Genomic DNA, 57671 nt, shown 5'->3' with positions numbered 1-57671 from the left:
AGAAGCAGGCGTCGATCGCGCTCTGACGTTGTTGACAGAAGAGTTCGAGCGCACGTTGACGCTCGCCGGCGTGAACGATGCAGAAGCCCTGTCACGTGGCCATGTTCGGACTCGGGAAAACCGGCGTGATGTGGCGTAGCTCTCGACTTGATTGAGATCGCCATGTTCGCTTGCGCTACTGGGCAGGCTCAACGATGCGTGTGTATCCGACGCCTGCCGCCTTGGCCGGATCTGATCTGTTTCTGCATAACTATACTCAAGAGACCAGCCCTACGCCTTGATTTAACCAACCAAAGTTGGGGCTCTTGCCCCAGTTTTCTTCCAAATCAGATTCGCCCCCAAGACCGGCCGTTCCGACGGCTTTCAGCGTCTCGCAACTCCGGACGCTCGTTCATATCCGTCACACGACTACGCGATAATCTCGGCTTTAGGTCTTTGCCGCCGTTCCTCCTCGGCTGGCGGGAGGATTGACAAGGTGAATGTCGATCGATCCTAGGTGCCGATAGACGATCCGGGGGACCATCCATGAAGACGATTTTTGCGACCTGCACCGCCACGCTGGCGTTGCTCGCCGGCCCCGCGATTGCACAGACCAAGGCGCCAGCGGCGACCCGGTACGAGATCGCTTTCCCCAACGCGGTCCATCATGAGGCACAGGTGACCGTCACCTGGCGCGACCTCGGACCGGCCCCCTTGCGCGTCCAGATGTCGCGCTCCTCGCCCGGCCGCTACGCGATCCACGAATTCGCCAAGAACGTCTATTCGCTCGCCGCCAAGGATGGCCGCGGTCGCGCGCTCGCGATGACGCGGACCGACCCCTATGGCTGGACGATTTCCGGGCACGACGGGACGGTAAGCGTCACCTACACGCTGTTCGGCGATCACGGAGACGGCACATATGCGCAGATCGACGCAACCCACGCGCATCTCAATATGCCCGCGACCTTTTTGTGGGCGGTCGGGCAGGCTGCGCGCCCGATCAGCGTCCGGTTCGTGCCCTTCGACGCCAAGTGGAAGGTCGCGACCCAGCTCCAGCCGACCGGCGACCCCTACACCTTCGCCGCGCCCAACTTCCAATATTTCATGGACAGCCCCACCGAGCTGTCCAATTTCGATCTGCGCGAATGGCAGGTCGAAGAGGGACCGACGCGCGCCACTATCCGGCTCGCGGTCCATCACGACGGCTCGCCCGCCGACCTCGATCGCTTCGCTGCCAGCGCCAAAAAGGTCGTCGCGCAGCACATAGCGATGTGGGGCGAACACCCCGCCTACGACTTCGGCACCTACACCTTCATCGCCGACTATGTGCCGCAGATCAGCGGCGACGGCATGGAGCATCGCAACTCGACGATCATATCGCAGCCGCGTTCGTTCACCGCGGCGAATTTTGCGCAGATCGACACACTCAGCCATGAATTCTTCCACAGCTGGAACGTCGAGCGCATCCGCCCTGCCGAGCTCGAACCGTTCGACTTCACCCGCGCCAACCCGACCCCGTCGCTCTGGCTTGCGGAAGGGTTCACCCAATATTACGGGCCGCTGATGATCCGCCGAGCGGGGGAATCCGCGACCGACGCGTATCTGCGCGGGGTCGGCTCTACCGTCAACGCGCTAACCACTGGCACCGCACGCCGTTACGGCGGTCCGCAGGGAATGAGCCTGCGGGCGCCGTTCGTCGATGCGGCAAAGTCGATCGACGCGACGAACCCCAACATGTTCGTGTCCTACTACACCTATGGCGCCGGCCTCGCGCTCGCCCTCGACCTGACATTGCGCCAGCGTTACCCGGGCATCACGCTCGACACGTTTATGCGCCACCTATGGCAGACCTTCGGCAAGCCCGAGCGCCCCTATACCCGCGCCGACCTGTCCCGCGCGCTGGGCGAGGTGACGAAGGATCCCGCCTTCGCGGACGCCTTCTTCAGGACCTCGGTCGATGCCGAGGCGCTCCCCGACTATGCTCCCCTGCTCGACCAGGCGGGTCTGAAGCTCCGTCCCGCCAACCCGACCGCCGCGTGGCTCGGCAACGTCCGCCTCAAGACTACCGGCACCGACGTCCGCATCGACGGCGCGCCCGCCCCCGATACTCCGCTCTACCGCGCCGGCCTCGACAACGGCGACCAGATCGTCAGCCTAGGCGGGACGGTGATCACCAGCGATGCTGACGCGGCTGCGGCGCTTGGCCGTTACAAACCCGGCCAGACCGCCGACATCACCTACCGCCAACGCGGCCTCGACCGCCGCGCCACGCTGACCTTCCTCGCCGACCCCACTGTCGAGGTGGTCCGCTACGAAACCGCAGGGGTTAAACCAACCGCCCAACAACTCGCGTTTCGCGCCGCGTGGCTCGGGCCGGATGCAGTGGCCAACTAGGCAGGGTCGACACTCAGGGTTTCAAATACGCTTAAGGCTGGCCCATGGATGTCCATGGGGATCGGCAGCGCATGACGACGGAGGAGAAAACTGTTGGGCTACTTAGAGACCGCGAAGACCCAGTTGCGGACGTTCGCGGGCTCGTTTCGGCTTCTCAACTTCGGCCGCTCGTTCATGTCGCAAAAGCGCCGATCCGAGCGGTTTGGTTTGGGACATTCCCGCCGATTGCAGTGATAACCCGAACGACAGCTCTATGCAGAAGCCGACGTTCAGGCTCAGTCTTCCTTGGAAACGATGCCGCTGATCAAATCATCAAGGCGGTTCAGCCGCTCGTTCCATTCCTGACGGTGATAGTCGATCCAATCCTGCAACGGCGCGAGCCCGGCAGGATCGAATTGACAGGTGCGCACCCGTCCAAGCTTGGTCGAGCTGGCGAGCTTGGCTTCCTCAAGCACGGCAAGGTGCTGGCCTATCGCTGTCTTGCTGATCGCCAGTACCGCAGCAAGTTCCGAAACGCTCGCGGGCTGCTCCGCAAGATGACTCACCATGCGACGGCGATTGGCGTCACCGAGCGCATGAAACAGAAGGTCGACCCTCGACGAGCGGACAGACTCTACGGCAGGCTGCATCATGCGGGCTGCAGTTCCGAAGCCATCGTGTCGAGCAGGAAGTCCCACCCCATCCGGCGCATTGCCGGGCCGTCGGCGCCTTCGAAATAGACCGCCTGGTGCGTCAGCAAGACCTCGCTCTTGTCGTCGAGCGGCGCAATTTCCACGGTGACCACGGCAGCAGATACGCGGGCCTGATCGACGTCGAGCGTTTGGAAGAACACGATCCGAGCGTTATCGACGATCTCAGCATAGGTTGAGGTCCAGCACAGCTCCCTTCCCGCGATAGGAGTGCCTGGCAGCATCCTGGCGGTGAGCTTCTCCTCACCGCCCGGACGAAAGTCGAAGCTGTAGGACAGTGGCTCGTGTCCGGGACTGGCGGCGTACCACCTGCTCTTGCGGTCCTGAAAAGCGAAAGCGCCAAAAATCGCGGGCGGAGCGGCATCGCAGGTTTTGCGGATTTCGAAGGTATCGTGTGTGATGGTCATCGACTCGCCCCCCAGTGAAGCTTTGACTTCACTAACTTTCAGGAGCCTTTTGGTCAAGTCTGCACTTCACTATTGCGCTCGCGTTTGTTGGATCGGCGATGGCCACGGGAGTACCGAGGCGTCACCGGCACTTATTGATCGCGTTTTTGCCGACAACGCGAACGCCGTTCGTTGAAAATGGCAGATGGTGCCAAATGGCGCGCACTTAGGGCGCCTTGCTGTCAGACGGATACCCGCCGACCCATTTGCAGATTCCGGCAGAAGCTGCCGTCGAACGCCCGACTTGCTAACGGTGCATTTTCGTCGAGCGCTGCCTTGCCTATCCCCCCTTCCCGCAAGACCTATAAGTCGCCATTCGCCCCACCCTTCCCGCTCCCCGACTTCGGACGCTCGTTCATCGTCGCGAATGATCAACTTCCCACCCCATACATCCTCGGACGAACGTCGCGACCTGGTCGAAAGCGGACGTTAGGAAGGCTGTTCTAAGCGTTTTTGAACAATGCCGCGAAGAAGGCTGCACATAAAGTCAGAGCCGCAAAGGAAAGAAATTCTACCAACCCGCTTTTTGTGCTCCGTGATCGGTGATGAAGAAGGGCTACTGGAAACCAAGCCAGAGAAATAATAACCGCAACAATGAACCATCCAGATCTGAAATTATTAGTGGCTATACCGGCCGTATGCGGCAGAAGTAAAAGCATATATAGAAAAGATACTGCGACAACGCTTAAGCGCGAGAGCCAGCCGAGTCTTTGTATCAGCACACGCCCCTCCTCTAGAAGCGCACTTTAGCGAAACGAGCGACGTCCGCAAATGGGCGTTCCGGACTGCCAGCCCTCCGCACGTCGGGGTGTCTACAAGCGGGAGTAAGTCCCGCGCCCCGACAGCCAAGGTATCACCTATGCGCTACCCCGGATCGTCGCTACCCCCGTACGCACGAGCAGCGAAATTCGAGGAGCGTGTGATGCGTCATCATACTTTATCGACGGTGATCGCAGTTGCCATGTTAAGTTCTACCTCAGGCTCCGCGAGCCCGGTGCAGGGTGTTGTTTCAGGCATCTATGAACTGGACACTGCGCGGAGTGACAATGCTTTCAAAGTAATCGACAGCGGCACCGCCACCATTTCCGACGACAAGCGCCCTCGCATTCGGATGAGGCTCCGCAAGTCCATCGCGGTAAATAGGATTAGAATTTCTACCGCAGGAGGTCGGGTCGGGCTCGCCTATGATGCCAAAACACCCATCGTAGTTTGGATAGGCGGAGATCCGGTCACCTGGAAACTCGTCCCAGAGCTTGTTTTCGATGTATCGGTAGAAGCTGACGGTGGAACCGTCGCTCTGAAATTTCGCGGCGACGACAGCGAGCGAACCTCAAAATATCATAGTGTCGGCCAGGATTTGGTAGAGAATACAACGATCACCAGTCCACTGCTTTCTACACCAATCGTCTATAAACAGGTCTTTAGGAATATCAGATGACAAGTTCCAAAACTAAACCTTCAGGTGATAAGCCGTTGAGCAGGCTTCATCCCGTAGATGCGGATGCCGTTCGAGATGGTCTGACTAACCTCTAATTTTCAGCGCGCTACGACTATGAACGGACGGCAGCAAATGGGTGGAACTGCCCGGCAGCGCGGGGCTGATAGGACCCACAAGCGGTCGTCCAAAGCGTTCGTTCCACCTCCCGACTCCCGACATTCGTTCATCTCGATCCGACGTGATCGGATCGCTCAATCGTCGAACCAGCCCGTATCGCCCCCGATCGGCATGCCCGGCGGGATCGTCGGCACCGCGCGACGCTTGTCCAGTTCGCGCGTCAGCCGGTCCTCGTCGGTCAGGAGCAGCGCGACGTGGCGGCTCCAGGCGCCATCCTCGTCGCTGCCGGCCTTGGCCAGTCGCGTCGCGATCCCACGCAGCCGATCGCCGAGCAGCGCCGCGACGTCGGGCGACGTCGCATCGTCGCGCGCCGTGGCGGCCAGCGTCATGATCGTCCGATAGGCCACCCGGCGACCAACCGCGTCACGCCGTGCCGCGACGGTGGCGGCGATCAGCCTGTCGAGCAGCGTGTCGACGCCGGGCATTCCCGGGTCGCGGCGATGCTGTTCGTACACCCGCGCAAGCCGCGCCGGCGCCAGCAGCGAATCCAGAGTCACCTGCGCGGCGACATCGGCCGCGACCAGCGGGTCGAACGCGGCGGCCCCCGCATTGCGGAACACCTCCTGATCGAACTGCACGTCGCTGCGTCCGTTCATCGGCGACGACAGGGGCATCACCAGCGTCGCGGGCACGGTCAGCGCATCCGTCGAAAGCGTCGCCAGCAAGGCGGCGATCGCCGCGTCCTGCGTGGCGGCGGCAACCGGCGCGGCGGCCGGATGATTGTCGCCTGCGACCGCATAGGCATAATCGATGCCGCCGACCAGCTTGCCCACCGCGTCGATATCATAGCGATGCAGCAGCCATACCGGCACGAACTTGCGCCGCAGATCGGACAGCGCCTCGCCACTGCGCAACACGCCGGGCCCGAACTGCGCGATCGCGATGCGGCGGACCGCCATCATGTGGTTGAGCGAGGCGACCGGATCGGGGCCGTCATCCCACATGCTGCCCCAGGGGCTCGGCGTATCCGACGCGCGGCCGTCGATGTCGGTGATGAAGCGGACGCCCTTCGCCTGGATCGCGAGCGCCTTGGCCCGCGCGGCCACGTCCGGATTGGTACCGGGTGCGGCATCGGCATAGAGCCAGTCGACGGTGAAGTCGTCCCACACCCCCCCGCCCTTCGCATAGGCGTCCGACAGGTCGATCCGGCCATCGGTCAGCTTGATGCGCGGTCCGGGATAATCCATCACCGTCGTCCGGTCCTGCGTGCTGCCCGCGAAATTGTGCATGAAGCCGATCGCATGTCCGACCTCATGCGCGCCGAGCTGGCGGATCCTGTCGAGCGACGCCCTCACCGGATCGTTGCCGCTGCCGCTGTTGGTCTGCGCGGCGCCGACCAGCCCCTCGAAAATCGCCATGTCCTGCCGCACGCGCAGCGCGCCGATCACGACATTGCCCTTGATGATCTCGCCGGTCCGCGGATCGACGATGCCGCCGCCATAGGACCAGCCCCGCGTCAGCCGGTTCGACCAGTTGACCATGCTGTACCGCACGTCGAGTGGATCGGCGCCGGCGGGCAGGATCTCCGCCCGGAACCCGTCGATCAGCCCGGCCTTGTCGAACGCCGTCGCCCAGTAGTTGACGCCTTCCAGCAACGCGGTGCGGATCGGTTCGGGCGCGGCGCGGTCGATATAGAAGATGATCGGCTTCTTGACGCGGGAGCGGGCGGCGGCCGGATCGACCTTTTCCAGCCGGAACCGGTTGGCGAACTGCTGGACGACATCCTCGCCCAGCGGCGTCCCATAGTCGTAATATTGATTGCCCCCCGCCGCCGACCGGATGTCGAACTTCCGCGAGACGAAGCCGGGCGCAGGCAGCCGGACGAAGCTGTGGTGGACGGTGAAACCGATCTGCCGCGGCTCGGCGGCGATCCGCTCGACCTCGCGGCCTGGCGTGTCGGTCTGATAGGTCTGCAGCGCGTCGATCTCGATATTGTCGGGGAATACCTTCACCGAGCCGGCATCCGCGACGCTGAGCGCATCGACCAGGCGGAACCCCTTGCCCGCCGCCGATCCGCCACCCGCGCCGGCCATCGCCCAGCTCGCGTTCAGCGACTCAGTGATGCCCAGCGTGTCGCGCGTCAGGAACGGGGCGATGTCGACCGTCACGCCGCCATCGGCTTCGGTCGCGACGATGTCGAGCATCGCCATGATGCTCGTCGGAAAGCTGGTGCGCCCGCCCGCCGCGACGCCGGTATCACCGGTTGCGCGGAACTGATGGTTTTCGAACGTCACCGCGACCTTCTTGCCGATCCGCCGGAACGCGAGGATATGTTCGGGCCCCAGCATCCCGCGGTCGAGCCGCAGATTGGCCGAGCCGATACCCGTCCGGAGCGAGGTCGCGTAAAGGAACCGTCCCGACGCTCCGTCCGCATCGGCGGCGGGCAGCGTGACGAGGATACGCCCCTCGGCCGGCAACGCCCTGACCGGCAGCAGCGCCGCCTGCGTCGCCGCCCGCGCGACCTGCTGCGCCGCGACGGGTCCACCCCCGCTCGCTGCGGCCACCAGCCCGACCGTTGTACCCCAGATGATCCCGCGCATCGCCTCGTCCCCCAATTGCTGCCGTGCAGCAAACTAGCATGATCCAGGTTGCGGTATCCGGCGATATTGCGCAGTTTCGAAGCCTGGGTGACGAAATTCGGCAATAATCGGGGTGAATGATGCACGAAACCGAAAACAATCTTGTCGATCCTACCGATTACCGGCTTCTGCGCGAATTGATCCGCGACGGCCGCGCATCCGACGTCATGCTCGGCGAGCGCATCCATCTCTCGAGCACCGCGACCGCGCGGCGTCGCAAGATCCTGGAGGAAAACGGCGTCGTCGCGGGCTACACCGCCAAGCTCGACATGGCGAAGCTGGGGTTCAGCATTACCGCGATGGTCTCGATCGAGCTCAGTTCGCAGGCCGAACATGTGCTGAACGAATTCGAATCCGCGGTGATCCTCTGTCCGTCCATGTCGTTCTGCAGCTTCGTGTCGGGCGAAGTCGACTTCATCATGATCGTCCATGTCCGGTCGTTCGAGGACTACGACCGTGTCTATCGCCGCGAACTGTCGATGCTGCCGCATGTCGCCCGGATCCGCAGCAGCTTCCTGATGCGCGAGGTCGCGCAGCGCTCGGTCGCGCCGGCGGCGGTCAACGATCAAAGGTGACGTTCAGCGCGCCGATATCACAACTTAATAATATCCAGCACGCCGCAAAACATCAATGATTACTCAGAACGTCGCCGATTCCGCAAAGGTAACATAGATTTCATCTCCAGATTGCGAGGAAGCGGCAGGCGGCATCTGATAGTCTCCGGGTCGGAACAGGACCGGAATACCCGGCCATCGAGTCCAACAGGCAGGAACCAGCGAAAACAATAAACGAGGGGATATCTGGACGGCACCCGATCACCTGAAGGGGGCTCTCCATGACTGTTCTGTATGGCGCCGACGTTGGCGCCTTCTCGATGCGCGCCCGGCCAACTGCCCGCTTGAAATCCGCCAGCCTCGTCAGCGTGGGCGTGCTGGCGCTGTGCCTCGCCACGCAGACGGCTTCAGCCCGGACGGTCGCGGGCCCGCCCGATACGACGCTCCAGACCGAACGTGGCCCGGCCAAATCCGCCCCGACGGATCAGGAGACGACGAACGTCCCGGGCGGCAAGCCCGAACTCGCGACCGATCCCGTCACCGGCGACGTCGTACCCGGGGACGACACGATCGTCGTCACGGGATCGCGGATCGAACGCGACGGCTACAGCGCCCCCACCCCCGTCAGCGTCATCACGGCCAAGGAACTCAAGGCGGAAGCGCCCGCCAATATCTCCGATTTCGTCAACACGCTGCCCGCGGTGCGCGGCAGCGGCACCTCGGCGAGCAGCAACGGCGCTCTCAGCAACGGTGCCGCCGGCATCAACTCGGTCAATCTGCGCAACCTCGGCGCGAATCGCACGCTGGTGCTCTTCGACGGCCAGCGGTCGGTCGCCTCGACCACCACCGGTCAGGTCGACGTCAACACCTTCCCCCAGGCGCTGATCGAGCGGGTCGAGGTCGTGACCGGCGGCGCCTCGTCCGCCTATGGCTCGGACGCGGTGTCGGGTGTCATCAACTTCATCCTCGACCGCGACTATACCGGTTTCAAGATGGAGTATGAGCACGGCGTCACCACCTATGGCGACGCGCCGAACCACAAGGTGACGGCGACCGGCGGCAAGGCGTTCGCGGACGGGCGCGGCCATCTGATCGTGTCGGGCGAGCATTTCTCGCAAAAGGGCATCCAGACGATCGACCGCGACTGGAACGACAGCGGCTATTTCCTTGCCAACAACCCTGCCTATTCCGCGGCACGGTGCACCGATGCCGCATCGCTGAACACGCCCTGCGTCAATGAATTCCTGATCGCATCGGGGATCGGCACGGGCCAGTTCACGCCGGGCGGGCTCGTCAGCACCGGCCCGTTGCGCGGCACCTATTTCGGCTCGGTCGATCCCGCGACCGGCAAGGCGAGCGTCAATCAGCTGAACTTCGGCGCCACCAGCGGCCAGTGGATGGTCGGCGGCGACACCGACATCACCACCGCCGGGCATCGCAGCAGCGCGACGTTGCAGCCCGAGGAAAAGCGCAACAGCGTGTTCGGCCGGCTGAGCTACGAGGTCTCGCCGCTGGTCGAACTCTACGGCCAGTTCTCGTACAGCAACTATCGCGGCCAGAGCTATTATCAGCAGACGCCGACCACCGGCGTGACGATCCAGCGCGACAACGCCTATCTGCCCGATGCGACGCGCGCGGCGATGGCCGCGAACAACCTCAGCTCGATCCAGATCGGCACCAGCAACATCTTCCTTCCGCCGCAGGGCAGCGACAATGAGCGGCAGGTGTTCCGCTACGTCGCCGGCGCCGACGGGGCCTTCTCGACCGGCACGATCGACTGGAAATGGGGCGGCTATTACCAGCTGGGCAAGACGAAGACGAACGAACGGCTGACCAACGCCTGGAACGTCTCGCGGATGGCGGCGGCGACCGACGCGGTCGTCGCGGTAGCGGGCAACAGCGGCGGCTACGCTCCCGGCACAATCGTGTGCCGGATCAATGTCGATGCGAATGCGGGCAACAACGACCCGTCCTGCGCGCCGCTCAACCGGCTCGGCACCAACGGCGCCTCGCCCGAGGCGATCGCCTATGTCCTCTACAATGGCCGCCAGCCGCTGCGCAAACAGACGCTGAAGCAGGAAGTCGCAGCGATCAACTTTTCGACCAACAGCCTGGTCGATCTGTGGGCAGGCCCAATCTCGGTGGCGTTCGGCGCGGAGTCCCGCAAGGAATCGGTCACCGGATCGGTCGACCAACTCTATCAGCCGATCGTCGCCAACGGCGTCACCACCGGCACCTGGATCTACGGCAACTACCTGCCGACCAAGGGCCGGTACACCGTCAAGGAAGCCTATCTCGAATCGGTCGTCCCGATCTTCAAGGGCATGGATTTCAACGGCGCGTTCCGCTTCACCGATTATTCGACCTCGGGCACCGTCGAGACGTGGAAAACCGGCCTGACCTGGCAGGTCATCCCGGACATCAAGCTGCGCGGCACGATCTCGCGCGATATCCGTGCGCCCAATCTCAGCGAACTGTTCGCGCCCGGCACGGGTCGCACCAACACCGTCAACGTGCCGCAGGTCAGCGGCAGCATCGCGGCCAACCAGTTCAACGAATCCACCGTCGGCAATCCGGACCTGCGCCCCGAAATCGCCAAGACCTATGGCGCAGGCGTGGTGCTGACGCCGACCTTCCTGCCGGGCTTTGCCGCCTCGGTGGATTATTACGACATCAAGCTCGACGGGGCGATCGACTCGCTGCTGGCGCAGACGATCGTCGATCAATGCTATCAGCAGGCGATTGCCGATGCGTGTTCGTTCATCTCGACCACCGGCGGCCGCGGCGTCACGACCTTGGGCCTGCCGGTGACCAGCATCGAGGTGAAACCGACCAACTTCGTCAGCGTGAAGACGCGCGGCATCGATATCGAATCCAGCTATCGTCGGCAGGTCGGGCCCGGCACGATGACGCTGCGCGCACTGGCCAGCTATGCGTTCGAACTGACCAGCAACAACGGCGTCACCGCGACCACCGATCTGGCCGGCCAGAATACCGGTGGCCTGCCCGACTGGACCTATCGCTTCACCGCCGGCTACGATCTCGATTCCGGGTTCAGCGTCCAGGGCATCGCCCGCGGCGTCAGCGGCGGGGTCTACAACAACAACTACGTCGTCTGCTCCACCGACTGCCCGCTCTCGACCGCCGATTACCGCACGGTCAACATGAACCGGATCGACGGGCAGTTCTTCTACGACGTCAACGCGAGCTACGCGTTCGAGACCGGCGGCGCGAAGGCACAGGTCTTCCTGTCGATCCGCAACATTTTGAACAGCGATCCGGTGCTCGTCGCCAACGGGCCGACCGGCAACAACACCCCCGCTTATCCGCAGACCAACCGCGCGCTCTACGACGTGCTCGGCCGCGTGTTCCGGATGGGCGTGCGGATCGGCCTCTGAGGGCACGTGCCCTCTCCCACCCCTACGACATCACCGTTCAGGAGATAAAGACATGGCCGATACCCGCCCGATGATTACCGCGCTGATCGCCGCCGCCCTGTGCAGCACCGCCGCTGCCGCCGAACCCGCCCCGATCCAGGCCTCCACCGCCGCCGCAGGCATCGATCGCGACGCCTTGAAGAAACAGGCGGTCACCGATGTCGCGGCGCACGCCAAGCTGATCCAGCAGATGGTCGATTCCCTCTTCAGTTTCGCCGAACCGGGCTTTCAGGAATTCCAGACGATGGACTATCTGACCGGCATCCTGAAGAAGGAGGGCTTCACCATCACCCGCGGCGTCGCCGGCATCCCCACCGCCTGGACCGCGACCTGGGGCACCGGCGGACCGCTGGTCGCGCTCGGCAGCGACGTCGACGGATTGCTCGGCCTGTCGCAATATCCCGGCTCGCCGACGCTCAAGCCGATGATCGCGGGCGCACCGGGCCATGGCGAAGGGCATAATTCGGGCATGCCGATGATGATCGCCGCCGCGATCGCGGCAAAGGACGTGATGGTGAAGAACAGGATTCCCGGCCGGCTGATGCTGTGGCCCGGGGTCGCCGAGGAACTGCTCGCGACCAAGGCCTGGTATGTCCGCGAAGGCCTGTTCAAGGGCGTGGACATGTCGATCTTCGCGCATGTCAGCAGCGATTTCAGCACCGGCTGGGGCAATAGCGGTAACAACGCGCTGGTGTCCGCCGAATACACCTTCCACGGCAAGACCGCGCACGCGGCGGGGATGCCGTGGGAGGGGCGCAGCGCGCTCGACGGGGTCGAGGTGATGGACGTCGCCTGGAACATGCGACGCGAGCATTTGCCCGTCACGCAGCGTTCGCATTACGTCATCACCAATGGCGGCGGGCAGCCCAACATCGTCCCCGACCTCGCCAGCGTCTGGTATTATTTCCGCGACCTGGATTTCGGCAGCGTCCGCGATCTCTACACGACCGGCAACGAGATCGCCGATGCGGCCGCCAAGGCGACCGGCACCACCGTCGAACACAAGCTGCTCGGCTATGCCGCGCCCAATTACGGCAACAAGCCGCTGGCGGAGGCCGCCTATGCCAATATCAGCGCGGTCGGCATGCCGAGCTGGAGCGCCGACGACCAGGCCTTCGCCAGGACGGTGCAGCAGACCAACAAGCGAACCGTCAAGCCGCTGCCCACCACGGTGGCCGAACTGTCGACGCCGGCCAACCGCGAACGCTCGCTCGGCGGCGGATCGGACGATATCGGCGACATCATGTGGACCGTGCCGACGATCACGGTGCGCTATCCCTCCAACATCCCCAGCATGATCGGCCACAACGTGCTTTCGGCGATCGCGATGGCCACGCCGATCGCGCACAAGGGCGCGGTGGCGGGCGCGAAGGCGGTGTCGATGACCGTGCTCGACATCATGACGACGCCGCAGCTCGTGACCGACGCCAAGGCGTTCCAGCAGACCGTGCAGTTCAAGGACCAGAAATACGACCCCGTCGTCACCGCCAACGACCCGCCTGCCATCCACCTGAACACGGAGATCATGGAGCGGATGCGGCCGGCGATGAAGAAGTTCTACTACGACCCGGCCAAATACCCGACCTATCTCGATCAGCTCGGCATCAAGTATCCGGCGCTCGCGGCTCCGGTGCCGACGTCCGACTGACGACCGTCACCAGGCTCGGGGCGATGGTGACGGCGCAAGCTGCTCTGTCACCATCGTCTTTCCAATGAGCAGACACTGCCGGGCGATGTTGGCCGCCGCGTATTCTACCAGATCCTCGCCGCGACAAATGCATGCCTTGCCACGTCGATCGCACGCGTGGCCAAGTTGCCGACTACACAGCCCGAAAGGACCGAGAGCTGTCGACGGGAATCCTGCCGGACGCACGGGTCCAGACGCCCGCCAAGGGGAGATTTCGTCGTCTTACCTAGGGGGCCGTTCTCGGCGGCGGGCACCTTCTCGGGAGATCTTCCAGATGACCCATAACCGGTCATTCAAAACGCCCTTCCCGATTCCCAATTTTGGCCATTCGTTCATCGCCGCGCCAGAGCTCTGCGCCCCTATTTCATCGTGGCCGCGCCGTCGTCAAGGCGGGTTGACGAACCGCCAGCCGAGCGTCGTGTCCTTCAAATTTCAACTGTCAGAATCGAGCTCGGCAATGATCTTGCCCGCTTCGGCGAAGGCGGTATTTGCCGCGGGCACGCCCGCATAGATGGCCGATTGCATCAGCACTTCCTTGAGTTCCTCACGGGTGAAGCCGTCACGCATCAATCCGGTGCGAACGTGAAGCGCGAACTCCTCCCAACGACCGAGTGCTATGGTGATCGCGAGCACGATGAACCTACGGCTGCGGTCATCGAGACCCGGTCGGCCCCAAATTTCATTCCAGGCGATCCGGGTGATCATCGCCTGGAAATCGGCGGTGAAGTCAGTCCGCCCGGCCAGCGACGCGTCGACCCACGCATCGCCGAGTACCCGGCGCCGGTTGAGCAGCCCCGCCTCGAACAATGTGTTTGCGGCATCGTGGGTATCGGCCGATTTCAGGAAATCGCGAAGCGTTACTGCAAGCACCGCGGGTGTCTCAATTGGTGCGAGATGTGCGGCATCGAGATGCACCACCCGTGCGCCGGGAACCGCTGCCACGATGCGTTCGCCATGCCCCGCAAACGGCGTCGAGATATCGCGATCGCCCGCGACGACGAGCGTCGGCATATCGATCGCCGGCAACCGCTCGATCAGCGCCATATCACGGATCGCTGCACCGCAACCCGCATAGCCGGCATCGGCCATCGCGATCAGCCCCTGCCGCACGCTTTCGGCCGCGCCACCGTGCGTCGCCACGAAGCGCGGCGACAGGAACCGGCCCATGGCCATATCGGCGATAGCTGCCGTACCCTCTGCGCGTACGAGCTCGATCCGGTCACGCCATGCGCCAGCGTCCATCGTCGCCGACGTGCAGACGAGCGCGAGCGCGGTAATTCGCGTCGGGTACGCCAGTGCCAGTTCCATTGCGATCATTCCGCCGAGCGACACGCCGGCAACGGCTGCGGTCTGTACCCCCGCAGCGTCCATCACTGCGACGACATCGTCGGCCAGCATCGCGAGGCTATAGTCACCATCAGGTGCGTCTGATGCGCCGTGCCCGCGCGTGTCGATCCGCAGGAGCCGGAAGGCGGGCAGCAGATGCGGGACGCTGGTCTCCCACAACGCCATGTCCGTGCCGATCGAATTAAGCAGGACGAGCACGGGCAGGTCGGAGGCTCCGTCGAGCTTCCAGTAAAGGCGCACGTCGTCACGGATTGCGAATGGCATGAAGTTATCCTTCGTCTCTGGCGACAAGCGCGCGGACAATGGCCCCGCTTTCTCCGATATCGGTACCGATATCGGCATCACACAGGTTGCGCGCGATCGCGTCTTCGTCGATCTCCAAACCTTCGGCGACGCTAGCCATTGCATCGGCCGCGCCGGCCGCGAGCAGGAACAGGTCCGCGAGTACCGGTCCCTCCGCCTGCCAGCCGCCAAGCCCGCGCTCTTCCTCCTGCGGCAGTCCGACAAGCAGGGTCGCGGCCAAACCCGGCACACGGAGCGCTGCCGACAGCGCGATCTGGCAACCGGTCGGGTTGCGCTTGTGCGCCATGGCCGATGATCCACCGCGACCTGCAACGGCCGGTTCACGCGCCTCCCCAACAGTGTTTTGCGACAAGAGCGCTATGTCGCGCGCCATCTTGCCAATTGCGCCAGTCGCTATGGCCAGGCTCGTGCCGATGGCGGCAATGCCGATGCGGCGCGCATGCCATGGTTCGCTGACAGCCAGGCCGAGATCACCTGCCATGATCGATGCAATGGCCAGACCCGCGCCATCGAGCCCCGCCCGCGCACCCGCGGCGCCTCCAAGCTGAATTCGCGCATGGTCCTCGACGTCGCGCCGCAGCCGCTGAGCAGCATCGGCGACGCTGGCCGCCCAGTGCGCGATCCGCAGACCGAACGCGACGGGTAACGCATCCTGCAACAACGTGCGGCCGACTGCGGGTGTCTCAGCGTGACGCAGGGCCAAACGACCAAGCGCATCGACGATGCGGTCGAGGTCCAGGAGTACCAGGTCGGTCGCTCTCCGCGTCTGCATCATCAATACGGTATCGGCGACATCCTGGCTGGTCGCACCCTTATGGACCGCTTTCCTGGCATCACCATCCAATGCGGCACGTAAGCGCGTGACGAGGGGTATCGCCAACGTGCCAGCCAGCGCCGCTTCCTCGGCCAATTTCGCAGAATTGATCGGCACCGTCATGCAGGCGTCGACAATTGCCACCGCCAGCTCGTCCGAGATCACTCCTTCCGCCGCCTGCGCTTTCGCCAAAGCGCCTTCGAATGCGAGTGCGTGAGCGATGGTGGCGTCGTCGTCGAAGACGGCCAGCATCGCAGGGGTCGTTGCAGGCCGCATGCGGAGGCGATCAGTCATCCGCCATCATACCGCAAAGAAGACCGTTTCGGCATCGCCTTGCAACCGAATGTCGAACCACCAACGCCCGCCGTCTCGCCGGTTAGCCACCAGCGTATTGCGACGGTCTGCCGGAACCGCGGTGAGCACTGGATCCTTTTCATTGCCTTCGCCATCAGCGAAATACAGCCGCGTCGCGAGCCGTTTGATGATACCCCGCCCGAAGACAGACACAGCGAGATGGGGCGCCTGCAGCGTGTTGCCGGGTCCCGGCACGCGCCCCGGTCGAATGGTGCGAAACCGGTAGACCCCGTCCTGATCAACAGACGCGCGGCCGAAGCCAATGAAGTGGGGGTCGATCGGAACCGTCTCTCGACGATCATCGATGCTCATATAACGCCCCGCGGCATTGGCTTGCCAAATCTCGATCATCGCATCGAGGATCGGCACGCCCTTCGCGTCGAACACCTGCCCCGCGATCTCGATCACCTCCCCCTCGGGCGTGCCGGTCGGTGACGACAGGTTGAGCAAATAGTGCTCTTCGCCGAACAGGTCCGTACGGGCGCCCATGTCCGATTTGCCGACGAGATCGGCGCCGCCTTTCCATGGCAGGCCGTAATGGAAGAAGGGCCCGACGGTCTGCCACGGGGTCTGCCCGAAAATCGCCGGATCCTGGTTATCCATGCGCGGTGTGGCCTCTCGGTCCTCGATGGCGATCTCCAAGGCGATCCCCGGGGAGATCTCAATGGTCATGGTCGTCATCCTCGAACGGCGTCTCGTCACGCCCCTTCAGCACGATGTCGAACAGATAGCCAAGCGCCCAGGCGGGCTTCGTGCTCTTGATATCGAAGCGGCCAACCATCCGCTGCCGGGCGGGCATCGGTATGGCGTTGGCGATCGGATCGATCTCGACCAGCGGATCGTCCGGGAAATACATCTGCGTCACCAGCCGCGTCGCAAACGCAGGGCCCAGCAGCGACAGGTGAATGTGCGCCGGCCGCCACGCATTCTTGTGATTGCCCCAAGGATAGGCACCGGGCCGTATCGTGACATAGCTGTATCGCCCGTCGGCATCGGTGACGACCCGCCCGGCCCCGGTGAAGTTCGGGTCGAGCGATGCGTCCCAAGTGTCTGCGGAATGAATATAGCGGCCCGCCGCATTGGCCTGCCAGATCTCGATGACGGTGTTGGCAACCGGGCGTGCGCGATCGTCGAGCACGCGCCCGGAGACGATGATCCGCTGACCTTGCGGTACGCCCGGATGTTGCGCTGTAAGATCGATTCCCGAGGGCCCTACCATCAGGCGGTCCCACGCGCTGGGACCGGTCGTCTCTGTCAGCGTCGGTGGGATCGCGATCAGAGGCTGGCGCGGGCTGCGATCGACGCTCGAGCGATAGTCGGGATGCAGCGAGGGCGACAGCCCCGCCTCATCCGGCGAATAGGCGATCACGCCGCGCTCTCCTGCGCGAAGGCGGGCGCGTCGAATGCCGTACCCGTCTTCGTCCGCACCTCCTCCAGCGTCACGCCCGGCGCCAGTTCCACCAGCGTCAGGCCGCCCGCCTGCTTGTCGCAGGCGAGCACGCACAGGTCGGTAATGATCAGGTCGACCACCCCCTTGCCGGTGAGCGGCAGCGTACACGCCTCCAGGATCTTGGGTTCGCCCGCCTTGTTGGCGTGATCCATCACCACCACGACCTTACGGACACCGGCGACCAGGTCCATCGCGCCCCCCATCCCCTTCACCATCTTCCCGGGGATCGTCCAGTTTGCGATGTCGCCGTTGGCGGCGACCTCCATCGCACCAAGCACCGCCATGTCGATATGACCGCCGCGGATCATCGCAAAGCTGTCCGCGCTGGAGAAGAAGCTCGACGTCGGCAGCGCGGTGATCGTTTGCTTGCCCGCGTTGATCAGGTCGGGATCGGCCTCACCCTCGAAGGGGAATGGTCCCATGCCCAGCATGCCGTTTTCCGACTGCAGCGTGACGTTCACGCCGTCCGGAATATAGTTCGCGACCAGCGTCGGAATGCCGATGCCAAGATTGACGTAGAAGCCGTCCTGCAATTCCTGCGCCGCGCGCGCGGCCATCTGCTCCCTGGTCCAGCCTTTGGTTTGGTCGGCCATCATGTCGTCTCCCGGTGGCGCTCGGTAAGCTTCTCGATGCGCTTCTCGTTGATCGTGGACAGCACGATGCGGTCGACATAGATGCCGGGAACGTGGATGCAGTCGGGATCGAACGCGCCTGGCTCGACGATCTCCTCGACCTCTACCACCGTCACCTTGCCCGCGGTCGCCATGTTCGGGTTGAAGTTGCGCGCGGTCTTGCGGAACATCAGATTGCCGGCCGGGTCGGCACGCCACGCCTTGATGATCGACAGGTCTGCCTTTAGCCACGTCTCCCGCACATAGTCCTCGCCGTCGAAGGTCTCGACCGGCTTACCTTTCGCGACGACCGTGCCGACACCGGTCTTGGTGTAGAACGCCGGAATGCCCGCACCGCCCGCGCGGATACGCTCGGCAAGCGTCCCCTGCGGCGTCAGTTCGAGTTCCAGCTCACCGCTGAGATATTGCTGCTCGAACAGCTTGTTCTCACCGACATAGGACGAGATCATCTTTGCAATCTGGCGACTTTCCAGCAGCATCCACAGGCCGAACCCGTCCGCCCCCGCATTGTTGGAAATGACGGTCAGTCCCGTAACGCCTGCTGCGCGAATTTCGGGGATCAGGCTTTCGGGGTTGCCAGACAGCCCGAAGCCGCCCGACATGACGGTCATGCCGTCGAACAGCACGCCTTCGAGCGCGATCGCAGGGCTGTCGTAGATCTTGCTCTTCATGCTGCCCCCAGGGGAAGTCCGACATAATTCTCCGCGAGCGACCGCTGCGCCGCCTCGGAGCCGCGAATGTAATCGAGTTCGGCGATCTGGATCCGGCGATCGAATCCGTCCATCGCCGGAAACCGGTGCGTGACGGACGTAAACCACCACGAGAACCGCTCGGCCTTCCAGACCCGGGCTAGCGCGCGCGCCGAGTAGCCGTCGATGCCGGCGTCCGATCGATCCATGTATTTCTCGACCAGTGCCTCGGCGAGCATCGTCACGTCCGATACCGCCAGGTTCATGCCCTTCGCCCCGGTTGGCGGGACGATATGCGCTGCATCGCCTGCAAGGAACAATTTCCCCCACCGCATCGGCTCGCTGACGAACGATCGCAGAGGCGCGATAGCCTTCTCGAACGACGGCCCCCGCGTCACCTTCGCACCGACTTCAGGGCCGAGGCGCAAGCATAGTTCATCCCAGAACCGGTCGTCAGACCAGTTGGCGATGTCATCGTTGAGCGCGCACTGCACATAATAGCGGCTGCGCGTGGTCGAACGCATCGATGCGAGTGCGAAACCGCGTTCATGGTTCGCATAGATAAGTTCGTGATCGACCGGCGGCACGTCGGCGAGAATGCCAAGCCATCCAAAGGGATAGGCCCGCTCGAACGTCTTGATCACGTCCACCGGGATCGCGCCGCGACTTACGCCATGATAGCCGTCGCAGCCGACGATGTAATCGCAGTCGAGCCTCTGCTCTCGGCCATGCAGCGACCAGGTTACCGCGGGACGCGCGCCCTCCAGATCATGCAGTGCGACATCGCTCGCGTTCCAGACGATCGACAGGCCGCGTGATTCCGCCGCGTCAAACAGGTCGCGCATCACCTCTTGCTGGCCATAGACGGTGACTGTCGAACCACCGGTCAGCGCTGCCATGTCGATATGGAACATCCGGCCATCAAGCGACAAATTCGTGCCACCGTGAACGAGGCCTTCCCGGCCCAGCCTGTCGGCCAGTCCGAGCTGACGCATCAGATCCGTCGTGACCTGTTCGAGCACGCCTGCGCGGACACGCCCTTCGACATACGCGCGGTCCCGCCGTTCGACGACGACGGCGTCGATGCCATGCAAGCGGAGAAGATGCGCGAGAAACATGCCGGCGGGGCCGGCGCCGATGATGGCAATCTGGGTACGCATGCCTGTCGATCCTGTCGTCGGGCCCCGTCAGGCGGCCAGCGAGATGGTCTTCACGCACCGCGTCGTCGGTACGAACGGCAGGTACGAGATCCGCATCCGTTCCGCGAGTTCCAGCCGATGCTCGCCTGCCGACAGTCCACCGTCCTTCAGCACTGTCACCGTGGCGACCTCGCCGAAATTCCAGCGGTCGCCATGCTCGTTCTCCATCTCGTCGAGCGTCCAGGTGCGGCCGCGGAGCGTCAACCGCACCGCTTCCCGCGGTATCGCTTCGCCGTCCAGCGTCACTGCGACGTCTTCGACCATCGAGAGGCCCAGGCCCCGGTAATAGGGCAGTCTTGCGCCGAACGAGAAGCCGATAGCCGCGCCGTTTTCCGCGACGTTTGCGACGGTGTCTTCGCAGATCATGTGTTGATCGAACATCGTATCTACCTTCAGGCTGCGCGTGCGGAGGAATTGGTCGTGGCGACGGGCTCGTCGATCAACCGGGCAAGCATCGCCTGCTGGCGGCGGACCTGCTCGACGGACTCGACCGGATGAGCGTCTTCGATCCAGCGATTGCCTTCGTATTCGGAGCAGATGTAGCCGGAGTATCCGCCTTGCTTGAGAACCTGGACGATCTCGTCATAGGGGATCGACGGTTCCACAAGGTCCTCGGTCATCTCGTAGAACTTGCCGTGGACGTTGTGGATGCGTCCCATGAAATCGAGCATGCGCTTGGGTTCGTAGGCTGCATTGTGACGCAGCGTCTCGGCCATCGCCATCGCGGCCCCCTCGCCACCCATCTCGCGCACGTTCATCACGATGTATTCGCTGAGCGTACGGTCCTCATATGCCTTCTCGATGTAATCGGCGATGTGACGCGGCGCGCCGTTACGGATGAAGCGCTCCTTCCAGACGGGCGGGAAGCGATGCAGGAACATGCCCATGTCGGGCAGGAAACCCAGCGCGCTGCTGCCCGATTTCTCGTACGCCTCGGCATGCCGGACGATCCAGGGATGATCGAAGTGCAGAGGCGCGTGCACCTCGAGGAGGATCTTGATGCCCTTCTCCTCGGCATGAGGCGCACTGGCAACAAGCACCTCAGGCGACACCGAGACCAGCGACCTGACGAAGCGCATACCGAGCGCCGCGGCGAAATCGATATCACGCTTCATGCTGGCGACCTGCTCGTCAAGCGCCATGACGCGGCCCTTGTAGCGCTTGTAGTCGAGCATCGCATCATGCGCGACGGGCACTGTCCCGTACTTCGTCATCAGGGCATGCCAGTCGGTGATCTTGTTCTCCGGAACGGGCTGTTCGGGCCACCCCCAGAATGTCTGTTCGCCGATGACCTCGATTCCGGTCGCGCCCATTTCCGCGCAGGTCCGGATACAGTCCTCTAAGGTCATCTTGCCGAGGAACGTCTCGTTCTGGAAGCTGTAGAGGCTGACGCCTCGCTTTATAGTTCCGGTCATGCTGGATCTCGTTTCAGTCTAAAGGGTCAGGCCGTGGCGGCGGTAAGGGCTGATGGCGTGCGACGGCTGGCGACGAAGGCGATCAGCGCAACGACGATGCCGAGAACCCCCATCGCGAGGAAAGCCGATTGCATCGTGCCGAAGGCGTCGTTGAGCTTGTGAACGAACCAGGGACTGGAGAACTGGCCGAAGAAGAAGCAGGCGGTCCAGATACCCATCCCGCGGCCGCGATGTTCGAAGGTGAGCTTCGAGCTGGCCCAGGCGATCAGAACCGGGACCGCCATGCCGACGCCGGTCTGCTGGATCACCAACCCGGCAATCATCCAGCGATAGTCGACCGCCAAGCCGATACCCGCCAGTCCTACGCCGACCAGCAGGAACAGCGTACCGATCTGCACCGCATTGGAGCGGCCGCTCATCAGTCTGAAGATGACCGAGCCGAGCACGACGAAGAGGCTGGGGATCGCGGTCAACTGACCAAGCCGGGCGCCGTCCTGTACACCCACTTCGCGGAATGCGAGGCCGCCGTTGATGATGAAGACGTAGTAGAGTGCCGAGGCCAGCAGGGTCACGCCGCCGATCAGTGCAATCACAGCCCACGGGAACGGCGTAGAGATATCGGGCGCAGCGACGATCTCCTTGACGGTCGCGCCATCCTTCTTTGGCTCGAACAGAAAGGCGAGCATCGCGAGGAAAATCGGAAAGGCGACCAGGTAGACGAGGAAGATCCCGTTCCACCGCACGCCGCTGGCTGCACCCGACAACAGGATGACGCCCGATGCCATCAGCGGCCCGGCGAGGCCTTGCAGGAACAGCCAGTCGCGGCGCCCGCGGTCATCCCAGTAATCGCCGAGCAGCGTGTTGACGATCGTCAGAATCGCCGCCTCCGCAACCCCGAGCAGCAGTCGCGAAGCGAACACGGCGTTCAGGCTGTCGAGAAAGAAAGGCGCGGTGCCGAAGATGCCGTAGAAGAACGTCGCCCAGATCAGCAGAGGCCGCCGCCCGAACTTGTCGATGAAGAAGCCTGCAAACGGCGCGATCAATGCGATGGTCAGGCCAGGCGCCGACACCATCAGCGGCACCTTCCACCGTGCGTCGGGGTCGGCCGAGAAATGGTCGATGATCGACGGAACCGCCGGAAACATCGATACGATGGCGAAGATCGGCAGGAAAGCCGCCGTGACGATGGTGATGCCCTGAGGCACCATCGTTAACCGTCGTATCGAATCCAGTATCGAACGCATTCCGCCTCTCCCGCCATGTTTCGCCACGGCTTTAATAGAACTAGCATTCTAGTTATTGATCGGGCTGTCAAGCCTGTACGACCCGCTGGTCGATCGCACCGAACAGCGGCGTTCCGTCTCTGGCGCGTGCCTCCATGCGGACCCGGTCACCGAACGTCATGAAGCCGGTGGTCGCGGTGCCGGTATCGACGATCTCGATACCGCGTCGCTCCGCGATGCAGGACGAACCGACGTCCCGGAAATTCGCGTTGGAGACGGTGCCCGATCCTATGATTGTCCCCGCCGGCAACCGTCGGGTAGCAGCGGCATGTGCAATCAGCTGAGCGAAACTCCACGCCATCGCCCCGCCTTGCGCGCGTCCGAACGAGCGGCCGTTCCAATCGACTTCGAGTGTCAGATCCACGCCGCCTTCGGCCCATGCCGTTCCGAGCACGTCGGGCGTCAGCGCGACCGGCGCCATGCTGCACGCCGGCTTGGCTTGTATCCAGCCGAACCCGGTCTTCATTTCGGGGCCTGCCAGCGCGCGCAACGACCAGTCGTTGATCTGGACGACGAGCCGGATCGCTCTTGCACACTCCTCGACCGGTGTACCGACCGCGACATTGCCGAGAACGACCCCGAACTCGCCCTCGAAATCGATGCCGTGCGAAAGGTCGGGAAATGCGACATCCTCGTGACCAGACAGGAAATGGTCGGACAGTCCCTGATACATCAGAGGCCGCCCGGTCTGCTCCGGAACGATACCTAGGACCTGATCCATCAGTTCGCCGTGCGACGGGAAGGCGGACCCGTCCAGCCATTGCCAGGCGCGTGGCAGTGGTGCCATCGCGGCAGACGGATCGAAAGCTTCCCCCTGCCCTGCTTCCACTCGCTGCTGAGCCGCACGGCACACGGGGATTAGATGATCCCAATCGTCGAGCAGCACCTGAAGCGTAGCGACACCTTCCACTAGCAGCGCTCTGGCGTGGTCGATCGAGACGACGGCCAGCCTGCCGTCGCGGCTGCCGTCATTCAGAGTCGCAAACCGCATCTTGATCCTCTCAATCGGTGTCGAATAGGCGCTGGGGAAACCGTCGGCTGAGCACGGCGACGCAGAACAGCAGCAGACATATGCTGATCGCTGCTGGGATGAGCGCGGCACGTGTCTCGGGCGCGGACGTCGCCCCACCGGCAATGACGAGGAACAGCGTTCCGACCGTTGCGGCACCGCCGGCGTTACCCAGTTGCTGGACCGTCTTCAGCGCACCGCCTGCAGCGCCGGCATGACGCGTGTCCACCCGCGCGAGCGCGATCGGCGACAGCGGCCCCGCACAGGTTCCCATGCCGAGACCGGCGATCAGGAGTGCAACACCGATCAGCGGCACGCTCGCGCTGGTTGCCACGGTCACCGTCACCCCGGCCACCCCCAGCGCCATTGCCCCGGAACCGACCGCCAGCACCGAACGGCCCAGACGTGGCAGGATACGGCGACCAAGCAGGCTGATCCCCAGCCCTACGCCGACCGCGAATGGAATGTGCAGCAATCCGGCCGACAGCGGGTCAAGGCCGAGCCCGACCTGCAGTACCAGCGTCAACACCAGCAGGAATCCTCCCCCCGCCACAGCGAAGACGAGCGAAGTCAGCAGGCCGTTGGAGAAGCTGCGATCCTGGAACATCGCTGGATCCAACAACGCCGAGCCAGTGCGCACAGTCTGCCGGCGCAGATGCCACCACAGCACCATCCCGAGCGGCACGGTCGTCGCGAACAGTCCGAAGCACCACCATGGCCAGTCGAGCGCGCGCGCCTCGATAAGTGGAAAGACGAGCGCAAACAGCAGGGCGACCACGAGCCCGTTCCCCGCCCAGTCGATCCGCAGAGCGTCGGGCGAGCGTCCGCCGGGCAGGAGATACCAAGCCGCGACAATGCCGCCCGCACCGATCGGAAGGTTGATCAGGAAGATCGCCCGCCAACCGAGGCCCGCGATGTTTGCCTCGATCAATGCGCCGCCGATCACCGGTCCCAATACCGCGGTCAACCCGCCAAGTACGCCGAAGAACGACAGCGCCGCAACTCGCTCATGCGGAGGATAGAGGAGCTGGACCAAAGCAAGAACTTGCGGCCCCATGCACGCCGCGGTCGCCCCCTGTACCAGACGCGCCACGATCAGCGCGGTCGGCGTGGGCGCAACGCCGCACAGCAAGGATGACAGCGTAAAGCCCAGCATGCCGCCGATGAACATCCGGCGATACCCAAAGACATCTCCCATGCGGCCACCGCTGATGAGCAGCATTGCGAAGGCCATCGAATATCCGGCCACCATCCATTGCACCGCAATCGGCCCGGCGCCGAGGTCGGCACGGATCGCGGGAATCGCGATATTGACGATCGTGCTGTCGAGCACGTCCATCACGAATGCCACCGTCAGCGTCGCGAAGGCCAGCGTGCGGGCGCGCGGCGCGAGCGATGACGCCTGATCGCGTGCGCTCGCCACGGTCGTCATGGCTAGATCGTGCCTTCTCGAAGCATCGATACCGCGTTGGCACAGGCGCGCGCCGTCAAGGCCATGTAGGTCAACGACGGGTTCTGGCAGGCGGACGAGCTCATTGCTGCGCCGTCCGTCACGAACAGGTTCGGTACGTCATGCGCACGGTTCCACTTGTCGAGGACGGACCGGGCCGGGTCGTTCCCCATCCGCGCTCCACCCATCTCGTGGATCGCCGACCCGCCCGCGCCTGGCTGATCGAAGCCGAGGAAGACATGACCGCCTGCAGCCTCGAGCATGACCTTGGCCTGGCCCTTGGCATCGGCGAGCGCGGCATGTTCGTTCGCGCCGTGTTCGAACGCGATGTTCAACACCGGGGCACCGTGCGGATCGGTCTTCACGCGGTCGAGGGTGAGGCGGTTGCTGGCGCGTGGCAGGCTTTCGGCGAAGGTGACGAAGATCATCCGCCAGGGTCCCGGATGCCGCAACGACTCCTTGTAGTCCACGCCGAGCCCCGCCGCCCGTTTCCCGGCCGTCCACGTGCTTTGCAGCGCGCCGCCCTGGAAGCTGTAGCCCCGCGTGAAGCCGGCACCGTCCTGTTGGTCCAGATTGCGGAACCGGGGCACCACGATCCCGGTCGGGCGGTTGCCGTAGCTGGTATGCGTTTCGAAACCCGGCATGGCCGCGATGCCCGACAGCGTGGTCGCGTGATCCATGATGTGCGTGCCGAGCACGCCCGAGCTGTTGGCGAGCCCATTGGGGAAGCGTTCCGAGGTCGACCGCAGCAGGATATGGTTGGAATTGAACGCGCCGGCATTGAGGAACACGAGGCGGGCCGTTGCCGTACCGCGTTTGCCGGTCTTGACGTCAAGATACCGCACGCCCGTCGCGCGTCCCGTTACCGGGTCGTGATCGACGCCCTCGACGACACTGTCGGTGATGACCGTCAGATTGCCGGTGGCCTTGGCGGCTGGCAACGTCGAACTCTGCGTGGAGAAATAGGCGCCGTAGGAACAGCCACGCGCGCAGATCGAGCGATACTGGCACTTCGACCGCCCTTCCTTCGCTTCGGTCAGATTGGCGGTTCGGCCGACTGTCAGCCGACGATCGGGATACGTGTTCATGAACACGTCGCGGCAATGCTGCTCGACCGCGTTGAGCGCCATCGGCGGCTGGAAACGTCCGTCCGGCAGAACCGCCAGCCCTTCGGCCGCACCGGATACGCCGATGAAGTCCTCGACCCGGTCGTACCAGGGCGCGAGATCGGCATAGCGGATCGGCCAGTCGAGGCCGTGCCCGTCGGCCTTGTTCGCGCCAAAATCATAGTCCGACCAGCGATAGCATTGTCGGCCCCACGTCAGCGACCGTCCGCCCATCTGGTACGACCGCCACCAGTTGAAGTCCTTGCCGGCGGGAACGGCGTAGGGATTCTCGCGGTCGTTGACGAAATGATGTTCGGTGAACTCGGTGAAATGCCGGTTCATCGACTGAACCGGATACTCCGCCCAATAGCGTTCGGCATCGCCCATCCCGCGGAACGGGAGTTCCCAGGGTGCCAGTGTCTCGGTCTTGTACCCGGTGCCGTGCTCGATATCGCGGCCACGCTCAATCATCAGGACCTTCAGCCCCGCCTGCGTCAGTTCCTTGGCCGACCAGCCACCGGTTATTCCCGACCCGACCACGATGGCGTCGAATTCCTGCATCATCCGAACTCCACCGCTGTCCAGTCGCTTGAAAAGGCCCGATCCGACGGCTTCAACGGCACGTCGGGATCCCAGCGTCCGGGAACCAGTTCATACTGGAGCTCCTTCGAACCGCCCGCTTCCGACGTGTAGTATCCCGTCAAGATCAGGTCCTTGATCTTGTGCCAGGGATCCTTGTCGTTGCCCGGCGCGAACGCGCGCGTGTCTATCGCCGTCAGCGCAGCGCGTTGGGCAGCGGGTGTCGCCTGGTTGAAATCGCCCCCCGCCTTGATCCGCAGCATGATCGCGAGATCGTCGAGCAGATATAATCCGCCCCGTGGCGTGGGTGCGGGACCACCACCCTGGATCGCGGCACCGGATGCGGGTTCGCGCGTCCCGTCGAGCCCGTGATTAAGCGCCAAAACGACGAAGTCCCCAACGCCGACGTCGGACGCACCCGGCGTGTCCGTGCGCGGAATGACAAGATCGGAGACTGTGTCGATCATTCGGCGCTGGTCCTCGGTCGCCTCCCCTTTCTCGCCCTGACGGGCTTTGCCCCAGATCCACAGTGGTGTCCCGACGAGGGCGGCGAGCACGAGCCCGCCGCCGATCGCGGACCGCCTGTCGAATTCACCGAGCCCGTTGTCCGCCACGTAGCCGTTTCCTAGAACTTGATGGTCGCCTGCGCACCGTAGGTCCGCGGGGCGCCGAAGCTGAAGTTGTAGACGTTGATGCCGCCCCCGGTGAAGAAACCATAGCCAAGCGGCCGTTCGTTCTCGAGGTTGCGTACAAAGCCCTGGATCGAGAAGCGATCGCCGGGTGCCGAATATTCGAGGCTCAGATCGGTCTGCGTGTAAGCCTGCTGGCGTTCGGCTTCCCAGTTGAACGGCGTCAGGAAATACTGCGACTTGAACCGCGAGAAGCCGCTTGCGACCAGCTTGCCGTCGCCGATCGGGAAGGTGTGATCATAGCCGACGGCGATCGTGACCTTGGGTGCCTGGGGTGGCGTGTTGCCGGTCAGATCGATCGGGAAAGTGCCGTTCAGACCGGATACCGCACCCGGGAAGTCGGTGAACTTCGCATCGAGGTAATTGAACGTCAGATGCGCGCGATCGCGATCGGACAGGACGAACGTGCTGTCGGTTTCGATACCCCAGATCCGCGACTTGCCCGCGTTCAGCGTCCGGGCGCCCACAGACGTGTCGAGCAGCACCTGAACCTGCTGGTTGGTGTACTTGTAATAGAAGGCCGAGACATTGAACTCGACCGTCCGGTCCGCAAACCGGTTCTTCGACCCGATCTCATACGCCGTCAGCGTCTCTGGCGCATAGTCTCCGACATTGTCGAAGCCGCCACCCTTGTAGCCGGTCGAGACCTTTGCGTAGAGAAGGTTGTCACGCGCGGCCTTGAAGTCGACACCCGCGTTCCACGTGACTTTGCTCGAGTCCTGCCGCGGGAAGGTGGTGACGGCACCGGTCGATCCGTCAGCGGGCGGCGTCGGCCCGGAATTGAACTGGAAGCCGTAATTGTCATAGCGGGCCCGCTTCTGGTCGTCGGTGTAGCGAATGCCACCCGTCAGACTGAGCGTGTCGGGCAGCACCCAATACGTAGCCTGGCCGAATGCGGCTTTCGACGTCGAGTCGACATAGGGTCTATAGAAAAAGTTCAGGAAACTACCGTTTGGTCCCGCTTGCGGCAGGAAGAGGCCCCGGGCGATATCCTGCGACTCCTTGTAGTAGAAGCCGCCGGCCTGCCAGATGAATGCGCCTTCCTTGCCGCCCGCGAGACGGATTTCATGGCTTTGCGTGTCGGAGTCTATCCGGTTGTTGTAATAGGTGAAGACGGCCGGCACGTACCCGTTCAGGGGCTGGCGCGAGCTGACGTTCACGTCGCGGTAGCCGCCGATATAGCTGAGCGTCGCAAAATCCAGATCCAGGTCCGCGCGACCACGGACCGCATATTGTTTGGTCCGAAAGAAACCGACATCGGCCAGGGGATAGCTGTCGCGGTCGAACGTCGGCTTGAACTGCGACGGCACGATCGCACCGGACGGCAGCGTGACCAGGCCGGGCGAGGTCGCCGAGACCTGAACGCCAAATTGCGACGGCGCGCTCTGGTTCACGTCGACATATTCGCCGGCGAGGTAGAGTTTAAGGCGGTCGAACGGCTCGGCATAGATCGAGGCTCGAAGTGCGTCGGAGTTGCCCGTATCGCCCTTTCCGCCGGGGGCGTTGTTCGTATAGCCGTCATGATCGGAATGGAGGCCCGCGATGCGGACGGCCACCTTGTCACCAAGTGGCAGATTGACGGCAGCTTGCGCCGTCTTTGAATCATAGTTGCCGTAGCCGACCGTCGCGAAGCCGGAAACGTCACCCAGCAACGGCTTGGCGGCGATCACGTTCAGAGCGCCCGCCGTCGAGTTGCGACCGTACAGTGTTCCTTGCGGGCCACGCAGGATTTCGACCCGCTCGAGATCGAACAAGGCGGCATTCAAGGCGACCGGGCGGTTGATGTACTCGCCGTCGATATTGATCGTCAGTGCACCGTCTGCGGTTTCCGAGACATCCTGGCTTCCGACACCGCGGATGCTAATACGCGTGAACAGGGTTTCGGTCGTCAGGTTGAGGTCGGGTGCGAGGCGCGTAAGTCCGTTCAAATCGCCGACGCCGCTCTTGATGAGCTGATCCCCGTCGAACGCACGCATCGCGATCGGCGTATCCTGGATTCCAGTAGCGCGCTTCTGCGCAGTCACGATGATATCGCCTAACTGACCCGCATCGTCCTGCGCTGTGCCTGCCGTTGTCGCTGCGCCGTCCGTCGGTGTCGCTTCGATGGGAGCCGGGGGAGCTTCGGATGGTGGCGTTTGCTGAGCCTGCGCGGTCGCGGTCATCGCCAGCGTTGCGGCTCCGGCCAAAAGAACACGGATTACGGGTGCATTGCGCATTATGATCCTCTCCCTTCTCGATCGGCGGGTTTTTCCCCGCGCTGGTACGAATAAGAACTATGGTTCTAATAGATGCTTTGTTAGGGCTGTCAAGCAGCAGCATCAGGGCCGCAAGAGCCGGCGACATCAGATATTTACGTGGTCGACCAGCGCCATACCCGTAGTCGTGACGGCGAACTGGTTTTGGACGATGCCCGTCGTACGAATGACACGTTTTTGCACGAGCGCCGGCAGCATCGGCGAACTGCTGCGCGCCTTGGGGTCGCCATTGTGGTCCAGGCAGTCGCGCCGGCGCTCCGGCGCGATTCTTAGCGTTCCCTGCGATCAGTCGGCTGAACGAAGATACGCAGACGCCATATGGCCGAGATCCTCTTTCAGGACCTTCCATTCCCCTTCCACCCCATTTCCAGGGGTAGCGCCGAAACCAAGCGCACGTGCAATCGCAGAATAGGCGATGCGATAAGCAGACGCGACGGCGCGTTCGGGATCGGGCCGCTTAATCTCGTCACGATGCGCCAGAAGCGCCGTGCAGACCAGGTTCTCCACCTCCATGTAGCTGCGTTTGCCGGCAGCCAGCACGATGGGATCCGATCCGGCACGCAGCATCATCGGGCGCATCAGATCGGCATGTTCGTGAAGACATTCGGCGATCCCATCGATGATCAAGGGAACGAGTGTCCTGAGATCATCGGCTTGCGACTCGGCACGGTCGACGACTTCGCGTTGCGCCTTGTCGACGGCGAGGAGCACACGGCCCTGCACCGCTCGGATCAGATCGTCCTTGCTGTCGAACCGGTTGTAGATCGAACCGATCGAAACTTTGCCAGCCTTGCTGACCTCGAGAAGCGTGAAATCATCGCTGCCGCGTTCGCGCAGCAGGTCTTCAGCCGCAGCGATCATCCGGTCGTACGACGCTCGGCTACGCCCTTGCTGCGGGACGCGCGAGGGCGTGGCGGCAAGCTCCATTTCTATCGTCATCGCTTTTGCAGGCATCGCGAACGTCCCCGTTGACACGCGGCGCAACAGGCCGCTATCACTCAATTCAGAATGACGGTTCTAGTTCTGAACCGCTACCAGTCAGTTACACTTTGTGACGGACGAAAGGCAAATCGGCAGGGGACAAACCCGCCACTTCGGGAGAGATTTGATGCGATTTTCGGTTTTCTTGAATGCCCGCACCACGGCTGCGGACCAGGACCGTCAATTGATCCTCGATCTCGTCGATCACGCGAAGAAAGCCGAGGACCTTGGCTTCGACGCGGTCTTTCTTCCCGACCATCACTTCACCGGCTACATGCCCGTCGCGAGCGACCCGATGATGTTCGCCGCTTATCTGGCCGGCCAGCTGAAGAAAGTGCATTTCGGCTTCTCAGTCACCTCGGTTCCGCTTCACAGTCCAGTCCGCTTTGCCGAACGCGTCAACATCCTGGATCAGTTGACGGAGGGCAGGCTTCTGGTCGGCGTAGGGTCTGGTACCACGCCGGAGGAGATGATCGGCTTCGGCGTGAACTACAAGGAAGCCTCGGCGATTGCGGAGGCCAACCTTGCCATCGCCGAGAAGCTCTGGGCCAAGCAGATTGACGACGCGCCGATCGAATTCGAGAACGGACCCTATAAGGGCAAGGTGCTGCAGCGCATCGCGCCTGCGATGTACGGCAAACGTCACGCGCGGCTGATGCCCGTTGCCATGAAGGAGGCCAGCGCACGCCGTGCCGCGGAGCATGGCTGGCCGGCGTTCATTCCCGCGTTCACGCCGCCGAACATCGGCGGTACCGAGCCGCTCAAGCACGTCACCAAATACTTCACCGCTTATCGCGCCATGCTCGAGGCGGCCGGTCATGACGAGGCGATCGTCGCGGATGCCCTGTCCTGGACAACCCACACCTATCAATGCGTCCACATCGCCGAAAGCGACGACCAGGCACGCGAGGAACTGGAGATCATCCTGCGCGCCTACCAGGCTGCGGTCGATCGCGAGAAATATTATAACGACGCAGCCGAGCGCGATGCCGCGAACCAGAAGACCGACGACACGCCAATGGCGCTTACCGAGGACTGGATCGCGACCTGGTGCCTGCACGGCAGTCCGAAGACGGTCGCCGACCATCTCGCCCCTTATGCAGAACTCGGCATCGGCAACGTGCTATGCGGCACGACGACCGGGCCGCTCGATCCGCAGCGGCTCGAATGGGCGAACCGCACGCTCGACCTGCTGGCACGCGACGTCATGCCACAGTTCAAGTCCGCGCAATGATCGCGCCGTACATCGTTGGCATCGGGGGGACCACGCGGCCAGGATCATCCGGCGAACGGATGGTCAGAGCGGTTCTTGCCGCGACTGAGCAGAACGGGGCGACGACGCGCATGTTCGGTGGTGCAGAACTGTCCGCGCTCCCCCATTTCGCCCCTGAAAACGCCGAGCGCAGCGATGCCCAGCGCGAATTCGTCGAAGCCGTTCGTGCAGCCGATGGCATCGTGATCGGCTCGCCGGGCTATCATGGCGGCGTGTCGGGCCTGGTGAAGAACGCCATAGATCTCCTCGAGGATCTGCGGGACGACCGCCGGGTCTATTTCGATGGCCGTGCCGTTGGGCTGGTCGTCACCGCAGCAGGCTGGCAAGCCTGCGGTGTCACGCTTCAGGCATTGCGCGGGATCGTGCATGCAATGCGCGGCTGGCCGACCCCGATCGGCATTGCGGTGAATACCGTCGAGCAGCAACCGTTCGCGCAGGACGGATCGCTCGCCGACGACGGCCTGCGACGTCAGGTCGCGATGCAGGCCGACCAGATCCTGTTGCTTGCCGGAGCTACGCGATGATCAACGACACGCTGCTATCGTTCACGGCGGGCCGCGACATGTGGTCGACCGTTGCCGCGAACGACGTCCCATCCGCCAAGATGGCCGACGGTCCGATGGGCATCGCGAGCGGCCGGGTCGACGAGCGCGACGTATCGATCCTGACTCCGAGCGGCATCGCACTGGCGGCGAGCTGGGACCGGGCACTCGCCGGCGTCGTCGGCGCGCTGGTCGGCGGCGAAGCGAAGCGCAAGGGCGTTGACATGGTGCTGGCGCCCAATCTCAATCTCGCTCGCTCGCCGAACGCCGGCCGGGTGTTCGAGATGTTCGGCGAAGATCCCCTGCTTGCCGGAACGCTCGGCGTCGCGTGGAGCAGGGGTTTGCAGAGCCGCCGTGTCGGCAGCATCGCCAAGCATCTGGTCTGCAACGACTCCGAAACGCAGCGCGATCGGTACGACGCGATCGTCGACGAGACGACGTTGCGCGAAATTTATCTGCTTCCGTTTGAAATGGTGGCCCGGGCTGGCTGTGCCGGCATCCTGACGGCCTATAACCGCGTCAACGGCGACTATTGCGCGCAGAACGCGCCCGTCCTGACCGACATCCTGCGCCACGAATGGCGCTACGGTGGTTTCACGGTAAGCGACTGGTTCGGTACGCATGCCGGCGCGGAGTCCCTGAACGCGGGGCTTGATCTCGAAATGCCTGGCCCCGCCCGGTTCATGGGCACGAAACTGCGCGACGCAGCGGCTGATGGGACAGTTGGTGTCAACCGGGTCGAGGAAGCGGTCGACAGAATCCAGATCGCTGCCCGAACCTGGGCCGGCGGCGATGCAGGCGATGAGCCAGGGGATCGAGATACCATCCTGGCCCAGGCAGCCGCCGCTGGTTTCACGCTGCTGCGCAATGATGGCGACCTGTTGCCGGTCGCGCCGGGCAGCGTTCGCCAGTTGGCGGTCATCGGACCAAATGCGCTTGCCCCCTGCTTTCAGGGTGGCACGTTCGCCAAGATCGCGCTCCGCCCCGATGCGATCCTGCCGGTCGAGGCGCTGCGCGCGCGGTTCGGCGTGGAGACGATCGTCTTCGCTCCCGGCTGCCCCCCCTCGCCGCGGCTGCCGGCAATGCCTGCACTCCCCGCGCGCGATCTCGGCGATGGCTGCGACGTCGGCATGACCGTCGATTACTTCGGTGGCCATGATTTCTCTGCAAGCCTGCTCGGCAGTGAGACGCGGAACACCAATTCGCTGACGTGGTTTCACGGTATGCATGACCTCGGCGCGTTCGACCGCAACGGCGGTATCCGGGCCAGTGGGCGGATAATGCCGACGGTCACGGGCATGCACCGCCTGCACATCGGTGGCACCGGATCGGTACGACTGGTCGTTGATGGCCGGCAGGTGTTCGCTGCGGACCGCGAGATCCCGGCAAGCGACGTCATGGGCGCGCTGAAAAGCGGCGACAGCGACCATGTCGAAGTCCTGCTCGAAGCGGGGATACCTGTACTTATCGAAGCAGAGCTTCGGTACACGCCCGCACGTGCCCATGGGTTATGGTTCGGGCTTGGGGTACCGAACGACGCGGCAACCTTGCTGGCCGAGGCGGAGGCAATCGCTCGGGGCGCCGACGCGGTGCTGCTGCTCGTCGGCGAGACCGCGGACGCCGGCGTTGAAAGCAAGGATCGCAATACCACCGCGATCCCCCTCGACCAGCAGAAACTCGCCGCGCGCGTAATCGCCGCCAACCCGCGAACGATCGTAGCGGTCAATGTCGGGCACGCCTTCGATACAAGGTTCGCCACCGACGCCGCGGCGTTGCTGGCGGTCTGGTATCCAGGCGAGGCGTTTGGGCCCGCGCTCGCCGCGGTCGTCGCAGGCGATCTCGAACCATCGGGGCGCCTGCCCGTCGCACTGGCGGCATCGGAGGACCAGTATCCCGCGTTACATGCGACCCCCGACGCCGACGGCCGGCTGCCTTATGCCGAGGGCATCGGCATTGGCTACCGCGGGATGATCACCGCGGGCATCCGTCCAGCGTTCGCGTTTGGCGAAGGGCTTGGCTACGGCCGCTTCACCTACGTCGCCGCAACCGCGACCACCCGGTCCGATCACGGCGTCGATTTGGTCGTGACCGTGCGCAACGACGGTTCGCGCGACAGCGCCGCCGTCGTCCAGGCATATCGTACCGACGGTCCTCTGGCCGGTTTCGCCAAACAGGTCGTCGCTGCGGGCAGCACGGTGGACATTCATCTCGTCGTCAATCCGGTAGCGCTGCGGCGATGGAGCGGCAATCGATGGGTGTTCGCATCGGGTCCGACCACGCTGCGCATTGGCGGATCGTCGCTGGACCTTCCGCTGTCGGCAACCGTCGCGTTCGACTGACGATGAATTTACAATGCCGGCGCTGATCGGCAGGCAAGGAGAGTGGAAATGGCACGCGTTTCAGAAGTCCGTTACGTCGGCTATGCAGTTCCAGACCTGGAAGCCGAACGGCGGTTCTACGCCGACGTTTGGGGGCTGACGGAGGTCGAAGCCGATGACGGCATGGTGTATTTCGCCGCCGCAGGTACGCCCGAGAAATATGTCGTACGTCTCCGTCAGGACGCCGTACAACGGATCGACGTGATGGCATGGGCAGCCGAGACGCGCGCCGACGTCGATGCCCTTTTCGCGCAGGTCAAAGATGCGGGGGGCAAGATCATCACCGAGCCTCACGAGCAGACGACCCTGGGTGGCGGCTACGGCTTCCGCTTCTTCGATCCTGATGGCCACACCCTGGAGGTCTCGGCGGAGGTCGAGCGCGGGGAGTCACGCGATCTGAAGCGCGGCGAGGCGATCCCGGTCAAGATCAGTCACATCGTCATGCATTCGCCCGACCACCGGGCGACCGTGGCGTGGTACGAGAAGGCACTCGGTTTCCGTGTCTCAGACTGGCTCGGCGACTTTATGTGCTTCATGCGCTGCAATGCGTGGCATCACCGTCTCGCCTTCCTACCAGGACCGCCGTGCCTCAACCACGTCGCCTATGACGTGCTGACGATCGACGACATGATGAAGGGCATCGCCCGCCTCAAAAAGAACGACGTCGACATCAAATGGGGACCGGGCCGCCATACCGCGGGCAACAACACGTTCAGCTATTTCACGACGCCGGCGATGAACGTCGTCGAATACACGTCGGAGCTGGAAGAGGTCGACGACGATCATCACCAGCATACGGTTCATGTCCCCTCGCCGGACACGATGGACCAATGGGGTACGGGCGTTGGCGGTCCACAGACCATGCCTATGCCCGCACCCGATGCAGGTCTATGGACACCAGCCGCGGCATGATCCGGGCCGGTATAGCCATGGCCGGCATCGCCCTGATGGCGATGCCGGTCGCGGCCCGTCGAGCCGACGAGACCGAACGAAATCGCGCGATCATGACGCGGTTCGCCGATATCCTGTACCGCGCGAAAGACGTGCGGCGAGCGTTCGACGACTTCGTGGTTCCGGACTACGTCCAGCACAATCCCGGCATCGCCGACGGTCGCGCATCGGCCATAACGTCGCTGGAGCCGTTGTTTTCGACGCCTGGCGCGACATTCGTCGTGAAACGGATCGTCGTTGATGGCGATCTGGCGATCATCCATTTGTTCGGTCGCGGCGATCCGAAGACGGCTGGCGGCGCCGTAGCGGATATCTATCGCCTCAAGGACGGTAAGATCGTCGAGCATTGGGATGTCATCCAGCCAATGCCGCAATCGTCCAAAAACCCCCACCCCATGTTCTGAGTATCTGCACCATGGCCATGTTCCAATATTTCCCCAATAATTACGTCTGGAACCTCTCGGTCGACATCGCGATCGAAAGCGGTGCGCGGATCGGCGAGATCGAGGAGATGTGCCGCCCTCTGCTGGAAGCAGCACAGTCGGGCGAGGACGCGGGTACCCCGCAGTTCATGCGCGAGTGGGTCAAGATGGCCGACAAGCTGGTCGTTCTTGCCGCCGAGGACGAGGCATTGGGGCGGCACTTATCCGCCGGCACCAAACTCCAGCGCGCAAGCCTGTACTACATCACCGCCGAACGGATGCAGGGACAAGGCACGCCGGAGCGCAACGCCACGTTCGCAAAAGGCCAGGATAGCTTCCGACGCGCCATGGCGCTGGGCCAGGAAAACGCAGAGCGCGTGGAGATTGCAATTCCGGGAGGCATGGTGCCGGGTGTCTTCACACAGGCGCCGGGCAAGGCGCCCGTCGTCGTGTTCGTCAACGGGCTCGATAGCTGCAAGGAGCTTCTCTACTGGACCGGCCTACCTCAGGCCCTGCTGCGCCGTGGAATATCCACCTTGTGCATCGATCAGCCAGGGTCGGGTGAGGCGCTGCGCTCAGGCGGGCTGCACGCCACCCACGAAAGCGAGCGCTGGGCGACCCCTGTCGTCGACTGGCTGGAAAAGCTAGCCGGCGTCGATGCTACGCGGATCGGGCTCTCGGGCATCTCGCTCGGCGGGTATTTCGTACCAAGGGCGGTCGCCTTCGAACCACGGGTCGCTGCAGCGGCGGTTTGGGGCGCCAACCACGACTGGGCGGAAGTGCAGCAGAAGCGCCTGCGCCGCGAGGGCGAGAATCCCGTGCCGCACTACTGGAATCACGTCATGTGGGTATTCGGTGCCAAGGACATGGACGAGTTCCTCGACAAGGCTGCCGGCATGACGCTCGAGGGCATACTGGACCGGATCACGGTGCCGTTCCTGGTGACGCACGGCGACAATGACAGACAAATCGGCCGCGACTATGCGCACCGGACCTACGACCAGCTCGTCAACAGCCCCAAACGCGAACTCAAGTTCTTCACCGAACGCGAAGGCGGTGTCGAGCATGTCGGCGTCGATAATATGAGCTTCGGCCGCGACTTCATCGCCGACTGGCTCGCAGAAGCATTGGGAGGACATGTCGCATGAAGCGGACGTTCATCGACCTGTCGATCACGCTCGATCCCGACGTGATAACGGATCCACCGTTCATGCGACCCTCGATCGCATATCAGACGCACGACCAAACCGTCGCTGAGCTTCAAACCTTCTTCCCAGGTGTCACTGCCGAACAAGTTCCCGGCGGGCTAGGGTTCGCTGCATCGGAGACGTTGACGCTGTCGACGCATAACGGAACGCATCTCGATGCACCGTGGCACTACCATCCGACGATGAACGGCGGCGAACGTGCGATCACGATTGATGAAGTGCCTCTGGAGTGGTGCTTCCAGCCGGGGGTCAAGCTCGACATGCGGCACTTCCCTGACGGTCACGTCGTGACGGCGGACGAGATGGCGGCAGCGCTCGACGCGGCCGGTCACACGCTTCGGCCATTGGATATCGTGCTGATCAATACGGCCGCTGGCGCGGCGCTCGGCCAAGCCGACTTTCTCGCGAAAGGATGTGGCATCGGCTACGAAGCTACGCTGTACCTGACCTCGCGCGGCGTTCGCGTGACGGGTACCGACGCATGGTCTTGGGACGCGCCGTTCGGCCACACCGCCAAGCGGGTTGAGGAGACGGGCGACACCTCGCTGATCTGGGAGGGGCATAAGGCAGGCCGAGACATCGGCTATTGCCACATGGAAAAGCTCACTAACCTTGATCGCTTACCCTGCAACGGCTTCATGGTTTCCTGTTTTCCAGCAAAGATAAAGAATGGCTCCGCTGGCTGGACACGAGCGGTCGCTATCCTAAACGATTGAGATAGCCGCTTCAGGATTTTGACGCGCAATTCCAGCCAAACGTTTAGGTCCCACTCAAAAATTGAGGCGATGTGCCGCAATTATGACCTAAGATATGGCCAATTAATCTAGATTTATAGCTAGCCCAGGAATGACCCATAGGTCGCCGTTCGGGTTCCCTTCCCCGCCTCCCAACTTCCGCCCTTGTTTCATGGAGTTCCACGGCAACGCTTGCCATCCGTTTAAGCGGTCGGTCGAAATGACTGCCTGGAAATCGATGGCTTCCAAAAGTCATCCCGAACGATGCAAGATTAGCCGCCTTGCCTGGTCGCGCTGCTGAGTGCGGGCGTCGCTCAGTACTGAACAGCTTTGATAGGCGGCCGAACAGTGCGCCTTAATAATGCCGACCGTCATAAAAGGTCATCATAACTGACGCGATTATGTCGCGTTGATATCATAGGCGAGGCGCTCGAGACCGCAGATTGGTCTTACATTGGGTGGGCCAGCCGTTCCGTTCTGGGGAAGCCTCTTTGCCCGCCCCTTTCGGAGATGCTGGCTCAATGCTGTTCCTTTCGCCCGCCAGACGCGTCCGGTTGGCCGCGTCCGCGGCCTGTGCGCTTCCGCTGTTGTTCGTAGCTAGCGCCGCAAACGCCGAAGACCCGACCGCTGATCCCGAGCAGACCAAGTCCGACATCATCGTCATGGGCGATCGCGCGATCCGCTCAGACAAGGAGCAATCGACGTCGGTACGTGACTCAATCGTGTTCGACGATCTCGAAACGCTGTCAGCCGACGGCAGCGTCGCAGGCCAGTTGATCCTGCTGCCCGGTATCAGCGCGATCGAGGATGGCGATGCGCCGCGCTTCGTCAGCATCCGGGGCATCTCGCCAGATCTAAACCAGACCACGATCGACGGGATCACGCTCGCGACGATCGGCAATGACGGCGAAGGATCGCGCAAGGTCAACCTCCAGCAGATCCCGTCGGAACTCGCCTTTCACAACGACGTCTACAAGACCTTTACCGCCGAACAGGATGGTGCGGCGATCGGGGGGATCGTCGACATCGTCACGCGCAGCGCGTTTGCCCTCAAGCGCCGCTATGTCATGGTCGACGGCTACGGTATCTATTCGTCGTTCAAGGGCGATGGCGGCAGCAACGCCGGCAACGGCAGCACGCCGCATTTCGGTGCCGGTGGCAAGATGGTGTTCGCGGACAAGTTCGGCGCGGGCGATCAGTTCGGCGTGGTGCTGTCGGCGCGCTACGAGAACCGCATCCGCAACTCGCGCAAATGGTGGCAGGACACCAAATATTACTTTAGCGACGCCGGCAAGAAGCTGGCCGGCCCCGACGATCCAGCGTGGAACGGCATCGCCGTGCCGTACAACCACAGCTACGGCAGCTACACCAACCGCCTCCAGACCGCGGGCAGTTCGGCGAAGTTCGAATGGCGTCCGCTCGGCACCGACATCTATGCGTCGCTGCTCGGGTTCAATTATCGTCAGTGGGAATCCTCGACGATGAACAAGAATGATTACTACACCAAAAACAGTGTCAGCGACCTGACCGCGGAGGGTGGCGGATCGGACATCAACAGCCTCTATTCACGCTATCGCTACGATACCTGGAACAAGGCGACGGTCGGCGCGATCGGCAATGTCGAATGGCACGACGACCGCTCGTCGTTGCGCGTTCGCGGCGGTTACACCCGCGCCCGGTACGACAATACGCAGCCCTATATCGGTGTCCGCGCCTATCCGACTGGGCTTTCGCTTGATTGGGCGGCGGGCAATGACGGCACCGGCGGGCTGCCTTACGTCACCGGGATCAACAAGCCGGGCCTCGTGCTCGGATCGCCGTACAAGCTCAGCACAGCGCAGACGACATACCGCATGGCCAACGAGGGGCTGGCGAATGCGCGCGTCGATTATGGCTGGAACGCCGAGCCCGAAGATCGTGGCTTCGGGTTCGTCACAGGGATCGAATTCCGCAACCTGGAACTGTCGCGCAACGTCGATATGACCGAATACAAGCTTGGCCAGGCGATGAACGCCTATCTCTACGATCCAGGCTATGTGCCCGTGGGCGCACCGCAATCGTTCCCGTGGGTCGACTGGGCGCGCGTGAAGAAGGAGTTGTGGCCCAAGTTCGTCAAGGACGTACCCAACTCGACCTACGACAGCATCACCGGGGATTATCGATACACCGAGCGGCTGGTAACGCCGTTTTTGTCGCTCCATTACGCCACCGACGATACCACGCTGGTCGCGGGCGTCCGCTACGACCATACACGCTTTTCCGCGTTCCAGCCGACGATCACCGGCGGCACAGCGTCGGCGGTGATGACGCGGAACAAAGGCGGGTACCAATACCTCTTGCCGTCGTTCACCGGCATCCAGGACTTCGCCGGCGGCAAGAAGCTGCGCTTTTCGTACAGCCGCACGCTCGGCCGTCCTACACCAGGCAATATCGCGCAACCGGAATCGCTCAATTGTGGCGACGAGGACAGCGGCGGGGCGGATTGCTCGATCAGCCGCGGCAACCCCGATCTGCGCCCACGTCGGTCGGACAATCTCGATGTCCAGTTCGAGCAGTATTTCCACAAGGACGGCATCATCTCGCTCGGCGCGTTCGCCAAGTGGATCAAGGACGACATCTTCACGCTGACCACGACGCAGCTGATCGACGACGTCAACTACCGGGTCCGCCAGCCGCTCAACGCCGACAATTCGCGGCTGTACGGCGTCGAGTTCCAGGCCGCCGATCACGACGTCAACCTGTTCGGCCAGCGGATCGATCCGTTTTTCAACGCAACCTGGCTGAAGGGACGGATGTCGATCACCAGTGATGCGGGGACGCGGACCCTGGACCGGCTGATCTACCAGCCAAAATGGATCATCAACGGCGGCGCGACGCTTCGCCTGCCCGCGATCGACGGCGCGTTCCGCACGACCGTCACGCACCGCGGCAGCTACATGGAGGGCATCGGCGAGACCGCGCAGGACGACAACGGCCGCGCGGAGCTGACCACCGTCAACCTCGGCCTGTGGCACCGCGTGACGAAACACGTGACGTTCAAATACGAGATCACCAACCTGCTCAATGACCAGCCGAAATTCCTGGTCGGCAACGGCCTTCGCTACGTCAGCGAAGTCGACGACTATGGCCAGGGTGCCTTTTTCCACATCATGCTGCGCTGATAAGCCGAACAGAGGTACGACCATGTACGAAGTCGATCGCCGCTATCTTCTGTCCGCCCTGGGAAGCCTGACCGCCGCTGGTGTCCTGCCTTGGCGGGCCTCCGCCGCCGAGGTGCGGCCCCGCAACCTGATCGAGGCCCCGCGCTTCCCCACCCCGCCGTTCACGTTGGGCGTCGCGGCCGGCGATCCCGATGCCACGGGCTTCGTCATCTGGACGCGGCTCGCGCCCCTACCGCTCCAGCCCGATGGCGGCATGATGATGGCCCCTGTGCTCGTTGCCTGGGAGGTCGCCGCCGATCCCGACTTCCGTCAGGTGCTTCAGCGCGGCGAGGCGATCGCACACCCTGAGCTGGCGCATTCGGTCCATGTCGAGGTCGCCGGACTCGCTCCCGCACGCCCCTATTGGTACCGCTTCACCTGCGGCGGCGAGCGTAGCGGCACCGGGCGCGGGGCGACCCTGCCCCCGCCAGGCGCACCGCTCGACCGCGTGCGCTTCGCCGTCGCCGGCTGCCAGCATTACGAGGAGGGCTATTACACCGCATGGCGTCACATCGCCGCCGAACCGATCGACTTCGTGTTCCATTACGGCGACTATATCTACGAGGGGCCGGACCGCGGCGAAGAGGCGCGCGGCGCGAAGAAGCCGCTGGTGCGTCGCCACCTCGGCCACGAAATCTATTCGATCGGCGATTACCGCCAACGCTACGCCCAGTACAAGAGCGATCCCGATCTCCAGGCCGCGCACGCCGCCGCGCCCTGGTTCGTCAGCTTCGACGATCACGAAATCGACAATAATTGGGCCGGCGACATCGATCAGGACAACACCACGCCGGAGGTGTTCCGCACGCGGCGTGCGATGGCGATGCAGGCCTATTACGAGCATATGCCGCTACGCCGCTCATCGATGCCCGACGGATCGCACATGCAAATGTACCGCGGCGCACGCTTCGGCGATCTGATGGACGCGTTCTTCCTCGATACACGGCAATATCGTTCCGATCAGGTCTATGGCGATCGCGATGCGCCGCAAGGACCGGACGCCTTCGCGGCCGACCGGTCGATCACGGGCGCACCGCAGGAAGCATGGCTGTTCAAAGGCCTCGATCGCTCGAAGGCACGCTGGAACCTGATCGCGCAGCAGGTGTGCCTGATGAACCTCGGCTACCACAAGGCAGGGCAGCCCGAGCAGCTTGTCTCGATGGACCAATGGTCAGGGTACATGAACAGCCGCCGCCGCCTGCTCGCACATATCGACGCGCGGTGCCCCGGTAACGTCATGACCGTCAGCGGCGACGCGCACCGCCATTACGCCGGCGACCTGATCCAGGATCACGGCAACGGCAAGATCATCAGCAGCGAATATCTCGCTACCTCGATCAGCTCGGGGGCGGACGGCGTCGGCGAGGACGACGACTATACCCGCTCATCCCGGACGGAAAATCCGCATCTCAAGGCGCTCACCGACAGGCGTGGCTATGTCTTGTGCGACGTCGACCGCGATCTGTGGCGCGGTGACCTGAAAGTTCTGGACACGATCGCGACGCGGAACGGCACGCTCTCGACGCACACCACCTTCGTTACCGAGCGTGGCAAGCCGGGGTTGCAAAGAGCCTAACCCGTGCTCAGAAGTGAGAAGCGTAGTCCACTCGTATGCCGCGAGACGACCCATAATTGGCCATTCGAGTGCCCTTCCCGGCTACCAACTTCCGCCATTCGTTCAGCTTGAGACGGTGATGGTTTAAGCTCCCAACCGGTCTACTTCCGGCGATTAAAATGCCTCGTCTTAGAGCGCGAAATGCGGAGGTCGACCTTCAGTAGCCCCGGGTCCGGGTAACCTCGCGCCAACTAGCAAAGACAAGTTGCCGCTCAACGCTAAGTAACGAGAAACGGTAATGCTCGACATATCGACGGCGCCGTGGTTTCGGCCGCTCATGTTAAGCACTACCCAGTATCGTCGACAGTGATCCTAGAAGTCGACCTTCTGCTCCGTGGCGGCGCAATCGGCTTGCTGATGCTGGCGGCGGTGGTGTTCGCGCGGTCGCCGGCGTCCTTGCCGAGCCGGTTCGGATTGGCGCTGACGCTGTGTACGGTGGTGGGTACACTGGCGGGGTTGCCGCATGCGCCGACCGCATTCGATCCGCTGCTCGATCTGAGCTCGAGCGCCGCGATTCCCCTGTTCTGGCTGTTCGCGCGCGCCTGGTTCGACGATGCGTTCAGACCCAAGCCGATCGATGTGGCGCTGGCCGCGGCGTTCCTGGGCTGCACGCTGTACGTCAGCCTGCAGGGGCGCGGACTGGCCGCGCCGATCCGTGGGCTCGATATCGCGGTCTATCTAGGGGGAATGGCGTTTGCGATCCATGCGCAGTGGCTGGCATGGCGCAATCGGCAAAGCGATTTGGTCGAGGCGCGGCGGCAGGCGCGGACGATCTTCGTGGTCTCGATCGGGCTCATGATCCTGTGGCTGCTTGGCAGCGAGATCGTCGGCCGTGCAACCGGCGAACTGGCCGTATCCGAGATGACCGCCGCCGCCGGGCTGTTCATGGGCACGTTCGTGATCACCGCGCTGCTGTTTGGATTGCATCACCCCGAGGTTTTCCTGAGCACGGACGCCGCCCCAGTGGTCGGCGAAGTTCAAGCGGCTGCAGCGCCAGAACCGCTCGACGTTGGTCTCGGCGAGAGCCTGGCGGCAATAATGACGCGGGACCGCGCCTACCGCGATCCCGACCTGACGATCGGAATGATCGCCGCGCGGGTCGAGATGCCCGAATATCGCGTGCGGCGGTACATCAATGGCGGGCTCGGCTATCGCAACGTCAGCGACTACCTCAACGAACACCGGATCGCCGAAGTCCGCAGCGCGCTGGCTGACCCGGCCCAGGCGGACGTGCCGATCCTGACGATCGCGATGGACGCCGGGTTCGGCAGCCTCGTGATGTTCAACCGCGTGTTCAAGGACCGCCTCGGCGAAACCCCCAGCGCGTTTCGACGGCGGCACCTCAAAGGCTAGCGAAGCCGGTTCACAAGCGTCGGGACCGGTCGTTTTCGAAATTGACTGGTCGGTTTCGAGGATCTGCAGGCCAGGATCGGCCCGGATAGGCAGGGCAACCGCGTTCACAACGGGACGCGACGATGCCGATGATTTTCACTGCCCCGACCGGGCTGCCGACCACACTGATCACCGCCGGTCTGGCCCTCCTCGCCTGCGCCGGCTGTTCCTCCGAACCGGTCGTATCGCCCAGATCGGACGCCACGCTGGTCGACGTGGTCACGATCCATCACGCCGGCGGACAGACCGTGACGCTCGGCGGCGTCCTGCGCCCACGCCGCGATATCGCGCTCGGGTTCAAGACCGGCGGCCGGGTGCTCGCGCTGAACGTACAGGTCGGCGACCACGTCCGCGCCGGGCAGGTCCTTGCCCGCCTCTCGCATGCCGAGGCGATCGCCGATACCGGACAGGCACGCGCCGAGCTTGCCGCCGCGACCGCCGAGGCGATCCGCGCGGGCGAAGCGGCGCGGCGTGCCACCGGCCTCGACGGGATCGGCGCGTTGTCAGCCGCCGAGGTCCGCGACCGCGCGCTGACGGCAAGCGCCGCTGCGGCGAAGCGCGATGCGGCGCGCGCGGCGTTCGACCACAGCCGAGCGACGCTCGCCGACGCGGTGCTGATCGCCCCAGAGGACGGCGTCGTGACCGAACGCACGGTCGAATCGGGTACCGTCGTCGAGGCCGGCAGCACCGTCGTCCGGCTGGCCGCGGGCGGTCCCGAAATCGAGGTTCTCCTGCCCGAGCGCGTGCAGGTTGCCACCGGGACGATGGCGAACGCGAGCTTCTGGTCCGCGCCTGACACGATCGCCGAGGTGCGGCTGAGACTGATCGGGCCGGCGGCTGGCGGTGCGCTGCGGTTGCGGACCACGCGGTTCAGCGTGCTCGGCGACGTCTCGCAGATCTCGTTCAACAGTTCAGCGACGCTCGCGCTGCGGATGCCCGATCCGAAGGCGACGATCCGCGTGCCGCTGACCGCGCTCGGCGCACGGGACAACCAGCCGCACGTCTGGTCGCTGGCGAGTGGCGGCGATAAGGCCGGCAACGGGGCCAGCAGCGGCGGCGGCGATCGCGTCCACCGCCAGCCGGTGCATCTGGTCGAACTGCGCGGCGACGATGCGATCGTCTCGGGCCTGTCCGATGGCCAGCAGATCGTCGCAAGTGGTGGCGATACGCTGTCGGAGGGGCAGCGTGTCGTCATGGCCGGCCTAGTCGCGGGCGGCAACTAAGCGATGGACCGCCTCAACCTGTCGCGCTGGGCGATCCGTCATCCCGCGCTCGTCGGCTTTCTCATGGCGTTGCTGTTCGCGGCCGGCGCTGCGCAATTCTGCGCGCTGGGGCGCGACGAGGATCCGACCTTTACGCTGAAGGAGATGATCGTCGCGGCGGCGTGGCCGGGTGCGTCGCCGGCGCAGATGCGCGCCCAGGTCGCGGACCTCATCGAACGCCGGCTGCGGGCGACCGAAGACCTCGATTTCCTCCAGACCTACTGCGTCGACGGTCGTTGCGCGATCCGCATTTCGCTGAAGGACAGCGCGCCGAAGGACCGCGTGGAGGTGATCTGGCAACAGGTCCGCAAGCAGCTGAAGGATCTCGAGCCGGGGCTTCCCGCGGGGGCGACGGTTGCCGCCGATGACGACTATGCCGAGGTCTACGGCTATGTCTTCACGCTGACCGGTGCGGACAATGCGCGGTTGGTGGCGTTGGCCGAGCAGGCGCGCGACGCGATGCTGCGCATACCCGGCGCGGGCAAGGTGCAGATCACCGGCGAGGTACCGCGCCGGCTGTTCGTCGATGTCGACTCGCGCCGGCTTGCCGCGCTGGGGCTGTCGCCGGACGCCGTCGTGCAGGCGCTGGCAAAGCGCAGCAGCGTCGCACCCGCTGGCGTGGTCGAACGGTCGGTGCGAGTCCCCGTCCGGATCGGCGGTACGGTCGACGGCGTCGATACGGTCGAAAACACCGTCATCCCTGCCGCGAACGGGACGATCAGCATCGGCGACGTCGGCACAGTCAGCAACGGCTATGCCGATCCGCCCGACGGGCTGGTCCGCCATGCTGCCAAACCTGCGGTGGTGCTGGCGGTCGCGATGGCGCCTGGTGCCGACGGGCTGGGCTTCGGCAAGCAATTGTCACAGGTCGCTGCCACGTTCGGCCGCACGCTGCCCGCCGGGATCGCGATGACCCAGGTCGAGGACCAGAGCCAGAACATTCGCGAGGCGGTGAACGCGTTCCTCATCAAGTTCTTCTGCGCGCTGACGGTGGTCCTGCTGGTCGCGTTCGTGACGCTGGGCTGTCGGACCGGCGTGGTCGTCGCGCTGTCGGTGCCATTAACGCTGGCGATCGTCGCGCTGTTCATGGGGGCGAGCGGGATCGGGCTCGAGCGGATTTCGCTCGGCGCGCTGATCTTGTCGCTCGGGCTGCTGGTGGACGACGCGATCATCAGCGTCGAGGCGATGGTCGTCCAGCTCGAAAAGGGCACGAGCCGGGCCGATGCTGCCGCGCATGCTTGGACGCACACCGCGTTCCCAATGCTGACCGGCACGCTGCTGACGATCGTCGGATTCCTGCCGGTCGGGTTCGCGCGATCGACCACCAGCGAATATGCCGGCGGGATCTTCTGGGTGACCGGCTCGGCGTTGCTGGTCAGCTGGGTCGTCGCAGTCGTGTTCACGCCGTATCTGGGTGTGCGGCTGCTCCCCGAGGCACACGCGCATCACGACGCTGAAGCGATATACGACACGCCGGTCTACCGACGACTGCGCCGCGTCGTCGATGCGTGCATGACGCGCCGCAAGACGGTGGTCGCGGTGACCGCGGCGCTGTTGATAGCGAGTCTCGCGGGCGCGATGCTGGTTCGCCAGCAATTCTTTCCCGTATCGGACCGCCCCGAGATCATCGTCGACGTCAGCCTGCGACCGGGGTCCTCGTTGTCCGCGACATCGGCGGCGGTGAAGCAGATCGAGGCCAGCATCGCCAAGGACCGCGATATCGCGCAGGCCGACAGCTATATCGGCCAAGGGTCGCCACGTTTCTATCTGCCCTACGGGCCCTCGCTGCCCGACCCGGCGACCACGACGATGGTGCTGGTCGCGACCGACCTTCACGCGCGCGAACGCGTCATCGCTCGGCTGCTGGCGAACCACGCGTCCCCCGAGGCCAAGCTCCACATCCGCCGCCTGTCGCTCGGGCCAAGTGCAGGCTTCCCCGTGCAATACCGCGTGATTGGCCCCGATCCGGAAATGTTGCGGACCATCGTCGCACGGCTGGAGGCGGTGCTGCGCGGCACGCCGGGAACGACTGCGGTCCAGGCTGACTGGGGGACGCCGTCGGTCGCGATGCGGCTCGATCTCGACGCCGAGCGGGTCGCGCGGCTGGGGCTCGATCGCGCGGGGCTGGCGGGTGACGTCGCGACCATGATGTCGGGCCAGCCGGCGGGTGACGTGCTCCGTGGGACCAAGCGGATCGGCATCGTCGTGCGCGGCACGGCGGCAGATCGCGCCGATCCGGGGCGGCTCGCCGATATGGCGGTCAGCACGCCGGGCGGGCCGGTCCCGCTCGGCCAGGTCGCGCAGATCGGCGCGACCACCGAGCAGCCGATCCTATGGACGCGCAACGGCGAGCTCTGCATGACCGTGCAGGCCGACATGACCGGCGACGTGCAGGCGTCCGAAGTCGTTGACGCCGCCGCCGCGCGTGTCGCCGCGATCGTGACATCGCTGCCCGCCGGATACCGGATCGAGGATGGCGGCGACAGCGAGTTGTCGGCCAAGGCGAACGACGCGATCTATGCGCTGCTGCCTGTCACCTTCGCGCTGATGCTCGTGCTGCTGATGATCCAGTTGCAGAGCATCAGCCGGACCTTGCTGGTGCTCGCGACAGCACCGCTCGGGGTGATCGGCGCGGTGGTCGCGCTAGTGCTGACGGGCGCGCCGTTTGGGTTCGTCGCGCTGCTTGGACTGATCGCACTGGCGGGGATGATCATGCGCAACTCGATCATCCTGGTCGATCAGGTGACGCACAACCAGGCAGACGGCATGGACCTGCACGCGGCGATCCGAGCCGCGACGATCGGCCGCTCGCGTCCGGTCGTGCTGACCGCACTGGCGGCGGTACTCGCGTTCATCCCGCTCTGCTTCAACATCTTCTGGGGGCCGATGGCGATCGTGATGATCGGCGGGCTGATCGGCGCGACGATCCTCACGCTGGTCGCCCTCCCCGCGCTCTACGCGCTCGCGTTCGATCGCACATCCGGCCTTCCCGAGGAGGACCACGAAAATGCATGATCCGAAACTCTGGCGGGCGCTGCTGCTGCTTGCCGTCGCGCTGGCGGGTTGTACGGTCGGCCCGAACTTTGCACCGCCCGCAGCAATCCTGCCGCCGGTCTGGCAGGGCACGACCCCGGTGCAGGCTACCACCGATGCGCGCTGGTGGCGCAGCTTCGACGATCCGGTGCTCGACGCGCTGGAGGCACGCGCAGGTTCGACAAATCTCGATATCGCCGCGGCGATCGAGCGGATCACCGCCGCGCGGATCGAGCGCGGCCAAGCTCGCGCCGCCGGTGCGCCGCAGCTCGAACTGCAGGCGGGGTACAACCGCGAGCGCATCGGCACCGCGGGGATCGCCTCGGTCACGCAGACGCTGCTCGGCCTCACCCCGACGACGACCCCGCCCAAGGGCGTCGACTTCGATCTCTACAGCGTCGGCGTCGGCGCGAGCTGGGAAATCGATCTCTGGGGTGGCCATCGTCGCCAGGCCGAGGCCGCGCAGGCCTCGGTTGAGGCCACCGAAGCCGTCGCGCGCGGCGTGCGCCTGTCGGTCGAGGCCGAGGTGGCGCGCACCTATTTTCAACTGCGCGGCCTCTGGGACGAGCGCCGCATCGCGCAGGACGGGGTCGCACTCGCCGAGAACAACGCATCGATCGCGCGTGTGCTGCTGGCCCGCGGTCTCGTCACACCGATCGATCTCGCCGCGATCGACGAGAAGCTACGCGCTCTGCACGGCGATATCGTCGAGCTCGACCACCAGGCGGCCACGGCCCAGCGCGCGCTGGCGATACTGGTCGGTGGCACGCCCGATACCGCCCAGTTCGATCGCACGACGCTGCGGGCGCAAAGCCCGCTCCCGGCGGCGGCGGTGCGCGTGCCCTCCGAGGTTGCCCGCACACGTCCCGACATCGTCGAAGCCGAAGCAAGGCTCCACGCAGCGACCGCGCAGATCGGCGTCGCGCAGGCCGATTTCTATCCCAAGATCAGCCTGACGGGCCTGTTCGATATCGACGTGCTGAACCTCGCCGATTTCGGCTGGAACGCGCGCAGCACGAGCATCGGCCCCAGCCTGTCGCTGCCGATCTTCTCCGGCGGCCGGTTGCAGCGGCAGCTCGACCTGCGCCGCTCGGAGGAGCGCACCGCCGCGCTCGCGTACCGCCAGACCGTCCTCAATGCCTGGCGCGAAGTCGACGACGCGCTGTCGGCGAGCCGCGCCGACGCCGACCGCACCAGCCTGTTCGACCGCGACCTCGCATCGCGTAACCGGACGGTGGCGATGGTCGAGGCCCGCTACGCCCGCGGCGACATCGCGGCCGCGCCGCTGCTCGACGCCCGCCAAGCGGCCTTGTCCGCGGAGTTGGCCGTCGTTCGCCAGCGCGTCGCCGCCGCGCTCGCGCACGTCCAGCTCCACCGCGCGCTCGGCGGCTGACCGCTCGCCACGCCGATCACATTTTAACCACGGACCTTCTCATGCCCTATATCCGAACTTTGTCGCACATCCTCGGCAGCACATTGGCGGCGTTCACCACGCTACCTGCCCATGCGCAGGACGCACCCGCCGATCCGTACCGCGATACCGTCACCGTCGGTATCGGGGTCGCCGCACTCCCCGATTACGAAGGCTCGAACGACTATCGGATCACCCCGGCACCCGCCGCGATCGGGACGATCAAGGGCTATGGCTTCGCCTTGGCCGGCAACCAGCTGAGCGTCGATCTGATTAAGAACGCGCCAGGCGCGGTCTGGGACGTCCAGGCCGGACCGATCGCACAGCTCAATCTCAACCGTAGCGCCCTCGGCAGCATCAACGACCGCCGCATCCGCGCGCTCGGCAAGCTTGGCGTCGCGGTCGAACTCGGCGGCTATGTCGGCCTCGCCAAGACCGGCGTGCTGACCAGCCCCTACGACACGCTGTCGGTGACGCTCGGCTATCGCCACGACGTCAGCGGGATTCACGAGAGCGGCATCTGGAGCCCCGGCATCACTTATGTCACGCCGCTGTCGCGCAAGGCCGCGATCGGCGTGTTCGCCTCCGCCGACATCGTCGGACGCGGCTATGCGCAGACCTATTACAGCGTGTCCGCGGCAAAGAGCGCGGCGAGTGGACTCCCCGTCTACACAGCCCGCGGTGGCCTCAAGAACTGGACGTTCGGCGCGATCGGCAGCTATTCGCTCACCGGCGACCTATTGCACGGTATTAAGGTCGTCGCGGGCGGCACCTATGGACGCATGGAAGGCGACATCGCCCGCAGCCCGCTCGTTGCGATCGCCGGATCGCGCGATCAGTGGCTGGGGACGATCGGACTTGCTTATACGTTCTAGTCCGTGGGGAAGTCGGGCGAGACCCATAAGTCGCCGTTAAGTGCCCTCCCCGGCTTTCCCAACTTCAGACGCCCGTTAATCTTAGCCAGACGGTCGCTCGACCGGCCACTAAAGCTGGCCTGGGACGCATTTCTCAGCGGGGACGCCCTTCGCATTGGGTTGGTGGCGGTGAAAGAACACGCCCAGGCCGTGATCGCCGATCTCGAACAGATTGACGCCTCGCCATAGTGCGGCGGGGTCTGCGCGGTCAGGCGGCGCATCGTCGCGTCGATCGGCTGCTGGAACGACGAGCGCGTGGCGAGATGGCCGGCCGACCATGCGCCGATTTCGTGCGCGAAGACCGCCACGGTGCCCGTCAGCACCACGGCATAGAGCTGTAGGCCGAGCAGGATGCCAGACCAGCCGTGCACCGCGACCATCGCCTTGGTCTCTTCCTTCTTCAGATGGATCATTGGGCCTCCCCCAAGGCGGGCGCAGCGGCGGGTGCGGCGGCATGCCGGCAAGCGACATCAGTGTCACCTCGAACGCGCCTGGCCCGGCCAGCAGAATTCGCGCCCATCGACGACGAGACTAGATTGGGTACGTGCGCGTCATGCAAGGCACTCTTAATGCTATTGATAATCTTTCGCAAATATATAAGAGCGCCCACAATCGGACTGCAGTGAGACGAAGGGGCGGAATATGGGGAAGTTGATCGTTGCGGCCGGGGTGGCGAGCATGCTGGCCAGTTCTGCGGCCTGGGCTCAGAATGCGGAGCCGCCCGCACCGGAAAACGACATCGTGGTGACCGGCACCATCGCCGGCACAAAGACCGAAACCCCGCTGATCGAGCTACCGCAGCCGCTCACCATCATCCCGGCCGACCAGTATCTGTCGCAGGGCGCGATCAACATCAGCGACACCGTGAAGTACGCCGCCGGCGTCCTCGCCAATCCCTATGGCCGCGATACGCGAGTCGATGGCTTCAACGTCCGCGGCATCAGCGCGCTGCAGTTCCGCGACGGCATGCGAGACATTTTCTCCTATTATGCCAGCATCCCCTCGGACCCGTATAATTTCTCGCGGGTCGAGATCGTACGTGGCCCGGCATCGGTGCTGTTCGGCCAGGGCTCGATCGGCGGTCTCATCAACCTCGTCTCCAAGACGCCCGAGTTCCGCACCAGCGGCGAGCTGAACCTCGTTTATGGCAGCTATGACCGCAAGGAGGCGCTAGGGGATATCAACCTGGCGCTCAGTGACACGCTGGCGATCCGTGCGGTCGGACGCGTGCGCGATTCCGACACCTTCATCGATCATGTTCCCGACGACCGCGTGATGTTCGCACCGTCGATCCGCTGGCAGCCGACGGCGGATACCGATCTGATCCTGACCGGCCTGTACCAGAAGGACGACACCGGCTCGACCTCGCAGTTCCTGCCGATCGTCGGCACTTTCGCGCCCAATCCCGGCAATCCGGGCGGGCAGCTCGATCCCTACACATTCGTCGGCAAGGCCGGCTGGGACCGCTATGCCGGCCGCTCGCTCCAGGGTGGCGGGTCGCTGGTCCATCGCTTCTCGGACAATCTTCGTATCAGCCTGAAGGCACGATACATCGACAGCGACCTCGAATATTTCACCCATTACGCCGACAGCTATACCAACCCGACCAATCCGTTCGCGGTTTATGGCACCGATGGCCGCACCATCGGGCTGTATGCAGACGCCAGCGATGCGCGGATGAACGTCTTCTCGACCGACAACAACGTCCAGCTCAAGTTCAATACCGGCGCAGAGATCGAGCACACGCTGCTGGCCGGCCTCGACTATAGCTGGAACAAGGTCGGCAAGAGGTTCGCGACCACGGCGTTGGAGACGGTTGATCTCTACGACATCGATTATGCGTCGCTGCAGACCTACGACCCCAGCGGCCCGTTTGCCTATGATTCGCAGAAGCAGCTCGGCGTCTATGTCCAGGACCAGATCCGCTTCTTCGATCGCATGTCGGTGATTGTTGGCGCCCGCCGCGACCATGTGACCAACTCCTCGGGCCAGGAGGACAATGCCACGACCTTCCGCGCCGGCATCATTGGCGAGCTCGGCGCAGGCGTCTCGCCCTTCTTCAGCTACACCGAAAGCTTCCTGCCGATCGCCGGCCGGCTGACGGGGCCTGGCGGCGTCCCGACCGACCCCTTCAAACCGCAGATGGGCATGCAATACGAGGCGGGTGTAAAATGGCAGCCCGATCCCCGGACGCTGGTCACCGTGACCGGTTTCAAGATCAAGGAGCGCAACCGCGTCCTCTATCTGGCCAACAACGTGACGACCCAATCCGGCGAATTATCCACCAAGGGCATCGAGTTCGAGGCGAGCCGCGTGCTGCCGGGCAATTTCGAGCTGCTGCTGAACTATGGCTACAGCCAGCTCGATTCCGACGTTAACACCAGTCTCGACTATATGCCGCGCCACACCGCGTCGGTCTGGTCGACCAAGACCTTCGGTGACACCAGCGGGCCGCAGCTAAGGTTCGGTGCGGGCGTGGTGTATAGCGGCAAGAGCAAGTCGACCGGGCTGCTCGACCCCTATGGTCTCAACCCCAGGATCGCGCCCGGCACGCTGTACACGATCGTCACCCCGTCGCGGACGACGGTCGATGCGCTGGCGGAGATCAGCTGGGACAAATGGCGCCTGGCCATCAACGCGACCAACCTGCTGGACAACCGTGGTTTCGCCTCCTGCCTCGCGCGTGGGGACTGCTTCATGGCCGCACCGCGCAACGTTATGGCAACGCTGGGCTTTCGATTCTAGCAGGCGACGGCTTCGCATTACAATTCGGCGGCATGGATGCCCGCCGGGCCAACGCCAGCCCAGGAGGATTTTCCTGCGGTAGAACCAACTGGACTACCACTGCATCACGGTCGACCGGGCGCTGTTCGCTCCAGCTTACCCATCGGTGGCGCCAACCGATTTGCACGGACGACCGCATGCAGGAACGATCGAGAGCGTCGCGAGCGGCCAATTCGGGCCCGTTGCTGCCTGTCCGGTTTGTGCCACGCGAACGGAAGGATCTGTCGGGAGCAGCCGTTCGCCGGCTAACGCAGCGATGGCTTGAACTGGTCGATGGCTGTCTCGACGGTCACGACCCAAAAGGCGACGTTCCGAACGCCCCTTCCGCTCGCCGAAACCTGTCATCCATTCATGTGCCGCAACTGGCGGGGACGGCGAGGCATTGTAGCTGCCACCAGTACACGCTTCCTGACCCTATTTAGATCTTGAAATCAGGCGAATGCGGTATCGCCCGACCTGGGAGGTCGAAGCGGGCCGGTCAGTAACGGTAACGCAAAATGGCGCGACCGCCCGGCGGCAGGGTCGGCGACCAGGTGAGGATCCCGTCGGTTCGGTTGAGCGCCTTGTCATCGGCCTCGATCGCCTGGCCCGCCGCCCCGATCGGGACGTCGAGCGTCGCCGGAAAAGGGTTGGCGTTAGTCGCCGTCAGCACGACCTCTCGCGACAATGCTTCCCCCGGAGCCGCCACCGGCACGCGCGACGCAACGATAGCCTGGGTCAACATAACCTGGCTGCTGATACCTGCCGCTAGGCGCACCGTCTCGCCAACCGTGCGGTCGGTGACCGCGCCCAATCCCAGCAGCAGGCGTCCGCCAGCCCGCTCGGCGTAGAGTGCGGTGCTGCCGGCTGGCATCGGCACGCCCAGGCCGCCAGGTGTATCGTTCTTCATCACGAGCACGATCGACGTCGGCACGCCGTCGAGCTGCTGGCCGGGATACACCGCGCGTCGGTAGCGACGATCGACCGGCACGCCCTTTTGAAAGAGCAAAGCAACTTGCTTTTGCGCGCGTGCGGCGACGGTCGTGGGCGTCGGTATGCGATAAAGCTTGAGATCGCCAAGATCTTCGGGAGGGGGCGGCGGCGGGGGTGGTGCCGGGGGCGCCATCATCGGCGGCGGGGGGGGCGCCATCGCGCGCGACGCCGTCACCACTATCTCGTCGGCAGGCTCAAACTCCGTTTCGGGCAGATCCGACGTCGTCGTGCCGAGCGGATAGCAGACCAGCCGCAGCCCGCCCGCCGCCGCCGGAACCGCGGGCAACGCCACCCGGTTGAGCCGGCCCGCGACGGCCTGCACCTCGGCCTTCGGGAACACTTCCGGGTTGCTGTTGGCGAGGGTCAGCCAGGCAAACAGGTCGACCGTTCGCCCGTTGGCGGCGAGCGCAGCGACGTAGCTCGCCCGCCAGTCGAACCCGGACGCGAGATAGGACAGACGCACCGTGACCGTGCGCGCCGCCGGGCTGATGGTCGTTACGCTCAGCACCGGCTTGCTCGACAGGCCGCCTGGGACGCTGGCGAACGCCAGCCGCTCCGCGAGACCCGAACAGCGTAAAGCCTCGATCCCCGTCGCCGTGCGGAGGATGACGCCCGGTGCCGGGCCGGCGACAATGGTCGCGGGCTCGCTGGTCGGTCGTCCGGTCGCCCTGTCCGTTCGGGTCAGCGTCACGTCACGACCCAGCGTACCGTCGACAAGCGAGGCCGGCGACAACAGGCGGGCGTCGCGATTCTTCTCGATCGTGCCGCCGGGCAGGCCGTCGATGACTGCGCTGACCGGCACGATCCCTTGCGCCACGCCCTCGAACCGCAGAACCGCCGGTCCGCGCGGCAGCCGGACGTGACGCGTCTCCGTTACCAATGCAAAGCCACCGAGATACTGGAGGGTCATCGCCCCGCGGCCATAAGGTGCCCGGTACACCGTGAGCGAGACGCGGTCCGGCGCGGACGAGGTGACGGTCGTCTGCGCCTCCGCCTTGCCCGCCAGCAGCGCGACCGCCAGGAGCAGCAGATGGCGCATCAGTAGCGCGTGTCGAAGGTCGCCGTCACCGTGGTGCTGCCATTGGCCGGCACGGATACCTGCCACGCCAGCGTGCCGGCGGTGCGACGTTCACCCTTTGCGCTGTCCTCCACGACCCGGACGTCGCCCCAGTCGAGCCCGCCCTGGATGAGCTCGACCGTGACAGGACGGGCGCGGGCGTTAGTCAGCTTGTACTGCATCGCCGTGCGCCAGCGGCTGTCGCCCTGCCGCGTGCGCGACACGGTGACGGGCTGCACCTTCACGTCGAACGCGTCGCCGGTGGGAAGCGCGATGGTCGACCCTTGCGGGGTATGCTCGATCCGGTTTTCGCCGGTGAACTGCGGCTGCCCGCGTGCATCGCGGACATAGACCCGGACCACCCCCGCCGGCAGCGCATCGCCCAAGCCTGCTGCACCCGAGTTACTGAACCGCAGCACCGAGTGCGCGCTGCGTGGTTCGTCCGAACTGCCGAGCCAGCCATTCTCGAACCGATAGCCGGCGCCCGCCGCCACGCCCTTGGCATCGAGGAAGCTGACCTGCTTGGTTTGCTTGTCGGCGATCGTGGTGCGTTCGGCCAGCGGATAGAGGTAGAAGTCGCCGAGCTGCTCGCGCGCGGCGCTCTCGGTGCCGGGGCGTGTCGTCGTTCGGCGGCGCGGACGCGGCGCATAGCCGCCGCTGCCGTCATCGTCGGCGCTGCCGACCTCGCCGGCGACCAGCAGCGTTTTGGCGTTGGCGAACGTCGTCCCGCTGCTATTCTTCAGCGTTACCCAGCCCTGGATATCGACCGTGCCGCTCTTGTCGTCGAACAGCGCGACATAATCGGCGCTCCAGCCGAGCCCGCGGCTCAGGTAGGACAGCGTCGCCGGGCGGGTTCCTCCGCGCGTGCTGGTCAGTGTCACCGACAGCGTCGGGCGCGCCCGCAGCGCGTCGGGCACCCGGTCGAACACCGCGCGCACCGGCAGGCCGTCGTCGCGCAGTACCTCGACATGACCGTTCACTTCGATGACCACGCCGCCGTTCACCGCCAGCACTTTCGCGCGATCGCGGGTTTCCGCGCCGGTGGCCGGATTGGTCCGCACCAGCGTGATGGTCTCGCCGATCGCTTTCTCCATCAGGCTCGACGGGCTGAGCAGATCATAGTCGAAATTCTGCTCGACGATCGCGGCATCGGGCACGGTCAGCGACACCGTTTCCGGTCGGATCGCTGCGCTCACGTCGGGGAAATTCTGGCGAACCCGCCCGCTCGCCAGGTTCAGCGGACGGATGTCCTGCACCAGGGCGACGTCGTTGGTGTAGATGGTGACCGACACGTCGCCTTGCGCCGTTCCGGCGGTCGGGGAATCAGCAGGGGGCGGCAATTGCTGAGCGGCTGCCGAAATCGACCCGAGCAGCATCACCAAACCACACGCTCTCGAGATGCTTTTGCGCACGTCACTCTCCCCCGGTCCTTGCTATAATGGCGAGACCGCATCAGAAGGGCAACGCGACATTGTGGGTCTGATTTTCTGACCCAAACAACGGCGCTTGTTCGCTCTGATCGGTGCGATGCGCCATTAAGGTTATGATACGTTGATCATAGCCAAAATGACGGTGTCCGCGAGAGCGA

Annotated in this window: 43 protein-coding genes (1 of these 43 only partly in view); 21 read left to right on the top strand and 22 right to left on the bottom strand. The window is 64.2% G+C overall.

What is annotated here, in order from left to right:
* Together IFT71_RS00415 and IFT71_RS00410 are read left to right on the top strand one after the other, a co-directional pair.
* A protein-coding gene (locus IFT71_RS00415) for an alpha-hydroxy acid oxidase (protein WP_244654676.1) crosses the window boundary here: on the top strand, window positions 1-139 show its end. 1271 nt of this gene lie to the left of the window's left edge; the window shows 139 of its 1410 coding nt (coding positions 1272-1410); its start codon lies off the left edge, out of view; the stop codon is at window positions 137-139.
* 386 nt (window positions 140-525) lie between these two features.
* Entirely contained in the window at window positions 526-2373 is a 1848-nt protein-coding gene (locus IFT71_RS00410) for a M61 family metallopeptidase (protein ID WP_192138757.1), read from the top strand.
* Window positions 2374-2648: 275 nt separating this feature from the next.
* On the opposite strand, the gene IFT71_RS00405 is transcribed toward IFT71_RS00410, so the two are convergent.
* Window positions 2649-3005, bottom strand: a complete 357-nt coding sequence (locus IFT71_RS00405) for an ArsR/SmtB family transcription factor (RefSeq protein ID WP_197975975.1) — start codon at window positions 3003-3005, stop codon at window positions 2649-2651.
* Window positions 3002-3469 carry an SRPBCC domain-containing protein gene (locus tag IFT71_RS00400; RefSeq protein WP_192138756.1) on the bottom strand — a complete coding sequence of 156 codons (468 nt, stop codon included), beginning with the start codon at window positions 3467-3469 and terminating at the stop codon, window positions 3002-3004. Before IFT71_RS00400 ends, IFT71_RS00405 begins: the two co-directional genes overlap by 4 nt.
* 961 nt (window positions 3470-4430) lie before the next feature.
* Between IFT71_RS00400 and IFT71_RS00395 the strand changes: the two genes are divergently transcribed.
* Window positions 4431-4946 (top strand): hypothetical protein, encoded by a 516-nt coding sequence (locus tag IFT71_RS00395; protein ID WP_192138755.1) that lies wholly within the window; start codon window positions 4431-4433, stop codon window positions 4944-4946.
* 251 nt (window positions 4947-5197) lie between these two features.
* Here the strand turns inward: IFT71_RS00395 and IFT71_RS00390 are convergent, their stop codons facing one another.
* Window positions 5198-7663 (bottom strand): zinc-dependent metalloprotease, encoded by a 2466-nt coding sequence (locus tag IFT71_RS00390; RefSeq protein WP_192138754.1) that lies wholly within the window; start codon window positions 7661-7663, stop codon window positions 5198-5200.
* A 119-nt stretch (window positions 7664-7782) separates the two neighbouring features.
* Here IFT71_RS00390 and IFT71_RS00385 point away from each other — a divergent pair, with 119 nt between their 5' ends.
* The 3 genes from IFT71_RS00385 (at window position 7783) to IFT71_RS00375 (ending at window position 13341) form a co-directional block, all read left to right on the top strand.
* Entirely contained in the window at window positions 7783-8277 is a 495-nt protein-coding gene (locus IFT71_RS00385) for an Lrp/AsnC family transcriptional regulator (RefSeq protein WP_031441456.1), read from the top strand.
* A gap of 260 nt (window positions 8278-8537) precedes the next feature.
* Window positions 8538-11654 carry a TonB-dependent receptor plug domain-containing protein gene (locus IFT71_RS00380; protein WP_244654675.1) on the top strand — a complete coding sequence of 1039 codons (3117 nt, stop codon included), beginning with the start codon at window positions 8538-8540 and terminating at the stop codon, window positions 11652-11654.
* 52 nt (window positions 11655-11706) lie between these two features.
* Window positions 11707-13341 carry an amidohydrolase gene (locus IFT71_RS00375; RefSeq protein WP_244654674.1) on the top strand — a complete coding sequence of 545 codons (1635 nt, stop codon included), beginning with the start codon at window positions 11707-11709 and terminating at the stop codon, window positions 13339-13341.
* 471 nt (window positions 13342-13812) lie between these two features.
* Here the strand turns inward: IFT71_RS00375 and pcaDC are convergent, their stop codons facing one another.
* From pcaDC to IFT71_RS00295, 16 genes are all read right to left on the bottom strand, one after another.
* Window positions 13813-14991, bottom strand: coding sequence for a bifunctional 3-oxoadipate enol-lactonase/4-carboxymuconolactone decarboxylase PcaDC (pcaDC, locus tag IFT71_RS00370; protein WP_192138753.1), 1179 nt, complete (start codon window positions 14989-14991; stop codon window positions 13813-13815).
* 4 nt (window positions 14992-14995) lie between these two features.
* On the bottom strand, window positions 14996-16096 hold the full coding sequence (locus IFT71_RS00365) for a lyase family protein (protein ID WP_244654673.1): 1101 nt from the start codon (window positions 16094-16096) through the stop codon (window positions 14996-14998).
* 48 nt (window positions 16097-16144) lie between these two features.
* Window positions 16145-16870 carry a protocatechuate 3,4-dioxygenase subunit alpha gene (pcaG, locus tag IFT71_RS00360; protein WP_192138751.1) on the bottom strand — a complete coding sequence of 242 codons (726 nt, stop codon included), beginning with the start codon at window positions 16868-16870 and terminating at the stop codon, window positions 16145-16147.
* Window positions 16860-17567 carry a protocatechuate 3,4-dioxygenase subunit beta gene (gene pcaH / locus IFT71_RS00355; protein ID WP_192138750.1) on the bottom strand — a complete coding sequence of 236 codons (708 nt, stop codon included), beginning with the start codon at window positions 17565-17567 and terminating at the stop codon, window positions 16860-16862. The genes pcaG and pcaH overlap by 11 nt, the downstream gene beginning before the upstream one ends.
* Window positions 17564-18244 (bottom strand): 3-oxoacid CoA-transferase subunit B, encoded by a 681-nt coding sequence (locus IFT71_RS00350; protein WP_197975974.1) that lies wholly within the window; start codon window positions 18242-18244, stop codon window positions 17564-17566. Before IFT71_RS00350 ends, pcaH begins: the two co-directional genes overlap by 4 nt.
* Window positions 18241-18951 (bottom strand): CoA transferase subunit A, encoded by a 711-nt coding sequence (locus IFT71_RS00345; protein WP_192138748.1) that lies wholly within the window; start codon window positions 18949-18951, stop codon window positions 18241-18243. The genes IFT71_RS00350 and IFT71_RS00345 overlap by 4 nt, the downstream gene beginning before the upstream one ends.
* Window positions 18948-20129, bottom strand: a complete 1182-nt coding sequence (pobA, locus tag IFT71_RS00340; protein ID WP_192138747.1) for a 4-hydroxybenzoate 3-monooxygenase — start codon at window positions 20127-20129, stop codon at window positions 18948-18950. Before pobA ends, IFT71_RS00345 begins: the two co-directional genes overlap by 4 nt.
* A gap of 27 nt (window positions 20130-20156) precedes the next feature.
* Window positions 20157-20549: a C-glycoside deglycosidase beta subunit domain-containing protein gene (locus IFT71_RS00335; RefSeq protein ID WP_031441466.1), complete on the bottom strand. Its 393-nt coding sequence runs from the start codon at window positions 20547-20549 to the stop codon at window positions 20157-20159.
* Between the two features lie 11 nt (window positions 20550-20560).
* Complete coding sequence (locus tag IFT71_RS00330) at window positions 20561-21583, bottom strand: sugar phosphate isomerase/epimerase family protein (RefSeq protein ID WP_192138746.1); 1023 nt, start codon at window positions 21581-21583, stop codon at window positions 20561-20563.
* Between the two features lie 26 nt (window positions 21584-21609).
* Complete coding sequence (locus IFT71_RS00325) at window positions 21610-22854, bottom strand: MFS transporter (RefSeq protein WP_342212557.1); 1245 nt, start codon at window positions 22852-22854, stop codon at window positions 21610-21612.
* 40 nt (window positions 22855-22894) lie between these two features.
* A complete protein-coding gene (locus IFT71_RS00320) occupies window positions 22895-23857 on the bottom strand; it encodes a fumarylacetoacetate hydrolase family protein (protein ID WP_192138745.1) in 963 nt (320 codons plus the stop codon).
* Between the two features lie 10 nt (window positions 23858-23867).
* Complete coding sequence (locus tag IFT71_RS00315) at window positions 23868-25307, bottom strand: MFS transporter (protein ID WP_192138744.1); 1440 nt, start codon at window positions 25305-25307, stop codon at window positions 23868-23870.
* A 2-nt stretch (window positions 25308-25309) separates the two neighbouring features.
* Window positions 25310-26995: an FAD-dependent oxidoreductase gene (locus tag IFT71_RS00310; RefSeq protein ID WP_192138743.1), complete on the bottom strand. Its 1686-nt coding sequence runs from the start codon at window positions 26993-26995 to the stop codon at window positions 25310-25312.
* The gene (locus IFT71_RS00305) at window positions 26992-27624 is read right to left on the bottom strand and encodes a gluconate 2-dehydrogenase subunit 3 family protein (RefSeq protein ID WP_031441472.1); all 633 of its coding nucleotides are present in this window, start codon (window positions 27622-27624) and stop codon (window positions 26992-26994) included. Before IFT71_RS00305 ends, IFT71_RS00310 begins: the two co-directional genes overlap by 4 nt.
* A gap of 11 nt (window positions 27625-27635) precedes the next feature.
* On the bottom strand, window positions 27636-29723 hold the full coding sequence (locus IFT71_RS00300; RefSeq protein ID WP_342212556.1) for a TonB-dependent receptor: 2088 nt from the start codon (window positions 29721-29723) through the stop codon (window positions 27636-27638).
* A 516-nt stretch (window positions 29724-30239) separates the two neighbouring features.
* Complete coding sequence (locus IFT71_RS00295) at window positions 30240-30908, bottom strand: TetR/AcrR family transcriptional regulator (protein ID WP_042467529.1); 669 nt, start codon at window positions 30906-30908, stop codon at window positions 30240-30242.
* 154 nt (window positions 30909-31062) lie between these two features.
* Between IFT71_RS00295 and IFT71_RS00290 the strand changes: the two genes are divergently transcribed.
* The 14 genes from IFT71_RS00290 (at window position 31063) to IFT71_RS00225 (ending at window position 51231) form a co-directional block, all read left to right on the top strand.
* Window positions 31063-32169, top strand: coding sequence for an LLM class flavin-dependent oxidoreductase (locus tag IFT71_RS00290; RefSeq protein ID WP_192070883.1), 1107 nt, complete (start codon window positions 31063-31065; stop codon window positions 32167-32169).
* The gene (locus IFT71_RS00285; RefSeq protein ID WP_192138741.1) at window positions 32166-32732 is read left to right on the top strand and encodes an NADPH-dependent FMN reductase; all 567 of its coding nucleotides are present in this window, start codon (window positions 32166-32168) and stop codon (window positions 32730-32732) included. The genes IFT71_RS00290 and IFT71_RS00285 overlap by 4 nt, the downstream gene beginning before the upstream one ends.
* Window positions 32729-35089, top strand: a complete 2361-nt coding sequence (locus IFT71_RS00280) for a beta-glucosidase (RefSeq protein ID WP_192138740.1) — start codon at window positions 32729-32731, stop codon at window positions 35087-35089. The genes IFT71_RS00285 and IFT71_RS00280 overlap by 4 nt, the downstream gene beginning before the upstream one ends.
* Window positions 35090-35137: 48 nt before the next feature.
* Entirely contained in the window at window positions 35138-36040 is a 903-nt protein-coding gene (locus IFT71_RS00275) for a VOC family protein (protein ID WP_192138739.1), read from the top strand.
* Window positions 36019-36483, top strand: a complete 465-nt coding sequence (locus IFT71_RS00270; protein WP_244654671.1) for a nuclear transport factor 2 family protein — start codon at window positions 36019-36021, stop codon at window positions 36481-36483. Before IFT71_RS00275 ends, IFT71_RS00270 begins: the two co-directional genes overlap by 22 nt.
* A gap of 11 nt (window positions 36484-36494) precedes the next feature.
* Window positions 36495-37649: an alpha/beta hydrolase family protein gene (locus tag IFT71_RS00265; protein ID WP_192138738.1), complete on the top strand. Its 1155-nt coding sequence runs from the start codon at window positions 36495-36497 to the stop codon at window positions 37647-37649.
* Window positions 37646-38425 (top strand): cyclase family protein, encoded by a 780-nt coding sequence (locus IFT71_RS00260; protein WP_192138737.1) that lies wholly within the window; start codon window positions 37646-37648, stop codon window positions 38423-38425. The genes IFT71_RS00265 and IFT71_RS00260 overlap by 4 nt, the downstream gene beginning before the upstream one ends.
* Before the next feature lie 539 nt (window positions 38426-38964).
* On the top strand, window positions 38965-41604 hold the full coding sequence (locus IFT71_RS00255; protein WP_192138736.1) for a TonB-dependent receptor: 2640 nt from the start codon (window positions 38965-38967) through the stop codon (window positions 41602-41604).
* A gap of 22 nt (window positions 41605-41626) precedes the next feature.
* Window positions 41627-43219, top strand: coding sequence for an alkaline phosphatase D family protein (locus IFT71_RS00250; RefSeq protein ID WP_192138735.1), 1593 nt, complete (start codon window positions 41627-41629; stop codon window positions 43217-43219).
* 345 nt (window positions 43220-43564) lie between these two features.
* Window positions 43565-44611 carry an AraC family transcriptional regulator gene (locus IFT71_RS00245; protein WP_342212555.1) on the top strand — a complete coding sequence of 349 codons (1047 nt, stop codon included), beginning with the start codon at window positions 43565-43567 and terminating at the stop codon, window positions 44609-44611.
* A 122-nt stretch (window positions 44612-44733) separates the two neighbouring features.
* The gene (locus tag IFT71_RS00240) at window positions 44734-45873 is read left to right on the top strand and encodes an efflux RND transporter periplasmic adaptor subunit (RefSeq protein ID WP_192138734.1); all 1140 of its coding nucleotides are present in this window, start codon (window positions 44734-44736) and stop codon (window positions 45871-45873) included.
* Between the two features lie 3 nt (window positions 45874-45876).
* Window positions 45877-48927 carry an efflux RND transporter permease subunit gene (locus IFT71_RS00235; protein ID WP_192138733.1) on the top strand — a complete coding sequence of 1017 codons (3051 nt, stop codon included), beginning with the start codon at window positions 45877-45879 and terminating at the stop codon, window positions 48925-48927.
* Window positions 48920-50338, top strand: a complete 1419-nt coding sequence (locus IFT71_RS00230; RefSeq protein ID WP_192138732.1) for an efflux transporter outer membrane subunit — start codon at window positions 48920-48922, stop codon at window positions 50336-50338. The genes IFT71_RS00235 and IFT71_RS00230 overlap by 8 nt, the downstream gene beginning before the upstream one ends.
* A gap of 41 nt (window positions 50339-50379) precedes the next feature.
* Entirely contained in the window at window positions 50380-51231 is an 852-nt protein-coding gene (locus IFT71_RS00225) for a MipA/OmpV family protein (RefSeq protein ID WP_192138731.1), read from the top strand.
* Here the strand turns inward: IFT71_RS00225 and IFT71_RS00220 are convergent.
* Window positions 51228-51683 carry a PepSY domain-containing protein gene (locus tag IFT71_RS00220; protein WP_244654670.1) on the bottom strand — a complete coding sequence of 152 codons (456 nt, stop codon included), beginning with the start codon at window positions 51681-51683 and terminating at the stop codon, window positions 51228-51230. The two genes, IFT71_RS00225 and IFT71_RS00220, sit on opposite strands and share 4 nt — an antisense overlap.
* Before the next feature lie 229 nt (window positions 51684-51912).
* Between IFT71_RS00220 and IFT71_RS00215 the strand changes: the two genes are divergently transcribed.
* The gene (locus tag IFT71_RS00215) at window positions 51913-54015 is read left to right on the top strand and encodes a TonB-dependent siderophore receptor (RefSeq protein ID WP_192138730.1); all 2103 of its coding nucleotides are present in this window, start codon (window positions 51913-51915) and stop codon (window positions 54013-54015) included.
* A gap of 517 nt (window positions 54016-54532) precedes the next feature.
* Here the strand turns inward: IFT71_RS00215 and IFT71_RS00210 are convergent.
* Together IFT71_RS00210 and IFT71_RS00205 are read right to left on the bottom strand one after the other, a co-directional pair.
* Window positions 54533-56065, bottom strand: coding sequence for a DUF4139 domain-containing protein (locus tag IFT71_RS00210; RefSeq protein ID WP_192138729.1), 1533 nt, complete (start codon window positions 56063-56065; stop codon window positions 54533-54535).
* Complete coding sequence (locus tag IFT71_RS00205; protein ID WP_244654715.1) at window positions 56065-57459, bottom strand: DUF4139 domain-containing protein; 1395 nt, start codon at window positions 57457-57459, stop codon at window positions 56065-56067. Before IFT71_RS00205 ends, IFT71_RS00210 begins: the two co-directional genes overlap by 1 nt.
* Window positions 57460-57671: the final 212 nt, after the last annotated feature.

Origin of the sequence: Sphingomonas sp. CFBP 13733 (assembly GCF_014841795.1) — a bacterium.
In the GTDB taxonomy this organism is placed as follows: Bacteria; Pseudomonadota; Alphaproteobacteria; order Sphingomonadales; family Sphingomonadaceae; genus Sphingomonas; species Sphingomonas aerolata.
The sequence above is the reverse complement of the archived record's forward strand: the minus strand, read 5'-3'. Positions and strand labels throughout refer to the sequence as shown.

What these genes read in the sequence shown, in the direction of transcription:
- IFT71_RS00410 (WP_192138757.1), top strand. Translation starts at nt 526, where the DNA reads ATGAAGACGATTTTTGCGACCTGCACCGCCACGCTGGCGTTGCTCGCC.
- IFT71_RS00405 (WP_197975975.1), bottom strand. Translation starts at nt 3,005, where the DNA reads ATGATGCAGCCTGCCGTAGAGTCTGTCCGCTCGTCGAGGGTCGACCTT.
- IFT71_RS00400 (WP_192138756.1), bottom strand. Translation starts at nt 3,469, where the DNA reads ATGACCATCACACACGATACCTTCGAAATCCGCAAAACCTGCGATGCC.
- IFT71_RS00395 (WP_192138755.1), top strand. Translation starts at nt 4,431, where the DNA reads ATGCGTCATCATACTTTATCGACGGTGATCGCAGTTGCCATGTTAAGT.
- IFT71_RS00390 (WP_192138754.1), bottom strand. Translation starts at nt 7,663, where the DNA reads ATGCGCGGGATCATCTGGGGTACAACGGTCGGGCTGGTGGCCGCAGCG.
- IFT71_RS00385 (WP_031441456.1), top strand. Translation starts at nt 7,783, where the DNA reads ATGCACGAAACCGAAAACAATCTTGTCGATCCTACCGATTACCGGCTT.
- IFT71_RS00380 (WP_244654675.1), top strand. Translation starts at nt 8,538, where the DNA reads ATGACTGTTCTGTATGGCGCCGACGTTGGCGCCTTCTCGATGCGCGCC.
- IFT71_RS00375 (WP_244654674.1), top strand. Translation starts at nt 11,707, where the DNA reads ATGGCCGATACCCGCCCGATGATTACCGCGCTGATCGCCGCCGCCCTG.
- pcaDC (WP_192138753.1), bottom strand. Translation starts at nt 14,991, where the DNA reads ATGCCATTCGCAATCCGTGACGACGTGCGCCTTTACTGGAAGCTCGAC.
- IFT71_RS00365 (WP_244654673.1), bottom strand. Translation starts at nt 16,096, where the DNA reads ATGCTGGCCGTCTTCGACGACGACGCCACCATCGCTCACGCACTCGCA.
- pcaG (WP_192138751.1), bottom strand. Translation starts at nt 16,870, where the DNA reads ATGACCATTGAGATCTCCCCGGGGATCGCCTTGGAGATCGCCATCGAG.
- IFT71_RS00350 (WP_197975974.1), bottom strand. Translation starts at nt 18,244, where the DNA reads ATGATGGCCGACCAAACCAAAGGCTGGACCAGGGAGCAGATGGCCGCG.
- IFT71_RS00345 (WP_192138748.1), bottom strand. Translation starts at nt 18,951, where the DNA reads ATGAAGAGCAAGATCTACGACAGCCCTGCGATCGCGCTCGAAGGCGTG.
- pobA (WP_192138747.1), bottom strand. Translation starts at nt 20,129, where the DNA reads ATGCGTACCCAGATTGCCATCATCGGCGCCGGCCCCGCCGGCATGTTT.
- IFT71_RS00335 (WP_031441466.1), bottom strand. Translation starts at nt 20,549, where the DNA reads ATGTTCGATCAACACATGATCTGCGAAGACACCGTCGCAAACGTCGCG.
- IFT71_RS00330 (WP_192138746.1), bottom strand. Translation starts at nt 21,583, where the DNA reads ATGACCGGAACTATAAAGCGAGGCGTCAGCCTCTACAGCTTCCAGAAC.
- IFT71_RS00320 (WP_192138745.1), bottom strand. Translation starts at nt 23,857, where the DNA reads ATGCGGTTTGCGACTCTGAATGACGGCAGCCGCGACGGCAGGCTGGCC.
- IFT71_RS00315 (WP_192138744.1), bottom strand. Translation starts at nt 25,307, where the DNA reads ATGACGACCGTGGCGAGCGCACGCGATCAGGCGTCATCGCTCGCGCCG.
- IFT71_RS00310 (WP_192138743.1), bottom strand. Translation starts at nt 26,995, where the DNA reads ATGATGCAGGAATTCGACGCCATCGTGGTCGGGTCGGGAATAACCGGT.
- IFT71_RS00295 (WP_042467529.1), bottom strand. Translation starts at nt 30,908, where the DNA reads ATGCCTGCAAAAGCGATGACGATAGAAATGGAGCTTGCCGCCACGCCC.
- IFT71_RS00290 (WP_192070883.1), top strand. Translation starts at nt 31,063, where the DNA reads ATGCGATTTTCGGTTTTCTTGAATGCCCGCACCACGGCTGCGGACCAG.
- IFT71_RS00285 (WP_192138741.1), top strand. Translation starts at nt 32,166, where the DNA reads ATGATCGCGCCGTACATCGTTGGCATCGGGGGGACCACGCGGCCAGGA.
- IFT71_RS00280 (WP_192138740.1), top strand. Translation starts at nt 32,729, where the DNA reads ATGATCAACGACACGCTGCTATCGTTCACGGCGGGCCGCGACATGTGG.
- IFT71_RS00275 (WP_192138739.1), top strand. Translation starts at nt 35,138, where the DNA reads ATGGCACGCGTTTCAGAAGTCCGTTACGTCGGCTATGCAGTTCCAGAC.
- IFT71_RS00270 (WP_244654671.1), top strand. Translation starts at nt 36,019, where the DNA reads ATGGACACCAGCCGCGGCATGATCCGGGCCGGTATAGCCATGGCCGGC.
- IFT71_RS00265 (WP_192138738.1), top strand. Translation starts at nt 36,495, where the DNA reads ATGGCCATGTTCCAATATTTCCCCAATAATTACGTCTGGAACCTCTCG.
- IFT71_RS00260 (WP_192138737.1), top strand. Translation starts at nt 37,646, where the DNA reads ATGAAGCGGACGTTCATCGACCTGTCGATCACGCTCGATCCCGACGTG.
- IFT71_RS00255 (WP_192138736.1), top strand. Translation starts at nt 38,965, where the DNA reads ATGCTGTTCCTTTCGCCCGCCAGACGCGTCCGGTTGGCCGCGTCCGCG.
- IFT71_RS00250 (WP_192138735.1), top strand. Translation starts at nt 41,627, where the DNA reads ATGTACGAAGTCGATCGCCGCTATCTTCTGTCCGCCCTGGGAAGCCTG.
- IFT71_RS00240 (WP_192138734.1), top strand. Translation starts at nt 44,734, where the DNA reads ATGCCGATGATTTTCACTGCCCCGACCGGGCTGCCGACCACACTGATC.
- IFT71_RS00235 (WP_192138733.1), top strand. Translation starts at nt 45,877, where the DNA reads ATGGACCGCCTCAACCTGTCGCGCTGGGCGATCCGTCATCCCGCGCTC.
- IFT71_RS00230 (WP_192138732.1), top strand. Translation starts at nt 48,920, where the DNA reads ATGCATGATCCGAAACTCTGGCGGGCGCTGCTGCTGCTTGCCGTCGCG.
- IFT71_RS00225 (WP_192138731.1), top strand. Translation starts at nt 50,380, where the DNA reads ATGCCCTATATCCGAACTTTGTCGCACATCCTCGGCAGCACATTGGCG.
- IFT71_RS00220 (WP_244654670.1), bottom strand. Translation starts at nt 51,683, where the DNA reads ATGATCCATCTGAAGAAGGAAGAGACCAAGGCGATGGTCGCGGTGCAC.
- IFT71_RS00215 (WP_192138730.1), top strand. Translation starts at nt 51,913, where the DNA reads ATGGGGAAGTTGATCGTTGCGGCCGGGGTGGCGAGCATGCTGGCCAGT.
- IFT71_RS00210 (WP_192138729.1), bottom strand. Translation starts at nt 56,065, where the DNA reads ATGCGCCATCTGCTGCTCCTGGCGGTCGCGCTGCTGGCGGGCAAGGCG.
- IFT71_RS00205 (WP_244654715.1), bottom strand. Translation starts at nt 57,459, where the DNA reads ATGCTGCTCGGGTCGATTTCGGCAGCCGCTCAGCAATTGCCGCCCCCT.